Source organism: Roseivirga thermotolerans (assembly GCF_014653175.1).
GTDB lineage: Bacteria > Bacteroidota > Bacteroidia > Cytophagales > Cyclobacteriaceae > Roseivirga > Roseivirga thermotolerans.
In genome coordinates, this window is the sequence record NZ_BNAG01000004.1 from 461,373 (window position 1) to 519,043 (window position 57,671).

The 57,671-nt window shown below is 42.7% G+C and carries 53 protein-coding genes (2 of these 53 cut by a window edge); 34 read left to right on the forward strand and 19 right to left on the reverse strand.

The genetic code is table 11. The features are described 5' to 3' along the window. The 3 genes from thrA to thrC form a co-directional block, all read left to right on the forward strand. Positions 1 to 1,504, forward strand: partial view of a bifunctional aspartate kinase/homoserine dehydrogenase I gene (thrA, locus tag IE164_RS15785; protein WP_189631217.1) — the 3' portion only. The gene continues 929 nt to the left of window position 1, outside the view; 1,504 of the gene's 2,433 nt are visible here — the last part of the coding sequence; its start codon lies off the left edge, out of view; the stop codon is at positions 1,502 to 1,504. 207 nt (positions 1,505 to 1,711) lie between these two features. Further along, a complete protein-coding gene (locus IE164_RS15790; protein WP_189631218.1) occupies positions 1,712 to 2,638 on the forward strand; it encodes a homoserine kinase in 927 nt (308 codons plus the stop codon). Between the two features lie 30 nt (positions 2,639 to 2,668). Beyond that, positions 2,669 to 3,961 (forward strand): threonine synthase, encoded by a 1,293-nt coding sequence (thrC, locus tag IE164_RS15795; protein ID WP_189631219.1) that lies wholly within the window; start codon positions 2,669 to 2,671, stop codon positions 3,959 to 3,961. A gap of 367 nt (positions 3,962 to 4,328) precedes the next feature. Here the strand turns inward: thrC and IE164_RS15800 are convergent, their stop codons facing one another. Further along, positions 4,329 to 5,222: an App1 family protein phosphatidate phosphatase gene (locus IE164_RS15800; protein ID WP_189631220.1), complete on the reverse strand. Its 894-nt coding sequence runs from the start codon at positions 5,220 to 5,222 to the stop codon at positions 4,329 to 4,331. Between the two features lie 201 nt (positions 5,223 to 5,423). Here IE164_RS15800 and IE164_RS15805 point away from each other — a divergent pair, with 201 nt between their 5' ends. Then, positions 5,424 to 6,299, forward strand: a complete 876-nt coding sequence (locus IE164_RS15805; protein WP_189631221.1) for a diacylglycerol/lipid kinase family protein — start codon at positions 5,424 to 5,426, stop codon at positions 6,297 to 6,299. A gap of 44 nt (positions 6,300 to 6,343) precedes the next feature. Here IE164_RS15805 and IE164_RS15810 read toward each other — a convergent pair whose 3' ends face one another. Continuing rightward, positions 6,344 to 7,888 (reverse strand): hypothetical protein, encoded by a 1,545-nt coding sequence (locus tag IE164_RS15810; protein WP_189631222.1) that lies wholly within the window; start codon positions 7,886 to 7,888, stop codon positions 6,344 to 6,346. 172 nt (positions 7,889 to 8,060) lie between these two features. On the opposite strand from IE164_RS15810, the gene IE164_RS15815 reads away from it, so the two are divergent. From IE164_RS15815 to IE164_RS15860, 10 genes are all read left to right on the forward strand, one after another. Further along, the gene (locus IE164_RS15815; protein ID WP_189631223.1) at positions 8,061 to 9,224 is read left to right on the forward strand and encodes a 2-isopropylmalate synthase; all 1,164 of its coding nucleotides are present in this window, start codon (positions 8,061 to 8,063) and stop codon (positions 9,222 to 9,224) included. 4 nt (positions 9,225 to 9,228) lie between these two features. After that, entirely contained in the window at positions 9,229 to 10,623 is a 1,395-nt protein-coding gene (leuC, locus tag IE164_RS15820) for a 3-isopropylmalate dehydratase large subunit (RefSeq protein ID WP_189631224.1), read from the forward strand. 1 nt (position 10,624) lies between these two features. Further along, entirely contained in the window at positions 10,625 to 11,212 is a 588-nt protein-coding gene (gene leuD / locus IE164_RS15825) for a 3-isopropylmalate dehydratase small subunit (RefSeq protein WP_189631225.1), read from the forward strand. Between the two features lie 7 nt (positions 11,213 to 11,219). Continuing rightward, entirely contained in the window at positions 11,220 to 12,326 is a 1,107-nt protein-coding gene (gene leuB, locus IE164_RS15830; protein ID WP_189631226.1) for a 3-isopropylmalate dehydrogenase, read from the forward strand. Between the two features lie 90 nt (positions 12,327 to 12,416). Continuing rightward, positions 12,417 to 13,091, forward strand: coding sequence for a GOLPH3/VPS74 family protein (locus IE164_RS15835; RefSeq protein WP_189631227.1), 675 nt, complete (start codon positions 12,417 to 12,419; stop codon positions 13,089 to 13,091). A 95-nt stretch (positions 13,092 to 13,186) separates the two neighbouring features. Next, complete coding sequence (locus tag IE164_RS15840) at positions 13,187 to 13,912, forward strand: YebC/PmpR family DNA-binding transcriptional regulator (RefSeq protein WP_189631228.1); 726 nt, start codon at positions 13,187 to 13,189, stop codon at positions 13,910 to 13,912. A gap of 119 nt (positions 13,913 to 14,031) precedes the next feature. Further along, entirely contained in the window at positions 14,032 to 14,442 is a 411-nt protein-coding gene (locus IE164_RS15845) for a hypothetical protein (protein WP_189631229.1), read from the forward strand. A gap of 130 nt (positions 14,443 to 14,572) precedes the next feature. After that, positions 14,573 to 15,070, forward strand: coding sequence for a thiol peroxidase (gene tpx, locus IE164_RS15850; protein WP_189631230.1), 498 nt, complete (start codon positions 14,573 to 14,575; stop codon positions 15,068 to 15,070). A gap of 98 nt (positions 15,071 to 15,168) precedes the next feature. Further along, positions 15,169 to 17,700 carry a PIG-L family deacetylase gene (locus tag IE164_RS15855; RefSeq protein WP_189631231.1) on the forward strand — a complete coding sequence of 844 codons (2,532 nt, stop codon included), beginning with the start codon at positions 15,169 to 15,171 and terminating at the stop codon, positions 17,698 to 17,700. A 133-nt stretch (positions 17,701 to 17,833) separates the two neighbouring features. After that, positions 17,834 to 19,543: a sodium:solute symporter family protein gene (locus IE164_RS15860; RefSeq protein WP_189631232.1), complete on the forward strand. Its 1,710-nt coding sequence runs from the start codon at positions 17,834 to 17,836 to the stop codon at positions 19,541 to 19,543. Here IE164_RS15860 and IE164_RS15865 read toward each other — a convergent pair whose 3' ends face one another. Continuing rightward, a complete protein-coding gene (locus IE164_RS15865) occupies positions 19,544 to 20,368 on the reverse strand; it encodes a PDDEXK family nuclease (protein ID WP_189631233.1) in 825 nt (274 codons plus the stop codon). A gap of 144 nt (positions 20,369 to 20,512) precedes the next feature. Between IE164_RS15865 and IE164_RS15870 the strand changes: the two genes are divergently transcribed. The 6 genes from IE164_RS15870 (at position 20,513) to msrA (ending at position 25,128) form a co-directional block, all read left to right on the forward strand. After that, positions 20,513 to 21,844 (forward strand): exonuclease domain-containing protein, encoded by a 1,332-nt coding sequence (locus tag IE164_RS15870; protein ID WP_189631234.1) that lies wholly within the window; start codon positions 20,513 to 20,515, stop codon positions 21,842 to 21,844. A gap of 158 nt (positions 21,845 to 22,002) precedes the next feature. Beyond that, positions 22,003 to 22,188, forward strand: a complete 186-nt coding sequence (locus IE164_RS15875) for a hypothetical protein (protein ID WP_189631235.1) — start codon at positions 22,003 to 22,005, stop codon at positions 22,186 to 22,188. Positions 22,189 to 22,337: 149 nt separating this feature from the next. Then, positions 22,338 to 23,267 carry a class I SAM-dependent methyltransferase gene (locus IE164_RS15880; RefSeq protein WP_189631236.1) on the forward strand — a complete coding sequence of 310 codons (930 nt, stop codon included), beginning with the start codon at positions 22,338 to 22,340 and terminating at the stop codon, positions 23,265 to 23,267. Between the two features lie 60 nt (positions 23,268 to 23,327). After that, the gene (gene msrB / locus IE164_RS15885; protein ID WP_189631237.1) at positions 23,328 to 23,870 is read left to right on the forward strand and encodes a peptide-methionine (R)-S-oxide reductase MsrB; all 543 of its coding nucleotides are present in this window, start codon (positions 23,328 to 23,330) and stop codon (positions 23,868 to 23,870) included. Between the two features lie 67 nt (positions 23,871 to 23,937). Then, entirely contained in the window at positions 23,938 to 24,414 is a 477-nt protein-coding gene (locus IE164_RS15890; protein WP_189631238.1) for a pyrophosphohydrolase domain-containing protein, read from the forward strand. A gap of 51 nt (positions 24,415 to 24,465) precedes the next feature. Continuing rightward, positions 24,466 to 25,128, forward strand: coding sequence for a peptide-methionine (S)-S-oxide reductase MsrA (gene msrA / locus IE164_RS15895; protein ID WP_189631239.1), 663 nt, complete (start codon positions 24,466 to 24,468; stop codon positions 25,126 to 25,128). A 6-nt stretch (positions 25,129 to 25,134) separates the two neighbouring features. Here the strand turns inward: msrA and IE164_RS15900 are convergent, their stop codons facing one another. Then, entirely contained in the window at positions 25,135 to 25,653 is a 519-nt protein-coding gene (locus tag IE164_RS15900; RefSeq protein ID WP_189631240.1) for a HEAT-like fold family protein, read from the reverse strand. A gap of 138 nt (positions 25,654 to 25,791) precedes the next feature. Here IE164_RS15900 and IE164_RS15905 point away from each other — a divergent pair, with 138 nt between their 5' ends. The 7 genes from IE164_RS15905 (at position 25,792) to IE164_RS15935 (ending at position 32,286) form a co-directional block, all read left to right on the forward strand. Further along, positions 25,792 to 26,274 carry a DUF456 domain-containing protein gene (locus IE164_RS15905; protein ID WP_189631241.1) on the forward strand — a complete coding sequence of 161 codons (483 nt, stop codon included), beginning with the start codon at positions 25,792 to 25,794 and terminating at the stop codon, positions 26,272 to 26,274. 31 nt (positions 26,275 to 26,305) lie between these two features. Next, on the forward strand, positions 26,306 to 27,958 hold the full coding sequence (locus tag IE164_RS15910) for a tetratricopeptide repeat protein (protein ID WP_189631242.1): 1,653 nt from the start codon (positions 26,306 to 26,308) through the stop codon (positions 27,956 to 27,958). 160 nt (positions 27,959 to 28,118) lie between these two features. Next, entirely contained in the window at positions 28,119 to 28,934 is an 816-nt protein-coding gene (locus tag IE164_RS15915) for a SprB repeat-containing protein (RefSeq protein WP_189631243.1), read from the forward strand. A gap of 11 nt (positions 28,935 to 28,945) precedes the next feature. Next, complete coding sequence (locus IE164_RS15920; RefSeq protein ID WP_189631244.1) at positions 28,946 to 29,371, forward strand: OB-fold protein; 426 nt, start codon at positions 28,946 to 28,948, stop codon at positions 29,369 to 29,371. Positions 29,372 to 29,374: 3 nt separating this feature from the next. Further along, the gene (locus IE164_RS15925) at positions 29,375 to 29,935 is read left to right on the forward strand and encodes a YceI family protein (RefSeq protein WP_189631245.1); all 561 of its coding nucleotides are present in this window, start codon (positions 29,375 to 29,377) and stop codon (positions 29,933 to 29,935) included. Between the two features lies 1 nt (position 29,936). After that, positions 29,937 to 30,794 (forward strand): DUF5777 family beta-barrel protein, encoded by an 858-nt coding sequence (locus tag IE164_RS15930; protein ID WP_189631246.1) that lies wholly within the window; start codon positions 29,937 to 29,939, stop codon positions 30,792 to 30,794. A 175-nt stretch (positions 30,795 to 30,969) separates the two neighbouring features. Further along, entirely contained in the window at positions 30,970 to 32,286 is a 1,317-nt protein-coding gene (locus IE164_RS15935; RefSeq protein ID WP_189631247.1) for a M20/M25/M40 family metallo-hydrolase, read from the forward strand. 958 nt (positions 32,287 to 33,244) lie between these two features. On the opposite strand, the gene IE164_RS15940 is transcribed toward IE164_RS15935, so the two are convergent. Further along, entirely contained in the window at positions 33,245 to 34,021 is a 777-nt protein-coding gene (locus tag IE164_RS15940; RefSeq protein ID WP_189631248.1) for a S1/P1 nuclease, read from the reverse strand. A gap of 283 nt (positions 34,022 to 34,304) precedes the next feature. On the opposite strand from IE164_RS15940, the gene IE164_RS15945 reads away from it, so the two are divergent. Next, positions 34,305 to 34,994 (forward strand): YciI family protein, encoded by a 690-nt coding sequence (locus tag IE164_RS15945; protein ID WP_189631249.1) that lies wholly within the window; start codon positions 34,305 to 34,307, stop codon positions 34,992 to 34,994. A 72-nt stretch (positions 34,995 to 35,066) separates the two neighbouring features. On the opposite strand, the gene IE164_RS15950 is transcribed toward IE164_RS15945, so the two are convergent. Then, positions 35,067 to 36,044: an NADPH:quinone oxidoreductase family protein gene (locus IE164_RS15950; protein WP_189631250.1), complete on the reverse strand. Its 978-nt coding sequence runs from the start codon at positions 36,042 to 36,044 to the stop codon at positions 35,067 to 35,069. 101 nt (positions 36,045 to 36,145) lie between these two features. On the opposite strand from IE164_RS15950, the gene IE164_RS15955 reads away from it, so the two are divergent. Together IE164_RS15955 and IE164_RS15960 are read left to right on the forward strand one after the other, a co-directional pair. Continuing rightward, positions 36,146 to 36,520, forward strand: a complete 375-nt coding sequence (locus IE164_RS15955; protein ID WP_189631251.1) for a hypothetical protein — start codon at positions 36,146 to 36,148, stop codon at positions 36,518 to 36,520. 88 nt (positions 36,521 to 36,608) lie between these two features. Continuing rightward, positions 36,609 to 36,998 (forward strand): hypothetical protein, encoded by a 390-nt coding sequence (locus IE164_RS15960; RefSeq protein WP_189631252.1) that lies wholly within the window; start codon positions 36,609 to 36,611, stop codon positions 36,996 to 36,998. Positions 36,999 to 37,001: 3 nt separating this feature from the next. Here the strand turns inward: IE164_RS15960 and IE164_RS15965 are convergent, their stop codons facing one another. The 13 genes from IE164_RS15965 to IE164_RS16025 all read right to left on the reverse strand — a co-directional run bounded on the left by IE164_RS15965 (position 37,002) and on the right by IE164_RS16025 (position 49,241). Further along, on the reverse strand, positions 37,002 to 37,868 hold the full coding sequence (locus IE164_RS15965; protein WP_189631253.1) for an ABC transporter ATP-binding protein: 867 nt from the start codon (positions 37,866 to 37,868) through the stop codon (positions 37,002 to 37,004). Beyond that, on the reverse strand, positions 37,861 to 38,535 hold the full coding sequence (modB, locus tag IE164_RS15970; protein ID WP_189631254.1) for a molybdate ABC transporter permease subunit: 675 nt from the start codon (positions 38,533 to 38,535) through the stop codon (positions 37,861 to 37,863). Before modB ends, IE164_RS15965 begins: the two co-directional genes overlap by 8 nt. Continuing rightward, on the reverse strand, positions 38,532 to 38,933 hold the full coding sequence (locus IE164_RS15975) for a TOBE domain-containing protein (RefSeq protein ID WP_189631255.1): 402 nt from the start codon (positions 38,931 to 38,933) through the stop codon (positions 38,532 to 38,534). Before IE164_RS15975 ends, modB begins: the two co-directional genes overlap by 4 nt. A gap of 368 nt (positions 38,934 to 39,301) precedes the next feature. Next, on the reverse strand, positions 39,302 to 40,105 hold the full coding sequence (modA, locus tag IE164_RS15980) for a molybdate ABC transporter substrate-binding protein (protein WP_229838730.1): 804 nt from the start codon (positions 40,103 to 40,105) through the stop codon (positions 39,302 to 39,304). Continuing rightward, positions 40,102 to 40,824, reverse strand: coding sequence for a hypothetical protein (locus IE164_RS15985; RefSeq protein ID WP_189631256.1), 723 nt, complete (start codon positions 40,822 to 40,824; stop codon positions 40,102 to 40,104). The genes modA and IE164_RS15985 overlap by 4 nt, the downstream gene beginning before the upstream one ends. 21 nt (positions 40,825 to 40,845) lie before the next feature. Further along, the gene (locus IE164_RS15990; RefSeq protein ID WP_189631257.1) at positions 40,846 to 43,764 is read right to left on the reverse strand and encodes an FAD-binding and (Fe-S)-binding domain-containing protein; all 2,919 of its coding nucleotides are present in this window, start codon (positions 43,762 to 43,764) and stop codon (positions 40,846 to 40,848) included. Positions 43,765 to 43,903: 139 nt separating this feature from the next. After that, entirely contained in the window at positions 43,904 to 44,290 is a 387-nt protein-coding gene (locus IE164_RS15995; protein WP_189631258.1) for a type II toxin-antitoxin system VapC family toxin, read from the reverse strand. A 5-nt stretch (positions 44,291 to 44,295) separates the two neighbouring features. Continuing rightward, positions 44,296 to 44,502 (reverse strand): type II toxin-antitoxin system VapB family antitoxin, encoded by a 207-nt coding sequence (gene vapB / locus IE164_RS16000; protein ID WP_189631259.1) that lies wholly within the window; start codon positions 44,500 to 44,502, stop codon positions 44,296 to 44,298. A gap of 103 nt (positions 44,503 to 44,605) precedes the next feature. Further along, a complete protein-coding gene (locus tag IE164_RS16005; RefSeq protein WP_189631260.1) occupies positions 44,606 to 45,079 on the reverse strand; it encodes a DUF695 domain-containing protein in 474 nt (157 codons plus the stop codon). 89 nt (positions 45,080 to 45,168) lie between these two features. Beyond that, complete coding sequence (locus tag IE164_RS16010; protein WP_189631261.1) at positions 45,169 to 45,600, reverse strand: hypothetical protein; 432 nt, start codon at positions 45,598 to 45,600, stop codon at positions 45,169 to 45,171. Positions 45,601 to 45,646: 46 nt separating this feature from the next. Further along, positions 45,647 to 46,984 (reverse strand): sensor histidine kinase, encoded by a 1,338-nt coding sequence (locus IE164_RS16015; RefSeq protein WP_189631262.1) that lies wholly within the window; start codon positions 46,982 to 46,984, stop codon positions 45,647 to 45,649. Next, a complete protein-coding gene (locus IE164_RS16020) occupies positions 46,974 to 48,350 on the reverse strand; it encodes a sigma-54-dependent transcriptional regulator (RefSeq protein ID WP_189631263.1) in 1,377 nt (458 codons plus the stop codon). Before IE164_RS16020 ends, IE164_RS16015 begins: the two co-directional genes overlap by 11 nt. Positions 48,351 to 48,869: 519 nt before the next feature. Next, positions 48,870 to 49,241, reverse strand: a complete 372-nt coding sequence (locus tag IE164_RS16025; RefSeq protein ID WP_189631264.1) for an endonuclease domain-containing protein — start codon at positions 49,239 to 49,241, stop codon at positions 48,870 to 48,872. Between the two features lie 887 nt (positions 49,242 to 50,128). Between IE164_RS16025 and IE164_RS16030 the strand changes: the two genes are divergently transcribed. The 4 genes from IE164_RS16030 to IE164_RS16045 all read left to right on the forward strand — a co-directional run. After that, positions 50,129 to 52,492 carry an ABC transporter permease gene (locus IE164_RS16030; RefSeq protein ID WP_189631265.1) on the forward strand — a complete coding sequence of 788 codons (2,364 nt, stop codon included), beginning with the start codon at positions 50,129 to 50,131 and terminating at the stop codon, positions 52,490 to 52,492. 79 nt (positions 52,493 to 52,571) lie between these two features. Then, a complete protein-coding gene (locus tag IE164_RS16035; RefSeq protein WP_189631266.1) occupies positions 52,572 to 54,962 on the forward strand; it encodes an FtsX-like permease family protein in 2,391 nt (796 codons plus the stop codon). Between the two features lie 186 nt (positions 54,963 to 55,148). Next, entirely contained in the window at positions 55,149 to 57,515 is a 2,367-nt protein-coding gene (locus IE164_RS16040; RefSeq protein ID WP_189631267.1) for an ABC transporter permease, read from the forward strand. Between the two features lie 82 nt (positions 57,516 to 57,597). Then, on the forward strand, positions 57,598 to 57,671 hold the 5' end (the start) of the coding sequence (locus tag IE164_RS16045; protein WP_189631268.1) for an ABC transporter permease. It continues 2,341 nt past the right edge of the window; the window shows 74 of its 2,415 coding nt (coding positions 1-74); its start codon is at positions 57,598 to 57,600; its stop codon lies beyond the right edge, outside the window.

Consider the following 57,671-nt stretch of genomic DNA (forward strand, 5'->3'; position numbering starts at 1 on the left):
ACTGGTTAACCTTTCAGGTGCCAGCATGGTGGGTATACCAAGTTTCTCTTATCGCCTTTTTAAAGCCCTAAGTCAGGCCAACATAAACGTGATTATGATTACCCAGGCCTCATCTGAACATTCCATATGTGTGGGTATTTCCAAGACCGATGCTCATGCAGCTCTTGAGGCCATAATTGAGGAATTTGAGCAGGAAATATCATTACATAAAATAGATGAACCGGTAGTAGACGAAGATCAAAGTATTATAGCATTGGTAGGCTCTCATATGAAAAACCAGGTGGGGATTTCCGGCAAAATGTTCAATACTCTAGGTAGAAATGGAATAAGTGTGAAGGCCATAGCACAAGGTTCCTCTGAGCGAAATATTACGGCTGTTGTAGCCAAAGCAGACCTTAAAAAGGCCTTGAATACACTTCACGAAAGTTTCTTTCTTTCAGAGTTAAAGAAAATGAATCTGTTTGTGGTAGGGGTGGGCAATGTAGGCAGGGCTTTTCTAAGGCAGGTGCAAAAACAACAAGAATTACTGGCCCGAGAGTTTAACCTGGATATTCAGGTGGTGGCCGTGGCCAATTCCAGAAAAAGCTATTTCAATGAAGAAGGTGTCGATTTAACAAAATGGGAGCAGTTATTAGAGCATGGGAATGACTCAACTATTGAGGCATTTATTGCTCAAATAAAGGCACTGAACCTAAGGAACAGTATTTTCATAGATATCACCGCTTCACATACCATAGCCGCCACTTATCGGGAGTTGTTGGAGTCGAGCATATCGGTGGTTACTCCCAATAAGATTGCCGCCACGCGAGATATGTCTTCTTATTTGGACTTGAAATATGCCACGAAAAAGTACGGTAGCCAGTTTTTATTTGAGACCAATGTGGCTGCAGGCCTTCCAGTAATTTCTACCATGAATGAGTTGTTTAAATCGGGCGATAGAATACATGCTATACAAGCTGTTTTAAGCGGCACACTCAACTTTCTTTTCAATAATTATGATGGTAAGCGTCCATTTTCAAGCATTGTAAAAGAAGCCAGGGCGCTTGGCCTGACCGAACCGGATCCAAGGTTAGATCTTTCTGGCGAAGATGTGATGAGAAAGCTACTTATACTGATTAGAGAAAGCGGTAGAAAATGGGAGATGGAGCAGATTGAACAGGTGTCTTTTTTACCTGAAGCTTGCAAAAATACCCCTGACTTGAACACATTCTATGAACTATTGGATGCTCATGAAGACCACTTTTTGGAGCTTTACTCAAAGGCCAAGGAGAAAGGCGCTCAGTTAAGGGTAGTAGCCAGCTTCCAAGATGGGGTAGCCAAAGTGGCTCTGGAACAGGTAGCCTTGCATCACCCATTCTACTTCCTGGAAGGTAAGGATAACATTGTGCTTTTTCACACCGAAAGGTATAAGGAACAACCCTTAGTAGTAAAAGGAGCAGGTGCTGGTGCAGAAGTTACCGCAAGTGGTATTTTTGCCGATGTATTACGAATAGCTAATCAGTAGGTAGGAATTAGAAATAGGTGATTGAAAAACAGTAGATACTCTCGGAACCGTCATTGCGAGGAGTAAGTTTGGCTATAAGTCAAACTTGTGATGTGGCAATCTGTCTGTTACCTGCAGCGTGTCCTATACAATCAGATTGCTTCGTTATGAAACCTTGTTATCACAGGTTTCATTTCTCGCAATGACGTATAACTTGGAAATAGAAGAATGAATAAAGATTCGGTAAAAATTTTTGCACCCGCCTCCGTATCGAATGTCGGACCTGGCTTTGATATTCTAGGCTTTGCGCTAGAAGGTATAGGCGATACAATTACGCTTAGCAAAAGAAATGGCCAGGCCTATTTGATTGATGCAGTAGGAGCCGATATTCCACAAGACCCTGAGAAGAATGTGGCCACTGTGGCCTTGAGTTCGTTTTGCAAAGAAGTGGGCTACCATGGTGGTTTTCTTATAAGAATAGAAAAGAGTTTTACACCGGGTAGTGGTTTGGGATCTTCGGCCTCCAGTGCTGTGGGCGCTGTTTTTGCGGCCAATGAACTGCTGAACACAGGAATGACCAAAGAAGAGTTAGTCCCTTTTGCCCTCGATGGCGAAATGCTTGCTTCAGGTCACAGGCATGGCGACAATGTAGCACCTTGTATGCTGGGAGGTTTTGTAGCTGTAAAAAGCTGCGATCCGTTCGATGGCTTTCAAATAAGCTACCCAAAAGCCTTAAAAGTACTTATTCTGTTTCCTGATGTGCTGGTAAAAACAGTAGAAGCGAGAGGCCTATTGCCCAGAGAGGTGCCTATGGCTCAGGCCATTGAGCAAGCCGCCAATATGGCCGGTTTAATAAATGGACTCACTACGGCCAATTACCAGATGATTAGAAAATATATGAAAGACCAATTGGCACAGCCTTATCGGAAAAAACTCATCCCGGGCTATGACGATGTAGAAACCGTATGCTTGGAAAACGAGGCCATTGGTTTTAATATTTCCGGCTCAGGACCCGCAATGTTCGCCTTCTTTAAAGCAGATCAAAACCTTGAGCCGCTAAAAAAGTGGGTAAAAGATTTCTATGAAGCCAAAGGTATTGCTTGCCGGTTCTACGAATCGGCCATAAACGGCAGGGGAGTCGAACGAATTCAGTAAAGTCAAAAGAAACATCCAGAATTGTCGAGCATGCAGTTTTTTTCTACCCAAAGATCATCTCCCCAAGTCGGCTTTAGAGAAGCTGTAATTAACAGTCTGCCTGCCGATAAAGGGTTGTACTTTCCTATGGCTATTCCGCGTTTCAGTTACGATAAAATCAGTGCTCTGGAAAGTGCCGGTTTACCAGAGTTGGGTTTCGAAATAATGAGGCCTTATACCCAGGACGTTTTCTCCGACACCACCCTCGAGACTATTGTACAAGAGGCTTTTAATTTTGAGATTCCACTCGTTCAGGTTGAAGCAGGAATCTTTAGTCTGGAACTGTTTCATGGGCCTACTTATGCCTTCAAAGATGTAGGAGCGCGATTTTTGGCCCGTTGCCTCGGAGAATTTGCCAAGAGCGAAAGCCGGGAAACCACAATTCTTGTAGCCACCTCTGGAGATACAGGGGGTGCAGTGGCCAATGGTTTTTTTAATGTAGAAGGAGTGCGGGTAGTTATTTTGTATCCTTCGGGAAAAGTGAGCGACTTGCAGGAAAAGCAGCTTACCACCCTGGGAGGAAACATTACGGCCTTGGAAGTAGAAGGCGATTTTGATGATTGTCAGGGTTTGGTGAAGCAAGCTTTTCTGGATGCTGAACTAAGTAAAAAACTGAACCTCACCTCTGCCAATTCAATCAATATTGCGCGTTGGATGCCCCAGTCCATTTACTATGCGAGTTTGGCGCTACAGGAGAAAAATGCTGCAGAAGCTTTAATAGCCGTGCCTTCCGGAAATTATGGCAATGTAACCGCAGGCATGCTAGCCAAGCGAATGGGCTTTCCGTTGGGCAAATTTCTGGTCTGCTCAAATGCCAATGATGTAGTACCACGCTATCTGGAAAGTTGCGAATATGAGGTGTTACCAACAGTAGCTACCTATGCCAACGCCATGGATGTAAGCAACCCGAGTAACTTTCCAAGAATGCTAGAGCTTTATGATCACTCTTTTGATGATTTGATTCAGGAAGTTTCGGGCTTCACTTTACACGATGAGCAGATTCTTGAAACGATTGAGCAATGCCATAAAGAAACAGGTTACTTGCTAGACCCGCATGGAGCGATTGGATATGCAGGGTTAAAGAAAAAGCTCAAAATAGATCAGAAGGGAGTGTTTTTGGAAACAGCGCATCCCATTAAGTTTAGGCCTGTAATGGAAAAAGCTCTCAGAGATAAAATGCCTATGCCCGGGTTTGCTAAAGACCTTATGCTGAAGCAAAAGAGCTCTATAAAAATGAGCAACGAGTATGCAGACTTTAAGAACCTCCTTAAACAAACTTCTTAGGTAGAGTGCTCTCTAAAAGTAAATAAAACACTTAGTAGAAGTGGCTCAAATTTGTTGCTTTTCAATCTAGCAGAGCCCATTGCCCCTTTTCGAAAAGGGCGCTAGCCTGCCTGCCGGTAGGCATGGGGGATTAGAGCATGTATCTGTGACTTCAAAAGCCAATCCTCCCAACCTCCTTCGCCAAGGAGGAGTGTCCATGCAAACATCGTTGGTTAGAATTCCATAGAGGTGTCTCTTGTTAGGAAATTACTTTTTGAAATGGGGGCTAGGGGGATTAGAACAACGCTTTCGCTTCAAAACCCAATTCTCCAAACCGATTGGGTTGAGCAGAGTCTCAGAGATGTGCCCTGCACGGAAAGCACCTTTCTCAAGTGCTGATCAACCCAATAGACTGGGCATGCTCAAAAGCCTGTTGGCTATGCCTGAACTGGCAACAAGCCGTACCGATTGACTCAATTTCTTGCAGGATACTCTGGGTTTCATCCCAACGTCTGGACTTGACTCCCCTTATATAAACCGCTTTTATTCTGTCTGGATTTTTCTCAGCTATCTCCTTGTAAATCAGAGGGTCATGCTGTCCATTGTCACCAAGTAGTACAAATTGCTTTGTCGGATAAAGTTGTAGAACTCGTTCTATTTTGTCGAGCTTATGTGAATGGCTACCATAACCTGATTTAAAGAAATCGAGAAAGCCCGTTTTTAGCTGTTTGAGTTGCAATACACCCTTGGGCAATTCATTGACCTTGATAAACTGTACTAGAAATTCGTACAAATTCCATTCGCTGCTCGAAACATAGAAGAATGGATTTTCTTTCTGGATACCTCCTGTTTTAAGGGCTTTGTAAAACTCCACAGCACCCTTTACCGGCTGGCGTGTTTCAGCATTGTTGGTGAGCAGTGTGTAGAGTTTCTTCGGCTTTTGAGTGACGTGAGATACCAGAAATGTATCATCAATATCAGAAATGAAAATGAGTTCGCTTTGTGTGGAAATTTGAATTTCTGTGGAAACTTTCACCTCTTCCTGACCATCTACCAATTCATCTGCCAGTCTGAGTTCTGCGCCATGCCATCCCTCACCTAAACCATGATTTTCAATCTCAAACTCAAAAAGGCCCTGTTCATTACTTCGGCAACAGTACGTTTTATCATTAAGCGTAAGTTCTACTTTGGCGTCTGCAATAGTAGAAACCAAAAACATTTTAAGTAGCGCGATAATGTTTTTCCAAACAGATGTGTGCTTCCCGGGATTCCGCAGTGTCATTCCTTTAAATACATGCCCTTGTACATAGCACTTTTCAGCATTGCCAAAACCTCGATACGCCAGAACAAACGGATAATCAACATATCGAAAACGGCTTTTCCACCATCTTTGAAAAGAATTTCCCCGTATAGGTGCTTGTTTATAGGAGCTCCATTTCGGATGTTCGGAAATCATTTAATTTTATTCGTTTAAGCGTTAGCAATGAACAAGATACTGTTTGTAATTAACCCCATTTCTGGCGACAAAGACAAAACGGAGTATATAAAACAAATCGATGAGTGGGCAGAAGGTTTGGAGCTTTCCATAGAAAAGTGGGAGACTACGGGCGAAGCTGATGAAGAAAAGTTGAACCAATGCATTGAGGCTTTTGTGCCCGATACCGTAGTTGCGGTGGGAGGCGATGGAACGGTGATGTTATGTGCAAAAGTGCTTATTGACAAAGGTATTTCTCTGGGTATACTGCCAGCCGGATCGGCCAATGGCATGGCCACAGACATTGGTTTTCCCGAAGCACTTCCTGATGCTCTTGATCTCATTTTGAATGGGCGAACTATAGCAGCTGATATGCTGCTGTTCAATGGTAAAGATTATGGTTTGCACATTAGCGATGTGGGACTTAATGCAGGCCTTGTAAAGGAGTTTGAAGAAGGGGAGAGGCGCGGGTTTTTAGGTTATGCCAAAGGAGTGACGAGTCAACTTCTGAATCTGGAAAAATTTGAGGCCACATTAAAGATTGGCGATAAAACCGTTGTTGAAGAAGGCCACATGGTGGCCTTTGCCAACGCAAGAAGGTACGGAACCGGAGCTGTTCTGAATACCATTGGCAAATTAGATGATGGCATCTTTGAGGTTTATGTTTTGCGAAGCCTTAGCATACCGGGGCTTGCCGGACAGTTTTTTGAACATATTGACGATGCCGCATCCTATTGCGAGGTGTACCAGGCGAGTAAAGTAAAAGTAACCCTCAATGAACCAAGATTCTTTCAAATTGATGGTGAGCTAATGGGAGAAACCAAAGAGGTAAGCGTAGAAGTGGTTCCCGGTTGTTTAAAATTAATTGTGGGTGATGATTACTGATTCCATCCTATGGAAGTCATATAATCGCAACCAAACATGGTACATCACTTCAGTCCTTCAAATTTCTCCTGAATAACCAAGTGTACCGGTCTGTTCTCAATTTTAGATTCCAGGTAAGAAAGAATGTCTAAATAGAAGAACGGCCGTCTTTCATAAATGTCCTCGTTGAGTGGTAGTAGCCTGTTATACAACTTTACAAATTCATCTCTTAACTGGTCCGGGGTTATTTTTCCGGTAATTCTCAAAAAGCTAATAATCTCTTTTTGTACTGCCTGTTGCTGATTCATCTTACCAATGAACTGAAAAGTAGATTTAATTTGATATTCCAGATGGAAATCCTGACCGTCTTCGAAATGGGCAATCAGATTGAGTATACGTGCAAAGCAATGTATGTCTTCTCTTATTTTAACATCTTGAAAATGAATGATTTGGTTTAGGTAATATATAGCCTTTCTGTAATTGCCATTTCCAAAGTAAAGCGAAGCTATTTTATAGTAGATGATAAGAACTCGCTCGGGGTCAAGCATAGACTTATACAGCTCCAGTTTCTCTAACAATTCGGGAATAATCTTTACACCTTCCGCAAAGTTGCCCTCCATAAAATACTTGTTGATTTTGGAGACATAGAGAAATTGAAACACCAGAACTTCAGTATTTAGATTCTGCACTATGTTTTTATCCTTGCTCAGTGCTTCTACTTCAGCTAAAACCTGGCAAAACTTTGAATAGTACTTTAGCTGAAAAAGTGCTCCCAGAAGATTTCTGTAACCTTTTATATAATGTACCGGTTGTTTCACAATCATTTCCGGAGTTTCCTGAAATAGTTTTACCCAAGCCAAGGAGTGTTTGTAGACATTCGGAAAGTTCTGTACAATCTTGTTGAACCAGACATGCGCCTGGTAGAAATAGAGTTGTTCATAAAAGGTGAGGTGTTCGAAGTTTACTTTGGGCAAGTGACTAAAGAAATATTGGCTCACCTGATCGAACTCCTCTTGGTTTTTGGCGTAGCCCTTTTGCAGAAAGAGACTGTAAAGATTGAGCGTAAGGTTAGACAGTTGGTGGCTCGAACGAACAATCTCAGTGGTTTCAACCACTTCTGAAGTCAGTTCTTCGGCACGGTTGTCTATACTGCGCGTAATGAACTGAGATTCTATTTGCTTCTCAAACTCCATTACCTCTAAGGCTATGGTAAAGTGCCTACTCTCTTTGGCCATTTGCTTGGTCTTGTCGAGCATTTTAAGAGCCTGCTTATAAAACCCCTTATTGTAAAGCACCTTGGCATGGTCTAGTAATTCCCTCAACTGAATGTCGAGATTTTGACCGATATGGTATAGTCTCAAACTTCCAAGAATTTGGCGGTAGAGATGAGCCTTCTGATTAGATAGCTGAGCTTTTTTAATGCTGGGTACCCTCTCAAGAATTTCAGTATCGTCATAACTTTTCATGCCGTCCATAGCATCGAACAGTTTTATGAACTTAACATCGCTAGTGTTTCCGCTGCGTTTTACATACAATCGAAAGTGTCTCTTTTCAGTTTGAGTAAGAGATTTTATCAATTCGAAGAGGGCATCATTCTTTGCTTTAGCCATTGTAATTCAAAAGGGTGTAACTAATTGATTTACAGTATAAAAACAAGCTATTACCCGAATTAGAAATAGTAGAACATCTACCATCTCTTATGGTGCGGTTTCATCGGTTATCTAACTTCAATTTTAGAGAGAATAATATGAATTGAAGCAAAGAACTGAGACCAAATAAACGATGGATCAACAAAAAATACAAATCTTTGATACAACCCTTAGAGATGGCGAACAAGTGCCTGGCTGTAAACTCAATACTGCGGAAAAAATTGAGGTAGCTAAGCGACTGGAAGCTCTGGGGGTAGATGTTATCGAAGCCGGCTTTCCTATTTCTAGTCCGGGTGACTTTCATTCGGTACAGGCTATAGCCGATGTGGTTAAGAATGCAACCGTTTGCGGGTTGAGCCGGGCGGTAGAAAAAGACATTGTAACCGCTGCCGATGCACTTAGGAAAGCTAAAAGGCCAAGGATTCATACCGGTATTGGTACCTCAGACTCCCATGTGATACATAAACTGCGCACCAGCCGCGAAAAGGTTGTTGAAAGAGCTGTGGCTGCAGTTTCACTGGCCAAGAAGTATGTAGAAGATGTGGAGTTCTATGCTGAAGATGCCGGCAGAACAGACAATGAATTCCTTGCGTTTGTTTGCGAGCAGGTAGTTAAGGCTGGAGCCACGGTACTCAACATTCCCGATACCACCGGATATTGCTTACCAGAAGAATACGGGGCCAAAATAAAATACCTGCGAGAAAATGTGAAAGGAGTACACAAGGTCACCTTGTCTACCCACTGCCATAACGATTTGGGTATGGCCACTGCCAATTCTATTGCAGGAGTATTGAACGGTGCCACGCAGATTGAGTGCACGATAAATGGTATTGGCGAACGAGCCGGAAATACGGCTTTGGAAGAGGTGGTTATGGTGCTTCGTCAGCATCCGGACCTGAACAAGTTCACCGATATTGATACTCGCCAGCTCAACGCCATTTCGCGCTATGTATCAGAAACCATGCGTGTGCCCGTACAGCCCAATAAGGCCATTGTGGGTGCCAATGCTTTTGCGCATTCCTCGGGAATTCATCAGGACGGAGTGATCAAGAATCGCGAGACCTATGAAATCATCAATCCGCTTGACGTAGGCGTAGACCATTCTTCTATTGTGCTTACCGCCCGAAGTGGCCGAGCGGCTCTGGCCTACAGAATGAAAAATCTGGGCTATGAGCTCACCCGAGATGAGTTAGATGTGGTTTATGCAGAATTTCTACGGGTGGCAGATGATAAAAAAGAAGTAGAAGACGAAGATTTACACCAAATTGTAGAGTATAGACAAAAGGTAGCGGTTTAATACTATGGCAAAAACATTGTTTGACAAGGTTTGGGACGCCCATGTGGTGAAAAGCCTTGAAGGAGGAATAGATGTACTGTATATAGACAGGCACCTGATTCATGAAGTAACCAGTCCGCAGGCTTTTTCAGAGATCGAAAAGCGAGGACTCACCTTATTTAGAAAAGATCAGATGGTGGCAACTCCCGACCACAACGTGCCCACCAAAGATCAGCATTTACCCATTCAAGAGGCCCTTTCCAGGCATCAGGTAGATACCTTGATTAATAATTGTGAAAAACACAACGTAACGCTCTACGGTCTGGGGCACCCTTTTCAGGGAATAGTTCATGTAATTGGTCCGGAGTTGGGAATTACGCTTCCTGGTAGAACGATGGTTTGTGGCGATTCCCACACCTCTACCCATGGTGCTTTCGGGGCTATAGCTTTTGGTATTGGCACAAGCCAGGTGGCTCAGGTAATGGCCAGCCAGTGTTTATTACAGTCCAGGCCCAAAACCATGCGTATTACTATAGATGGAAAGCTTAATAAAGGCGTGTATGCCAAAGACATTATTCTGTACGTCATTTCTAAACTTACAGCGGCCGGAGGAACAGGTTACTTTGTAGAGTATGCCGGATCTGCCATCCGTTCACTCTCCATGGAAGCTCGAATGACCATCTGCAACATGAGTATAGAAATGGGTGCCAGAGGGGGAATGATAGCCCCAGACGAAACGACATTCGACTACATTCATGGACGAGAGTTTGCCCCTAAAGGAGAGGCGTGGGAGAGAGCTCTGGATTATTGGAGCACACTCTATTCTGATGAAGGAGCTACTTTCGACAAGGAATATAATTTTCCGGCAGAAGACATAGAACCCATGATTACCTATGGCACCAACCCGGGTATGGGCATTAAAATCACATCAGCTATACCAGATAGGCTGGCCGAAGCCGGAGAGGAAAGCTTCAATAAATCACTCAAATATATGGGCTTTCAGGCCGGAGAGAGTCTACTCGGAAAACCTATAGATTATGTATTTATAGGCAGTTGTACCAACTCCAGAATAGAAGACCTTAGAATAGTGGCAAACTATGTGAAAGGAAAGCGCAAGGCCTCCAATGTCAATGCCATGATTGTGCCAGGGTCTAAGCAGGTAGAAAAACAGGCAAAGGCTGAGGGACTGGATAAAATATTAGAAGAAGCCGGTTTCGAGTTAAGAGAGCCGGGCTGCAGTGCATGCCTCGGAATGAATGAAGATAAGGTGCCGGCCGGGGCCTATTGTGTATCTACTTCAAACCGAAATTTTGAAGGCAGGCAGGGCCCGGGAGCCAGAACACTTTTGGCCAGTCCTTTGGTAGCCGCTGTTACGGCTATTGAGGGAAAAATTGTAGACATCACTAAACACCTCAACTAACATGGAAAAGTTTGTAAAAGTTACTTCAACGGCAGTACCAATGCCTATAGAAGACATAGATACCGATCAGATTATTCCGGCCAGATTTTTAAAAGCCACCAATAGAGAGGGTTTTGGAGAAAACCTGTTTAGAGATTGGCGCTATGAGAAAGGTAATGAACCCAAAGCCGATTTTGTGCTGAACGATTCTACCTACTCTGGTGAAATATTAGTAGCGGGCAAAAACTTTGGCTGTGGTTCCTCACGAGAACATGCGGCCTGGGCTCTATACGATTATGGCTTCAGAGTGGTAGTGTCTAGTTTTTTTGCAGATATTTTTAAAGGAAATGCCCTCAACAACGGGCTACTGCCTGTTCAGGTTTCAGATGCCTTTCTAAGTGATTTATTACAGGCCATTAAGAAAAATCCTGCCCTTCAAGTAACCGTAAATCTGCCAGAACAGGTCATTAGTTTTGATGATAAAGCAGAGACATTTGAGGTGAACGCATATAAAAAGGAATGCCTCTTGAATGGTTATGACGACATAGATTTTTTAGTAAGTATTAAAGAGGAAATTGAGGCCTATGAGGCCTCTTCAAAGGTAATATAAGATGGGAGTGAAGAAGAATATTGGAGTTTTACCTGGCGATGGTATTGGCCCCGAAGTAATAGCTGAGGCTATAAAAGTGTTGGATGCTGTTTGTTCAAAATATGGTCATAAGTTTACCTATGCCTATGGGCATGTAGGAGCTGTGGCTATCGACCATACAGGCAACCCTCTGCCCGATGAGACACTGGCCATTTGCGAGCGAAGTGATGCTTTTCTTTTTGGAGCCATTGGAGATCCCAAATATGACAATGACCCCAAGGCCAAAGTGCGTCCCGAACAAGGACTTCTGAAACTGAGAAAGAGTCTTGGGCTTTATGCCAATATTAGACCTGTAACAGCCTATGATAGCCTGTTGCATATGTCTCCACTAAAGACAGAAAAAATTAAAGGTGTTGATATAGTTGTTTATAGAGAGTTGACGGGAGGTATATATTTTGGAGAAAAAGGAAGAACAGAAGATGGTGCTTTCGATCACTGTACTTACTCCAATTATGAAATAGATCGCATTGCGCATCTGGCCTTCCAGTCGGCTCAAAACCGAAAAAAGCACGTCACCCTTGTAGACAAAGCCAATGTATTGGAAACCTCACGGCTTTGGAGAGAACGTGTCAATGAAGTGGCTAAAGATTATCCCGATATTTCCCTTGAATGCATGTTTGTTGACAATGCAGCCATGCAAATGATTCAAAATCCTAAGCAGTTCGATGTGATTCTAACTGAGAATATGTTTGGTGATATTATTTCTGATGAGGCCAGTGTTATTGGCGGGTCGCTGGGGCTCTTACCTTCTGCTTCAGTTGGAGACAAAACAGCCATGTTCGAACCCATTCATGGCTCTTACCCTCAAGCTGCTGGGAAAAACATTGCCAACCCATTAGCCACTATTCTTTCAGCGGCTATGATGCTCGATCATCTAAACCTTATCGATGAGGCCATAGAGGTAAGACAAGCTGTAAGTGCCTCACTTCGGCACGGAATGGTAACGGCTGATTTGGCCCGAAATGATGGTTATTCTACCGATAGAGTTGGCGATTTTGTGGCCAATTATATTGCAGATGGAGAAGACTCATGCTCTCAACAAAACATTCAAGCAGGGATTAGCACAATTATTTAAGTTGCTTTTCAGAACAATAGAATATCAAAACCCACAATTCTTTGAAGTTTAACATAAGCTTTTGGTATCTTCGGATTTAACCAAAAGCTTATGAAACTTAATCTACTGGAAGAGTATCTGCTATTGGCACTAGACGATGAGAAGGGGAAGTTTGTCATAGACTCAACCCGACTCAATTATGGATTTGCCGGGGCAAGTCTTTTAGAGCTGGCAGTGCGCGGAAAGGTAGAGATTGACGGTGAGCGCATTATTCTTACAGACAATGCCTATGAGCCAGAGATTGCGTTGAATAAAGTTATCGATGTGGTCAGCCAGCTCAAAAGTCCGATTCTCAAAGATTGCCTGAAAGAGTTGGCCGAAAAGACGGGCGAAATTAAAGACGATACCCTCCAGCACCTGATTAATAAAGGAATACTCAGAAGAGAAGAGCATAAGATTCTTTGGATCATTCCTACAGAACAATACCCAACGGCCGACTTGTCGCCTGAAAGCAAGGTAAGAAAACGGCTAGACGATGTAATAAATGATGAGGCCAATGTAGAACCACATGACCTTATGCTCCTTAGTCTAATAGATGCCACAGATCTAACCCAGGAAGCATTTCGCGATCAGGACGACTATAAATCCATACGTGCTAAAATTAGAGAAGTAACAAAAGACGTGGGCATAAGCCGGGTAATCAACAAGAGCATACGCGAAATTCAGGCTGCCATCATGATGGCCATTAGCAGCACCCTGGTTATAGGTAGTATAAGTTCTCATTAAGTAGAAGATAATACCAATCCAAAGAAATTTCAACTAGTGGTGGATGCGCTATTCATCAGACTTTTTATTTTTGCAGCGGTTTTAAAAACGTATCCATGGGAAGAGCATTTGAATATAGAAAAGCCGCTAAAATGAAACGGTGGGACAAGATGTCCCGAATTTTTCCTAAACTGGCCAAAGCCATAACCATGGCAGCAAAAGAGGGAGGCTCAGACCCGGACATGAACGCCTCTTTGCGTACGGCTATTCAAAATGCCAAGGCTCAGAATATGCCTAAGGACAACATCGATGCGGCCATAAAACGGGCTACAAGCAAAGATGTAGCAGACTACATGGAGATTAACTATGAAGGCAAAGGCCCCCATGGTGTGCTGGTATTTGTAGAATGCGCTACGGACAACCAAAACAGAACCGTTGCCAATGTAAAATCTTATTTCAATAAGGCCGGAGGAGGTCTGGTACCCAATGGTTCACTCGAGTTTATGTTTGCCCGAAAGGCTGTTTTCGAATTCCTCAAAAAAGACGATATGGATTTAGAGGAACTTGAGCTGGAACTCATCGATGCTGGTCTTGAAGAAATTGAATCGCATACTGACGATGACGATGTAACCACCGTATACGCCTATGCTGATTATACCAACTTTGGTTCTCTGCAGGAAGCACTGGAAGAACTTGGTATAGACGTTAAGAATGCTGCCCTCAAGCGTTTCCCAACGAGTCCGGTAGAATTCAGTGATGAGCAACTTGAAGAAATTGAAAAAATGCTCGATAAACTGGAAGAAGATGATGATGTACAGGCCGTGTACACAAATATAGCCTAGTCTAAATAATTAATTATCAATATGTTAAAGCTTCCCGGTGGGAGGCTTTTTTTATGCCTTGGCATTTTTGGCATCATTTTGGAAAATCCACTTATAACATCAACCAAAAGGAGGTCAAAATGAAAAAAGGTTTACTCATTCTATCGGTTTTAATCTTGTTTGCCAGTTGCGATGTAGTGGTGATTGAGGCACCCTACGATCCGCGCGATAATTTTACAGGAAGGTACACTGTAGAGGAATACAGTGAAACCTATGATGTACTCACCAAATACAATGTGAGAATAATAAAAGATGCCGATCCATACAGCAATGTGGTGTATATAAGAAATTTCTATGCTGCCGATATTGAAGTGTTTGCCGATGTTCATGGCGACCGCCTGACCATTCCACGACAAATAATTGACGGATATGTCATTCAAGGGACGGGTAGATTGGACTACGGAGACCTTGTGTTGAGTTATTCAGTAGAAGATAGATTAGACGATTCCAGCTTAGTAGACTTTTGTAATACGGTCTATTTCAGAAGATAAAGTGTTGTTTTGAGTTTTGATCGGAGGTCTACTTGCAAGGGTAGGCCTCTATTCTTTTCAGGGCTATTTCTTTTAAACATATTTTTAATTTGCCATGTTGGATTGGCGTAACTTTAAACAAAAACTGAACATGGCAAAAATTACACTTGGTGGTAAAGAAACTCACACCAACGGAGAGCTGCCCGCAATTGGCACACCGATAAAAAACTACACCTTTGTTAAAAACGATATGTCGGCTGTTCAACTTGCCGATTTTAAGGGTAAGAAGGTTATACTCAATATCTTCCCTAGCATAGATACCGGAGTTTGCATGGCTTCGGTGAGAAAATTCAATGAAGAAGCAGCTAAGCTGAGTAATGCAGCTGTGCTTTGTGTTTCTAAAGATTTACCTTTTGCGCTTAATCGTTTTTGCGGTGCCGAAGGAATTGAAAATGTAACCGTAGCTTCAGACTTCAGAACCCCTGAGTTTGCCGAAGATATGGGACTTAAAATTGCCGAAGGAGCCTTCTCAGGGCTCAACTCCAGGGTAATCATTGTGTTAGACGAAGAGGGTAAAGTAAAGTATACAGAGCAGGTGCCAGAAATAGGGCAGGAGCCCAACTACAGTGCAGCCCTGGCGGCCGTATAAAACTTCATTAAAATCCACCGCTTAAGAAACTCCCAGCGGTGGATTTTTCACAACTTCATATATTCGGGTTCGTACATCAATCCATTAAAGAAAAACCAATGGGATTTAACATACGCTGCCTGATAGGGTTTTTATTCTTCCTGAGCACAGCCCATGTACATGCTCAGGCACCTAAAAAGCCCAATGCCGCAGAGCTTAAACAAGCCTTAAACAAATTAGAAGTACTAGGGTCAGTTATGTACCTGGCCGCTCATCCAGACGATGAAAATACACGCCTTATTGCGTATATGGCCAACGAAAAGAAGCTGCGCACCGCCTATCTGGCCATGACCCGTGGCGATGGAGGCCAAAACCTGATTGGTACTGAAATTCGTGAATATCTGGGCATAATACGGACTCAAGAACTTTTGGCTGCTCGCAGAACCGATGGTGGTGAGCAGTACTTTACCAGAGCAAATGATTTTGGTTTCTCTAAAGATCCGGACGAAACATTTACCATTTGGGACAAAGAAGATGTGCTTGCCGATGTAATCTGGAACATCAGAAAATTTAGGCCGGATGTGATCATTACTCGTTTCGATACGGCCAGAGATAATAGTGGGAGAATGCATGGCCACCATACTGCATCGGCTTTGCTGGCGCAAGAGGCATTCGATAAGGCAGCAGACCCTACCGTATATCCTGAGCAACTGAAGTATGTAGAACCATGGCAACCAAAGGGACTCTACTGGAACACCTATAATTTTGGTGGTGGCTTTAGTTCAGATCATGCCGATGAGCAAGGTTATTTTGAGCTGGATCTGGGCGCATATAATGAATTGTTAGGCCTGTCGTACGATGAGATTTCTGCCTTAAGTAGGAGTCAGCATAAATCTCAAGGCTTTGGAAGCACCGGAAGAAGAGGAGAACTGAAAGAGTACTTAATGCACTGGAAAGGTGCACTGCCCAAAGCAGATATATTTGCTAACATCGATCAAACATGGTCTAGAGTAGAAGGAGGAGAAATCATTGGTAAAATGGTAGCCGAAGCCAATGCAGGGTTTGATATGGAAAACCCATCTTCCATAATTCCCCAACTCGTTCAAATCAGAAAACAAATAGAAACTCTCAAAGATGATTATTGGAGAGAGCAGAAACTCAAGGAGGTTGATTTCCTAATTAAAGGGGCCCTGGGACTATTTCTTGAAGCTCGGGTCGCAGACTACTCAGCCACTCCGGGAGAGTCTTTGGAACTAACCATTGAAGCCATTAATCGTTCGGCTGCCAATGTGTTATTAAACCAGGTTAGTTTTAAAGGAAATAGTCATGTGATTAGTGTTGAGAAGCCTTTGAACAATAATCAATTGCTTACCACAGAAACTCAACTCACTATAAATCAACCGATATCTCAACCATATTGGCTGAAGAAAGAAGCCAAGCTGGGTATGTATGTGGTAGATGAGCAACTCCTGAGAGGCCTGCCGGAAAACCCTGCTACTATTACCGCTGTTTTCCATCTCACTATTGACGAAACCCGGCTTCGCATGGAAATGCCGGTGGTTTATAAAGAAAATGATCGGGTAGATGGAGAAGTATATCGACCATTTGTAGTAACTCCTCCGGTGTTTGTTTCTATGGATGCAAGCGTATTGATGTTTCCTGACGAAGAAGCGAAAAGTGTAGAGGTGCTTGTGAAGGCCGGCAAAGCCAATATTGCCGGTGAAGTAAATATTAAACTGCCCCAAGGCTGGAAGGCCAGTGCCACCAGTTTTTCTTATTCACTTAAAAATAAAGGTGATGAGCAACGGTTTGAGATAGAGATTCTTCCGCCAAAAGAAGCTTCAGAGGCTTATTTGACTGTCGAAGCTTCCTATAACGGAAAGGTCTATAACCGATCGATTAAAGTAATTGACTATCCGCATATTCCGGTACAAACAATTTTTCCTGAGAGCCGGGTGAAAATTGTGAAACTCAACCTACAGAAGAAGGGGCAATACATTGGCTATATTATGGGTTCGGGAGACGACATCCCCGCCAGTCTGGAACAAGTGGGTTATAAAGTAGACATACTAGATCCGGAAAAAATTACAGCTTCAACGCTTCTAAATTATGATGCGGTGATTGTAGGTATAAGAGCATATAATACCATAGACAGAATGAATTTCATTCAGCCTGAACTAATGAAATTTGTTGAAGCCGGGGGTACTGTAATTACCCAATACAATACCCAGATGAGAGATCAACCGGCCATTGGACCTTATCCTTTCAGTATTTCCCGCGATAGAGTGACGGTAGAAGGAGCAGAAGTACGGATTTTAGCTGAAGACCATCCCATTATCAATGGTCCGAATAAGATCACTTCCAAAGACTTTGAAGGCTGGGTGCAAGAAAGAGGTTTATATTTCCCTAATCAATGGGACGAACGTTACACAGCCATTCTCTCTTCCAACGACCCGGGAGAGACACCCAAGAACGGAGGTCTTCTGGTAACTCAATATGGTGAGGGCTATTTTGTATATACAGGCTATTCCTGGTTTAGAGAACTTCCTGCAGGAGTGCCGGGAGCATTTAGAATTTTTACGAACATGATTTCTTTGGGACAGGATAAGCCCCGTCCGACATCTTTGAAATCGGTTGAAAACAAACAATAATGAGCGAAAATCTTCCAGAAGGGGAAAAAGTACGTTTCCTGTTTTTTAGAAGTTGGCCAGGCGTTTATGCCTTTGTATTGACCGTACTGGCCATACTTATTGCCTTGTTTTATTTTTTGACGATTAGCTACTCATGAAGGAAATTGACTGGATAGTTCTGTTTGGAACACTGTTTTTTATTGTGGCTTATGGGATTTGGAAGACACGTGGTGAAAAGAGCGTAGAGGGTTACCTGAGAGGCGGCAATGACACCAAGTGGTGGGTTATTGGCCTCTCCATAATGGCTACGCAGGCCAGTGCCATTACTTTTTTAAGTACTCCGGGGCAGGCATATACCGATGGTATGCGCTTTGTTCAGTTTTACTTTGGCTTGCCGGTGGCCATGATCATCATCTCCATTTTCTTTCTTCCTATCTACTATAAGGCTAAAGTGTATACGGCTTATGAATATCTGGAAGGGCGATTCGACCTGAAGACCCGTTTGCTTGCAGCTTCTATTTTCTTAATTCAACGAGGGCTTGCGGCCGGAATTACCATTTATGCACCTTCAATAATCCTCAGTGCTTTGCTGGGGTGGCCTTTGCAAGTAACTACTATTGTGATCGGCCTGTTAGTAATCTTGTATACAGTGTCTGGAGGTACCAAGGCCGTAACACAGACCCAGAAGCAGCAAATGGCTGTAATGATGGGGGGAATGGTAATTGCGGGTATAATGGTCATTACCTCCTTGCCCGGCAATGTGGGCTTCTCAGATGCGCTGCATGTAGCCGGTAAAATGGGGAAACTGAACGTGGTAAACTTTGAATTCGATCCGGCCGATCGTTACAATTTTTGGTCGGGTATGACAGGAGCTGTGTTTCTGTTTTTGTCCTACTTTGGTACAGACCAATCGCAGGTGCAACGCTACCTTTCCGGCAAAACCCTTAAAGAAAGCCGCATGGGTTTAATGATGAACGGGCTACTAAAAGTGCCTATGCAGTTTGTCATACTCTTTATAGGAGTAATGGTTTTTGTGTATTACCAATACAATCAGCCACCGATTTTTTTCAATGAAGCCATAAGGGCAGAGGTGGTGGAAAGTGAGGAGTTTGGAGGAGCGTTTACTTCAGTAGAACAAGAATACACTCAGTTATTCGAGGAGAAAAAGCAATTGGTAAATGATCTAACCGAAGCAGTGGCTACCAAAAACGAGGTGCTGATTGAAACCGCACAGCACGAGTTAAACAGATTACAAGGAGCCAGCGATACACTGAGAAACGAGGCGAAGAAACTTATTGCTCAGGCACTTCCCGGCCGGGAAACGAATGATAAGGACTACATCTTCATGAATTTTGTGATGAACACCATGCCTGTAGGCTTGGTAGGGCTGCTGTTTGCCGTTATTTTCTCTGCAGCCATGTCTTCTACTTCTTCTGAACTGAATGCCCTTGGCTCTACCACTACCATAGACTTGTATAAGCGTGTAGTCAACAAAGAGGCGACAGACGAGAAGTATCTGAAGAACTCTAAGCTGTTTACATTGGCGTGGGGTGTGCTGGCCATTATTTTTGCCTCAACCCTCAATTTGTTCGAAAACCTTATACAGGCCGTAAACCTCATTGGCTCTCTGTTTTACCCTATTGTATTAGGTATTTTTGTGGTAGCCTTCTTCTTTAAATCTGTAAAAAGCAATGCGGTTTTTTATGCCGCCATAATTGCCCAGGTAGTGGTCATATTGGTGCACTATCTAAATATTGAGGGAAAGGCAGGGCTATTAACCATGGGCTTCTTATGGTACAATGCTTTCGGTTGCATTTTGGTGGTGGTTCTCGGCTTCATTATTAAAGCGTTCCATAATAGATAGTTAGTCGCTGCAGAGATTTCCTGATTCATTGAGGATCTTGGCATGTTTTCTCTTGTCGATGGGCGCCAGCAGTTCCGGGTTTTCTATGAGCTCCCGGCACAGCACAATGTTATCGGCCAACAAGGTCTCTTTTTCTTTTCTTGTAAGGCTATAGAGGCAGGTAATTGGATAGAGCCCAGAGAGCTCTATGCGTTCTCTAAGGTTCCCTTTGCCGGGATAGTCCCAGGACAAAAGTTTTAGACCATAACAACCGGCATATTGCTCTGCATCGCTGGTAAACCGGGTGTTGGTCATAATCCAGCACTCGAATTTTTGACGCTTATTATCAGGTTTTAAACCATTTACTATGTCGTTGAAGCGAGAGTGTACATAGAGCGGTGTTTTAACATCAGATTTGTAGCCCGGATTGCTATGGTGTTTGCACTCTCCAATAATCCACAGGCCATCTTTCTTTGCCGATATATCTACCTCATGGCTAAGACAACGTCCGTTCATTTCAATGCCCACAGCTACATCAAACCCCTGATATTCAAACAACTTGCCCATAAAGCGCTCAAAGGGATAGCCCGAAGGGCCCAACTCTAGAATGGCTGTTTTTAATTTGTATTTGCCTGCTAATTTAGAACTGGACGCTCTCAGCAGTTGGTAGGCTCTTTTGTAAATCTCCCGCGTAGTAGTTGTCTCTGTGAGTTCCTGGTCAATCTTCTGCTGAATACGTACTATTAACTCTTCCGATGCACCAGAATTAAAAAGGGATTGCCTGAGCTTTTCTTCCCTGAATTCTACCACCTCTCCGGAGGCTTTCTTAACCCAACGTTGTGCCATAGAAATTCAATATAGTTACCACAAGGTCTCTAACCTAACGAATATTTCAGCTCTAAAGCCCGCTTTAATATAAAGTACACCGCTCCATAAATCTTTTATTTCAATCTGCTGGAATACTTGTACAACTCGTTTTAATTTGAAAGCATGTATGCTATTGTGGATATTGAAACAACGGGAAGTTCGGCTGCTCATGGAAAAATAACTGAGATAGCTATTATTATTCACGATGGCAAGCGTGTGGTAGATGAATACCAAACTTTACTTAACCCTGAACAGCATATTCCATCCAACATAACCGCGCTCACCGGCATAGATAATGAAATGGTGGCTGATGCTCCCAGGTTCTACGAGGTAGCCAAAGACATACACCTGCTATTAGAGGGACACATTTTTGTAGCACACAATGTCAATTTCGACTACTCTTTTATTAAAAAGGAATTTCAGGAGTTAGGAGCCAACTTTTCAATGCCTAAACTCTGCACCGTTCGGCTATCGCGAAAAGTATTTCCAGGGCTTAAGTCGTACAGCCTGGGGAGGTTATGCGATCACTTTGGTATAAAAAATGAAGCGCGTCACCGGGCCATGGGCGATGCCAGGGCAACGGCTATATTGATGGATAAAATATTGGCCAATGAAAAGGGTGAAATCGACTTCTTTTTAAAGAAAACCAGCAAAGAGGCCGATTTGCCACCTAACCTCGACCGTGAATCTTTTGAGGTATTGCCCGAAACTACGGGAGTTTATTATTTCCACGATCATCATGGCAAAGTGCTTTATGTAGGTAAGGCCAACAATATTAAAAAGAGGGTACGAACGCACTTTAGCAGCACCGATGTCATTTACAAACAGCAGCTTAAGGACAAAATCAGACAAGTGAGTTATGAGGTTTGTGGCGATGAATTGATCGCCTTCTTAAAAGAGTCTTATGAGATCAAGCGCCTTTTTCCTCCCTTTAACAAAGCCCAAAAGTTTCCTACGCCTAAGTTTGGAATGTATCATTACACCGATGGTGCGGGCATCAACCGACTCGCCATTGGCAAGGTTCAGAAAGGGCTACAGCCTGTGCAAACTTTTCCATCGTTCGATAAAGCCCGGAGTTTTTTAATTCAGTTTGTAAAAACACACGGGTTGCAACCCGAACATTGTGGTTTGCCGGAGTCATTGCTCAACTACTATGGCTACAGCTTCGATGAAGCCTCGGAAAACGAGCTGAAGGAGAGGTTTCAACGAGCGCTATCTTCATTGATGGTAAGCCGGGAAAGCTATTGCATTTTGGGCAAAGGCCGGGATAGGGAAGAGGTGGCTGTTGTATTGGTAGAAGAAGGAAGGTATTTGGGCTTCGGATTTGCTGAAACCCAATTTTCGTTTGAGACAATAAGCGATGTTAAGAGTGTGATCCAGCGTTATCCGGACACACCCGATGTGCAAAGTATTATCCGCCAATTCAGAGAAAAAAGGAAAGTTATTAGCCTTTGATACAACAGTTACTAGGGCATAGCCATTGAAAGTTGTATATTTAATAGACAGGCAACTAAACAGATTTTGGTTTAGTACGTTACTATAGTAGCCTCAACTAATTCGACACGTTGGACACTTTACCTAAATATTAGTTGAACATATTACTCACAATGGAAATGAAGAAGTCAAAAGAAATCGGGGGAATCATTCTTAAATATGCTGAAGAGAAGATTCAGAAGAGGTCGCTAGAAACCACCGCTCAAATACGAAAGTATTTGAACGACCTTTCAGAGGTTAGCAAGGAGTTGATGTACTCAAGTGCCGTTCGAGCAGGGAAAACATCACTTATAATGAAAAAATAGTAACCGGCACTTGCCGGTTTTTTTATGCCACTAAATTCCCAGTTTGGGAAGTTAGTTCTTGGTCAAATCTTAGTTTTTCCTCATTTTTGGGTGTTTTATTCGCGTGGTAGGGTTATTGTAATCCAGTAGGTACAATAACTACGTAATTAATGGCGGTGTTAGAGAGTTTGGAGAGTAACTTCTTTTTATGTCCACATACCCGAAAGCCTTTGCGCTTTATGTCTCGGGATGAATTGAGCGTGTTAAATCAAAGAATTAAACGCAACGAGCTTTATTTTCACCTGGGAATTCAGGCACAGTGTTCGGTAGATAGTGCACTGATTACGGAGAACCAAACTTATGTTTACCCCATTGTTGAAGGCATTATCTTTCTTAAAAAGGATGTAGCTATAACTGCCAAGAACAGAACTAAAAACCCTTTTATGAGGGTTCCCGAGCATATCACTGAAGAGTTTTTCAATACCTACAAAGTTCTAAGTAAAGAGAAGGCAGCTGAGCCGGTGCTAAAAGATTTGAATAGTCAAAAGCTTGACAACGATCAATTACTACAGTTGAAGTCGCGCTTACCCAAAAGTGGGCAGTGTTTCATGAGTGTAGTAACACATGATGTTGATGCCATTCACAATCTTGTATTCAACACCAGGTTTAATGCGTACGTTCATATCGACTTTTCGCTAGACCGCCTTTTGGCTATTAAAAAGGATGTAAAGCAGGGAACAGAACTTGTGTTGTGCGATGTGGCTTGTTTGCCTTTTGAAGCCAACACTGTAAATGCCCTGTTTTCGTTCGATTATATCAATGAGTACGATAAGGCCGATCAGGCAGTAGCTTACGAAGAGCTCAAGCGTGTGTTAAAAGAAGATGGTGCCTCTGTGGTATTGTACGATAAGAGCAAACCGCTGCATGCACAGAGCCAATTAAAGTCTGATCAACTGTCCAAGAAAGCACTTTCTGTTTTAGCCCCCTGGAAGAAGAAAAAAGTGCCAACCATTTATTTTCACCCTGTAACGGTAGATGCTGACGAAAACCACCGCGAGGAACTAATGACTAAAACATCATTTGGCAGACAGTTCTCTTGATTCGTAAAACCAGTTCAAACCTTTTATACGTATGTGTGGTTAGTGAAACAAAAAATTACCATGAAAGGAAAAGTCATATTGTTGTCAGGTTTGGTGGTGATTCTTATTACTAGTTTTTTCGCGGCAAAAAGTAGCACGGTTCAAGAAAAACAAGATAAAGGCAAGCAGAAGGAAGGCTATGAAATACAGCTTTCTGAAGAAGAGTGGAAAAAAAGACTTACTCCCGAGCAATACTACATTTTAAGAGAAAAAGGTACCGAACTGGCAGGTTCAGGCAAGTACAATAAGTTTTATGAAGAAGGAACATATTATTCTGCAGCTTCCTTGCAGCCTGTTTTTTCTTCCGAAACCAAGTATAATTCCTATTCCGGTTGGCCTAGTTTCTGGAAACCTGTAAATGATAGTGCCATTAAACTGGTAAAAGATACCACGCTCGGCATGGTGCGTTGGGAGGTGGTAGATAGCAAAAGCGGATCGCATTTAGGACATGTATTTAATGATGGTCCGGCTCCAACGGGATTGAGGTATTGTATAAATAGTGATGCCCTCATCTTTGTACCTAAAGGAGAAGAGCCTCCCGTATTCAAAAAAGACATGAAGTAATTCAGACGAAAAGAATAAATCATTAACATTGGCCTGAAACTAAAAATCAGGCCTTTTTTATTGAATTATGGAAGAACCAAAACCACTCAACAGCGTAGCCGAATTTCACAAAACATTCAAACATCCGATATTACCAAGTCCGCAAATTCCAGACGCGAGCCGTTGTCAATTGCGTGTTTCTCTCCTGGCAGAGGAATTAAAAGAATTAGAAGAGGCCATTGCCAATAAAGATTTGGTTGAAGTAGCCGATGCCCTCTGCGATTTGCAATATGTATTGAGCGGAGCCATTTTGGAGTTCGGGCTTGGAGAGAAGTTTAAAGAATTGTTCGATGAAGTTCAGCGTTCCAACATGAGCAAGACCTGCAAGTCTATGGAAGAGGCTAGAGCCACCCAGCAACACTATCTGGAAAAGGATGGTACAGAAAGCTATATAGAAGAGTCTGACGGGCATTTTCTGGTTTACAGAAAAGGAGATAATAAAACCCTCAAGTCTGTAAATTACTCTCCGGCCGACCTGAAAAGTAGGTTAGCCGACTTCATTTAAAAACCTTTGCCATGAGCAAGGCGTTAGTGAAGCGAATCTAATTAAGAAGTTATGCAAGCATTTTATACGGTCATACTTTCGGTACTATTTAACCTGTCAATCAGTTCGTGTCACTCGTCTACAGAAGGTTCAACAGCCGTTAATTTACAATCGGTACAAGATGGCCTTGAAGTAGCCACATTTGCCGGAGGCTGTTTCTGGTGTACTGAAGCAGTGTTTGAGAGGGTAGAAGGTGTGAAAGATGTGGTGTCCGGATATACCGGAGGGAAAGAAGAGAACCCTACCTACTATCAGGTAAGTTATGGTGAAACCACACATGCTGAAGCCGTACAAATTTACTTCGACCCCGAAACCATAAGCTACCAACAATTGCTGGATATTTTCTTTGCCACCCATGACCCTACCCAGCTAAATAGGCAGGGGCCCGATATTGGTGCACAATACAGAACGGCAGTTTTCTATCATAGTGAAGAGCAGAAAAAAGCGGTAGAAAGCACCATTAAACAATTGGATGAATCGGGTTTGTATGCAAAAAAGATTGTAACTGAAGTGAAGCCTTACGGCAAGTTTTGGCTGGCAGAAGATTATCATCAAAACTACTATGAGTTGAATCCCGGCAATCCTTACATTATTAACATAGCCGTGCCAAAGGTCAAGAAGTTTAAGAAGCAATTTCCACAGTGGGTAAAGGCAAGCTATGCCAATGAAAAGTAAACCGTATTAGAGTTTGGAGAGGGCAGCCAGTACTTTCTGTCCTCTACTCACTTCTCCTTTACTACCGTTTTCTACCACATCTTCTACAGCTATTTTCAATTCATTTTTTAGTTCGGGTAGTTCCTTTACAATATTTAATGCGGTACTCATAGCGAAAACCTTTACTGCGATTGGTTCGGTTTTATTCATGAGAATGTCTATGCACAGATCGTATACGTCTCCCCAAAGGGCTTCGTCAATGCGTTGAAATTGCATAACCCGAAAGACATTTCTTCTAAAAGCTACTTTGGCCTCTTTTCGTTTTATCCGGTCGATCATAGCAGGAAAGAAGGGAGTGATTAGCGATGGAGCTTGTTCTCCCAAGGTACCAACCACCCAAGCCGCGTGCTGTACTAACCGAGTATCTTCTCCAAAAAACAGCTTCATGAGCCCATCAACACCGTCAGGGTGTTTAATTAAATAGGCCGCAATACGGTCTTTATTTGCTTTACTGTGCTCCTGTAAAAGCTCTTTTCTAATGTCCATAAATGTAGTGCCGTGGTCTCAGCTATCAACTTCCATGTTTTCGTCCTTAAGGTAGTTCAAATTGTTAGGAGCAACCAATTGGCTGTGCAATTCCGCAAAGAAATTAGCATATTTAGCACTTGGTCAAAAACGTATTTTATGGATATTCTTCTAGTTATTCTGGGCTTTGTTTGCATGATAGTGGGCATTTTAGGTTGCTTTCTTCCCATTATTCCAGGGCCTCCCATTAGTTTTCTTTCACTACTCTTATTACAGTGGACCGAAAAATCGCCTTTCGATTCGGATACACTCTGGTTGTGGGCATTTATTACAGCGGCCGTCACCGCTTTGGATTATGTTGTCCCTATTTATGGCACCAAAAAGTTTGGAGGTACCAAGCGTGGTGTTTGGGGTAGCACCATTGGTTTGGTAGTTGGTTTGTTCTTTTTTCCTCCCTTCGGAATTATTGTGGGTCCCTTTGTAGGAGCCTTTTTAGGCGAGATGAGCACGGGCAAAGCAACTAATCAGGAAGCCTTGAAATCTGCCTTTGGTTCATTTATCGGTTTTTTAGTAGGCACCCTAATCAAGCTTATCGCTTCAGGGTATATGGCGTGGATGTTCGTAAAGTATGTGTTTGCGTAGCCTTGTTTTATCCATTTTTGCTTTATGCATATTGCTGAAACCACTTTCAGCTCAACACGATGTAGATAGTCTTAAAAATATTCTAAATCATTACCCCAATCAAGACACTATTCGGGTACAGTTGCTCAATCAGTTGGGTTTGGAATATTGGATTATAGACCCCGTTGTAGCCGATGAATATGGCAATGAAGCCTTGCGGCTTGCCGAAAAGCTCAACTATATGCAGGGGACGGCATTTGCACTAAGAGTATTGGGTGTTGCTAATTGGACCCGTGGTAACTACGAACTGGGACTAATTGATTTGCTCAAATCCAGATCGGCCTATCAGAAGCTGAATGACGAATTGGGTGTAGCCAACTGTCATTTAAATATTGGAATGATCTACGCTGATCAGGGCATTGTCAATCGAGCTCTGGAAAACTACAGGCAAGCCCTGGATGGATTTGAGAAAGCCGGCCGGTCTGACCGCATTGCTACGGCTTATAATAAAATGGGAGAGGTTTATATACGCTCCCAGAGCTATAGTCAGGCATTGGAGTATTTACTTAAGGCCTTGGCCATACACGAGAAAAATGGGTTTATCTATGGAGTTGGAGAGTCGAACAACCGATTGGGAGAGCTCTTTTTGGCTAAAAAGGAATATGATGAAGCACTAAGCTACTTCTTGAAGGCAGTCTCAATTAGTGAAAAACTTAATGATGCCGATGGTATGGCGCGTGGCTTTCTCGATTTGGGTCGGGCCTACCTGGCTCAAGCCAATTATTCCAAGGCCAACGAATACCTTAGAAAAGGTGAGAAAATAGCTCGTGAAGTAGGAGCTAAGAAGTGGCTGAGAGACACTTACCAAACGCTCAGAGTCCTGGCAGAGGAAACCGGGCGCTGGAAAGAAGCGAATGCCTATGCCACCATGTACATTACCATGAAGGATAGCCTTTTTAATGAGCAAATGGCCAACAGAATAGCAGAGATTGAAAAAAGAAATGAACTGGCCGCTCAGGAGAAGGAACTGGAGGCGTTGAAGAATGAGGCCATATTTTTGAGTACACAAAATGAGCTGAACAGGAACCTGAAATTTGCACTGGCAGCGGCTATGCTATTGTTACTTGTATCGGCCTATCTTTTTATAAACAGGCAGCGACTTCGCATTAAAAAAGACCGTATCATATACGAGTCGCAACAAGAAATGGCCAATCTTGCCCTACAAAAAGCGCGACTAGAGCAGTCTAAGCTGGAGCAAGAACTTGCTACCAGAGATAAAGAGTTGACCTCTTACACGGTGAACTTCATACGTAAAAATGAGGTAATTAATAGCCTTAAAGAACGTGTTCAAGACCTCAAAAAAAGCCTTGCCAAGTCGCATTCAAAAGAAGTTCAGCAATTAATGCAGTTGGCGAATTCCATTCAGGATGTAGACAAAGATTGGGAAGAATTCAGGCTCTACTTTGAAAACGTACATACGGATTTCTTTAAAAATCTAAACCAGAAATTCCCCCAGTTGAGTGCAGGCGAATTGCGGCTTGCAGCTCTTATACGACTCAACCTAAACCTCAAAGAAATTTCCTCAGTTCTGGGTATATCCCCAAACAGTGTCAAGACAGCCAGGCATCGTTTAAAGAAACGGCTGAATCTGGATAAAGAAGAGTCACTGCTCGCATATCTCATTCAAATGGACCAAACAGCTTAAAACCGTGCTTCGTCATAAGGTATTGGTTTTCAGTGCGATAGTTCGATCTGTATACCTTTTGTTTACGTACATAATGTCGGCTGCTTACCAAAAGAACCCTTAAATTGAACCTAAGTCACTGGTGGTCAGCCTACATTTGAGTTGTTATAACCACATGAACATGAAACACGTCTTTAACTCCAATCCTTTAAGGTATACAGCTGTGCTAGGGCTATTCGCAATACTTCTGGCCATTAGTTGTACTTCAGAAAAAGAACCCTTGCCCGATGAATGTGAGGGTAGCATAAGTTTACAAACCACTATTGGCAGCGAAGCTAATTGCGGACAGAGTACCGGAAGCTTTACCGTAGTGGCTACGGGTGGTAGTGCCCCTTATACATACGCGCTTAACGGAGGTACTGCTCAAAGCTCTGCTTCCTTTGATAACCTGGCGGCCGGCAGTTATACCCTTACTGTGACGGATAACTCGGGATGTACCGCAGAAATCTCTGTAAACATTGCCAACCAAGACGGTGTAAATGCTTCGATATCCGGCACCACAGCCAGCGATTGCGATACACCAAACGGTAGTATAAGCGTAAGCGCCACCGATGGAGCAGGGCCTTACCAATACAAGCTTAACGACAATGCTTTTCAATCGGGTAATACCTTTGACGGTTTGGCTCCGGGCAATTATACCGTAACCGTAAGAGATGCCAATAACTGCGAGGTTTCGCTTCAGGCCACCATTAAGTCCGATGTGGTATTTGCACAAGTAAAGAACATTATTCAAACCAACTGCGCTGTGTCGGGTTGTCACAACGGAACCACTTTCCCCGATCTCAGAGTAGATAATAACATAGTTGCCCAAGCCAGCCGTATCAAGGCAAGAACCGGGGCCAAAACCATGCCTCCATCGTCTAGCGGCAGATCGCTTTCTGACGATGAAATTGCAGAGATTGCCTGTTGGGTAAATGATGGTGCCAGTCTCAACTAAAAACAGCACCAATGAAAAAGAAACGTCTCATAATTATTGCAGTAGTCATGGCATTTGTTGCGGCTTACATAGTCTATGATAAAATGCTTTCGACCGGGCCAAAGATGAAATCTCGTACCGTGGAAGCGTCCCTGACAGCCGAGGCACTATACAATGCGTTTGAAACCGATGAAAACAAGGCCAATACGCTATATCTAAACAAGGTGGTTCAGGTTGAAGGAATAGTTACAGCCATTCATCAATCGGCCGAAGCCAAGCCGGTAGTTGAGCTGGAAACCAACGGTTTTGGCTTGCTCAAGTGCACATTGGAAGACTCAAATGAGTTGACCAACCATTCCTTAACAGATGGTGATCGGGTAGTGCTCAAGGGAGAGTGCATTGGTTATTTGCTCGATGTGCTGCTGGAAGACGTGATTATCATTGAAATTAAAAACTAACACATGAAACCATTAAAACTATTAAACCTGAGTATGGCCATGCTTTTGGCTACTTCAGGTATGGCACAGGATCGTTTTCTGACCCGAAATGGAGAGGTTAAATTCTACTCTCACGCACCTCTCGAAGATATTGAGGCTTTTAATGATAAAGTACTGAGTGTGATTGATTTAAACAAAGGTGAAGTAGCCGTAGATATATTGATAAAAGCTTTTCAGTTTGAAAAGGCCCTTATGCAGGAACACTTCAACGAAAATTACATGGAGTCTGCCAAATACCCGAAGTCTACTTTTAAAGGAAAATTTGAGGTGCCCGATGGACTTAAGTCTATGAGTAATGGCACATATCCTGTAACGGTTAGTGGCGATATTACTATCCATGGTGTTACTAAACCCCTGACCACACGGGTAGAACTTGTGGTTATCAACGGTACTATAAATACAGAATTTAGCTTTAAAGTAAAGGTAAAAGACCACGATATTAAAATACCCAGCGTAGTGGTCAGGAACATTGCAGAAGAAGTGGAAGTAACCGCTAATTTTAAGTATGAGCCATATCAACGCTAGTATGAAAAAGACTATACTATTTATTGCAGCGATTGTTCTGGGCCACTCGCTTAGCGCCCAAGACGATCTGCTCGGTATGCTTTCTGACGAAAGAGAGGAAACCATAGACTACGTAGAAGCGACCTTTAAAGGGCAGCGGATGATTAACGGACACACCGTGGTTACTCGCAAAGCCAAAGAGCTCGAGTTTATTATCTCTCACCGATTTGGTCGTATTAACACCGGAATCAATGAGCTTTTTGGCCTCGATGGTGCCAACATCAGGTTTTCTTTTGAATATGGGATAAGCGACTTTTTAACCGTAGGTGTAGGGCGCAGTTCCTTTGAGAAAATCTATGATGGATTTGCCAAGTATCAAATCCTAAGACAGTCTTCCGGCAAAAAAGTGATGCCTGTGTCCATTACAGGGTTTAGTAGTATGGCCATTAGAACATTAGATAATCCGGCTTTTCAAAATGAGGAGTTTAGCGACAGGGTAGCATATACTCACCAGTTGCTTATTGCCCGTAAAATGAACGAAACCGTTTCGCTTCAATTTATGCCTACTTATGTGCACCGCAATAGGGTAATGGGCAACCAGGAAAACGACCTGTTGGCTTTTGGTGTGGCTGGTCGAGTAAAAGTGGGCAAAAGAGTAGCCATCAACAGCGAGTACTATTACCGACTTACCAGTGAACTGACCGATTTATATAAAGACTCCATTGGAATTGGCGTTGAAATAGAAACCGGAGGCCATGTCTTTCATCTCACCTTTACTAATTCCAGGTCAATGGTAGAGAAAGGCTTTATTACTGAGACCGATGGCGATTTTTTCAATGGCGACATTCATTTTGGCTTTAACCTTTCTCGCGTGTTTTAGCCATTCGGTAAGCCTTTAAGTGCTTCAATTAAAGAAGTCTTCATTGGTTGGTCAACCAATCATTCTGAAGACTTTTTTATGTTTAAAACCCCAATTGTTTTAGTGGTGTTTAGAATGCTTACACACTTTCTTATTGCCGCTATGTTGAGTATACTTGAGCCTGAAAAGTAAAATTATGAAAGCACTTAGCCTTACCCTTAGTTTGTTCTTAGTCTGTAGCCTCAGCATGGCACAACTCGATCGTACAGAGAAGAAGATAGTTCAATGGATCGATCAGAACAACCACGAGGCTTTAGAACTTCTCAAACAAACCATCAACATCAATTCAGGCACTATGAATTTTGAGGGTGTAAGGCAGGTGGCTGATGTATTGATGCCAAAGTTCGAAGCTCTGGGTATGGAAACACGGTTTTTAGATGGCAGTGCCTTTAACCGGGCCGGACATTTAGTGGCCAAAATTGAAGGAGGCAAAGGGCCTAAGATCATGATGATTGGCCACCTGGACACTGTTTTTGAACCCGACAGTCCTTTCCAGCAATGGGAACAAGTGGATGAAGAAACTATAAAAGGACCTGGAATAGCGGATATGAAAGGAGGCAACATAATCATTCTGCAGGCTCTGACGGCTCTACACCATGCCGGGCTGTTGAAAGATATGAATGTTTGGGTTGTTATGACTGGCGATGAAGAGCTTAGCGGAAGACCCCTGAGTCTTTCAAAAGCGGCCCTAATTGAAGCTGCAGAGTGGGCCGACATTGCTCTTGGATTTGAAAACGGAGATGGCAACCCGGCTACCGTGAATGTAGCGCGCAGAAGCTCGTCTGGCTGGACACTGGAAGTAAAGGGTAATGCCGCTCACTCATCGCAAATTTTTAAACCTGAAGTGGGAGCTGGGGCTATTTATGAAGCTTCAAGAATCCTGAATCAGTTTTACGAAGCCTTGTCTGCCGAAGAATATTTGACCTTTAACCCCGGAATGATTTTAGGCGGAACTGATGTGACTTACAATGAACAAAGCAAATCGGGAACAGCCTTTGGGAAAAGCAACGTAGTAGCTCAAACGGCTATTGTAACAGGCGATATTCGCTGTCTGAGTATGGAGCAATTAAAACGAACTCAGGAAACCATGAAAAAGATTGTGAGTGAACATTTACCACAAACTCAAGCCACTATAACCTTTGAAGAAGGTTATCCACCATTTGCTCCTACAGAGGGTAATTATGCGCTCATGAAGGCCTTCAGTCAGGTGAGTCAAGACTTAGGCTTTGGAGAAGTGAGTTCTGTAAATCCGGCCGATGCCGGTGCCGCTGATATATCGTTTACTGCAGGCTTGGTGAAAATGGGTATTGATGCCATGGGAATGAGTGGTGCTAATGATCATACGGTCAATGAAACAGGAAAGGTTAACGCATTGCCTATGCAGACTAAGCGAGCTGCAGTATTGTTGTACAGACTCTTTAAGGATAAAGCTCTTTCACCTGAAAAGAAATAGCCAAACCGCCTGAACCGGATTACTTCTCTGACAAGTTGTCTTTTCCATCCCGAGTTGCCAAGTGATCAAGCGGGATAGATCTTTCGGCAAGCTCAAGATGAAAAGCTCTTACCGATTAGGGTCTCCAATTGCCCATCAGCGTTTCACATCATAAATCTGATGAATGACGCGAACAAGGTTAGACTCCTTCGGGAGATATTGAGGCAATCGTGAGCAGGTCTTTCCATCCCGAAGTATCGAGGGATCAGTCAATTGATCAAGCCGGGTAGATCTTTCGGCAAGCTCAAGATGAAAAGCTCTTACCGATTAGTTTCTCCAATAGCCCATCAGGGTTTTAGATCATAAATCTGATGAATGAGGCGAACAAGGTTAGACGCCTTCGGGAGATAATGAGGCAATCGTGAAGACTTTTTCCATCCCGAGGTACCGAGGGATCAGCCAAGTGATCAAGCTGGATAGATCTTTCGGCAAGCTCAAGATGAAAAGCTCTTACCGATTAGTTTCTCCAATAGCCCATCAGGGTTTTAGATCATAAATCTGATGAATGAGGCGAACAAGGTTAGACGCCTTCGGGAGATAATGAGGCAATCGTGAAGACTTTTTCCATCCCGAGGTACCGAGGGATCAGCCAAGTGATCAAGCTGGATAGATCTTTCGGCAAGCTCAAGATGAAAAGCTCTAACCGATTAGGGTCTCCAATTGCCCATCAGGGTTTTAGATCATAAATCTGATGAATGAGGCGAACAAGGTTAGACGCCTTCCGGAGATATTGAGGCAATTGTGAGCAGGTCTTGTCCATCCCGAGGTACCGAGGGATCAGCCAAGTGGTCAAGCCGGGTAGATCTTTCGGCAAGCTCAAGATGAAAAGTTTTTAAGGATTAGGGTCTCCAATTGCCCATCAGTGTTTCATGCCATGGACTTTGAGGAATTCGGTAAACGAAAGATTTAACCCCCTGAGTTACTCATAAATTTCGTTGATCACACCAGCTAAGCGTACGCCAGCTTGAAGCACCCTAAGCTTAATAATGTCGAAGTACTTATAGCCATATTCATAGCTTATTCGCCCGTCTTCAGGAATATCATAAACCTGTTTACGGTAAGACATAGATTCATATGCCCATTCTCGAACCGTAGCCGATTGCCATTCTTTAATTTGAGTTTTAGAAGCATGATTTACCCAATCGGCAAATTCGGTATAGCTCAATTGTTTGCCATCAATCATGCGGCTGTCCCATACGCTATGCAGATTAGTGTTACTTCCAAAGTACTGAACTCGAACATCATTTCCGCCTCTATCTTCACCATTCCCCACATGCAAAGGCTGATGAATATCGCCAACCAGATGTACTAAAAACTTGAGTTTAGTGGCTTCTTCTTGGGCCGAAAGTTGCCCGGCCTTTAACTCTTCGATAATGGTTTCAATGGCCCAAATTACATCACCTCCTTCTTGCTCGGGTGCTTCCTCATATGTCATGCCATCGGGTATTGTGCAATAATGCCAGGTATTGGCATAATCGTAGGAGCGATCCGACCTTATTTCATCCATCCATGTGCTCACTTCGGCCAATGTTTCTGAGCCCAGAACACGTTGCACCTGCTTTCTGGCTTTTTTACTCAGCATACCATCGGCAATATGTCCTATAGTTCGATGTCCGGTTTGACCCCAGAAATAACTACTTGAAGTCATGGAAACGGTAGCCGCCAGGATTAAGGAAAGAGCAAGGAGTTTTCTCATGTTGTAAATTTTGTGCTAAGATAAGGATGTATTGATTTAGAAACAGCGTTTAGGATGTAGCTTATGTGAATTATACTTTACGGTTTGATGAACCAGGTTTTAACAGGCTCTCTATCTCCGGCAGAGTCTCTCAAAGAGAACTTAGATGTCGTTTAGTTCTATGCTCGGTGTGCCCTGCAGGAGAAAAGCTGGTCGAGTAAAAATTTCTGTGGACATCCTTCAGACTCATAACTTCTAAACTTCCAAAAACCTTACTACTTTCATTATTCATTAGTCTATTGATATGAAACTCAAAATAACCTGGCTGACACTATTCTTAATGGTTGCCACGCAATCTTACGGGCAATATGGAGATGGTAGGTATACCTTCGTTTTCCTGAACACGAATCCAGACAGGGCTGAGCTACCCAAGGAGCAAGTAGATAGCCTTCAAGCGGGACATTTAGCCAACATTAACCGATTGGTGAAGGAAAAGAAGATGATCGCTGCGGGGCCCTTCTACACAGGCGGTGGAATTTTTCTATTCGATACCAATATGGCTGATACGGAAGCAGTTTTGAGTTCTGATCCGGCCATTTCTGCCGGACGTTTTAAGCTGGAAGTCTACCCGTTTGATCTGATGGAAGGGGAATTATGTACACTTTGGCACAAGGATGAAGCCGATGTAGAAATGACTACTTACTATTTTGTGCGTTTTGAGCCAAATAAGGATAATGAGAATATTGATGGGGTAAAAACTAATCGTTTTACTGAAAATTTGCTGAAAGAGCTAAAGGGAAAGTACAAAGACAAAGCTGAGTTAGTCGGAGCCATTAATCTCAATACCAACGAGGGTCAGATTATTATATATAAATCAGGTCAGGAGGGAGGAATTGAAGAGCTTTTCGCCAACCATGAATTGGTGAAAAAGGGCTTAATGACCTATTATCACAGACAGATTTATTTCCCGAAGGGTATTTTCTGTGAAGATTAAGCCCGGTTATTGTCGAGCTGGATTCGGCATAGATATGGCTCAGTTGGGGGGGGAGCACGGTATACCTAAACTCTAATCAATAATCACCACATTTTTACCGATTACTTTTCTGTCCATAAGGTCTCGAATAGCTTGAGCGCCTCGCTCTAAGGGATATTCTTTATGGATATGCTGTTTCACTTTTCCTTCTTGAATCCATTGAAGAATCTGCTCGAAGTTCCTCTTGCTTTCTTTGGGTTGCTTTTGAGCAAAAGCCCCCCAGAAAACACCTACAATGGAAGCTCCTTTGAGTAGAGGCAGGTTCATTCTGATGGCAGAAGGAGCACCAGCGGCAAAACCTACCACTAAATACCTTCCACCCCAAGCCAAAGAGCGAACTGCGGGTTCAGCATATTGATCTCCAACAGGGTCGTATATCACGTCAAAGCCATCTCCATTCGTCATGGCTTTGGCTTTTTCCTTGAGATTTTGTTCCGAGTAGTTGAGGGTTTCATCGGCTCCGGCTTGCAGGCAGATTTCTAGCTTTTCTTCAGAACTTGCAGCGGCCACCACATGCGCGCCCATTTGCTTGCCAATCTGAACTGCGGCTAGTCCAACTCCACCAGAAGCCCCCAAAACCAGCAGCTTTTCGCCCTTTTTTAATTGTGCTCGCTGTTTTAGAGCGTAAAGCGATGTGCCAAAATTATACATGGTTGTTGCAGCAGTAATCATGTCCATGCCCTCAGGAACAGGCATACATTTGTGCGATTCAGCCACCACGTACTCAGCCATGCCTCCCCAGCCGGTGAGAGCAAAAACCAAGTCGCCCTGGCTTAGGTGTTTCACTTCACTACCCACTTCCACCACCCGACCGGCCACTTCGCCACCGGGAGCAAAAGGGAGCTGAGGTTTGAATTGGTACTTGTTCTGAATAATCAGCGCATCAGGGAAGTTCACTCCACAGGCATGCACTTCGATAAGCACCTGTTGCCCATTGGGCACGGGGAGTGGAAGCGTTTTCATAGAAAGGTTTTCCGGTAACCCGAATTGTTCGCACACTAATGCTTTCATGCTTACAAACTCATATCTATCCATTAGAAAAGCAACTCTCTCTGCACTAAATTCCAACCTTTTTTGGTCGAGTATGGTCTAATCACACAAACACTAGAATCATGAAGAAATTGAGTATTGCTTTGGCGTTCATTGCTCTGGTAAGTCTTTCATCTTGCGAAAATGAAGGTGAAACCTGTTTGGAGGTGAAAATAGTAGCCGAACTTTGCGGAAATGCGGTTGTTCAGGTTGTTTCGGGCAATGCGGGCATTCCAGTAACTGAAAGTTGGACAGACCATAACAACGTTACGTACGATAATGTCTTCAGTACCTTTCTCGATCCATGCGATAGTTATTTACCGGCCCGGGGAGAAACTGTTTTAATGAAGATTACGAAGGAACGAAAAGAGACTGATTGTGCAGTTTGCCTGGCCTTACCGGCCAATAGTCCCAAGCAGTTCTACTATACCGAAATAGTTACTGACTGTGGTATGTAGAATCGTTACTAAACAATATAAGAGGTGGAATACTAAAAGCTACCATAGCCAATGGAGTTCTTTGGTTCTGTAAACACAAATAATTAAGATGAAAAGACTTAGCATTATTCTTTCCTTATTGACTGCATTGGTCATTAGCTCATGTGACAATCAACCTACTGTTGATTGTGTTCAGGTAAAAATTATCGATCAGATATGCGGCAATGCAATTTTCCAAGTGATAGGGGGAGCCGTACCTGACGATGTCGCCAATACGTGGACGGATAGTAGCGGTACAACTTATGAGAATGTGTTTACTACTATGGTGAGTCCATGTGACAGTGGTGTCCAAATTGGCGACATACTGTTTGTGAAAATTGTTGACCAAAGACCTGTCTCCGACTGTTTGGTTTGTACGGCAATGTTGGCCGATACACCTAAACCGTTCTTACATACGGTAATTTCCAAAGAGTGTGAGGTTGGAGGAGGTGATTTTTAGAAGCTAAACTTTCTTAATTATAGGGTTGAAAGCCTTCGATGCAACGATTACTTCATCACCAATTCGAAGGCTTTTTTGTTCCACATCACTAATCACCACTTTGATCAGTTGATTACCCACTAACACTGAAGCAATAGCCAGTAATTCTTCCTCCTGAATGTCTATTACCGTTCCGGTAAATTGAAACTTTCCGCTGAGACTCTTATTTCCGAATACCTCAGTGGGTTTGCCTTCTCGAACAACTTTTCCCTCTTCAATCTCAATAATTCTATCAGCTAGCTTAAGTGCTTCTGAGGGGTCGTGGGTGACCATTATAGTTGTGAGTTCATACTTTTTATGAACCTCCTTCAGATACTCCTGGAGCCTGATTCTCATCGGTCGGTCTAAGGCCGAAAGGGGCTCGTCCAGAAGTAATAGCCCTGGCTTTTGCACTAGAGTTCTGGCCAAAGCAACCCGTTGTTGCTGCCCGCCCGATAGTATAGCCGGTTTCTGATTTCTCAAACCCTTTATTTCCATAATGTCGAGCAACTCCTCCATATCAGATTCCGACTGGTCTTCCCTTAAGGCGTATTTTAAATTACCTTCTACCGTCATATTAGGAAAGAGGGAATACTGCTGGAAAACTAGCCCACAGTCCCGTTCTTGCGGCTTCAGGTTGATTTTTGGGCCGAACCAAGTTTGATCATTGAACTGAATTTTTCCGTAATCAGGATTCATCAACCCGGCAATCATTCGGAGTAATGAGGTCTTTCCGGCTCCTGATTGGCCCGAAATCACTAAAAACTCACCGGGGTGACATTGAAATTCTAAGTCAAGTTCAAGCCTGCCACGGGCTGCTTCCAATCGCTTAATCACTTTTACTTCAAGCATGCTTTCCGGTAAGGTTAGTTTTCTTGTTCAGGCTGTAAACGGTCACCAAAATACTGAAACTGATAAGCAGCAGAACCAGCGCATATTGATGTGCTGCGGCATAGTTCAGCGACTCCACCTCATCGTAAATGGCAATGGAAGCCACTTTAGTAACTCCGGGTATATTGCCGCCAATCATTAAAACCACTCCAAATTCGCCCATCGTATGGGCAAAGGAAAGTACTATGGCGGTTAGAATAGAGGGTTTGATGTTTGGTAAAAGAACGTGAAGTAAGGTCTTGAACTTAGATTGACCTAAAACATATGAAGATTCTTTCATGTTTAATGAAAGGCTGGTGAGCCCCGACTGAATGGGCTGTACCATAAACGGAAGACTGTAGATCATGGAAGCAAGCACAAGCCCGGGAAAAGAGAAAAGCAGTTGAACACCAATCGTTTCCTGCAACCAGTTGCCAAAGGCATTGTTCGGACTGAAGGCCACCAATAGATAAAAGCCAAGTACGGTAGGAGGTAGCACCAATGGCAAGCTGATCATTGATTCAACTACTGGTTTTATCTTCGATTTAGTTTCAGCCAGCCAATTGGCTAGAGGAACAGAAACCACAAACAACAGTATAGTGGTTACCAAAGCCAACTCTAAGGACAATATGATGGGGGACCAGTTCATTCCCTGGAAAGCATTAATTCGTTGGTTTTGATTAGGGCAAAAACCTCTTGCCCCACCGTTAGTTCCAGTTCATCAGCCGATACAGCAGTGATGATGGAGGTGATTGGGCCAACTTGAGTCTGCAGAGTGATCCGGGCCAAGAGCTCACCTTTTTGAAGAGCAATGATGGAGCCGGGAATCTGATTTTGCAAGCTGATGGGTAAGTTGGGCGTTGTTGCCACTGAAACCTCAAGTTCTTTAAAAATCACGCTTACTTCCTGATTTATTTGCAGATAATCGGCTGTTTGAGGCGTATCAATTACAATACTTTTCAGCTTTAAGCCAATGGCCTCTAAGCTCACTAATGAAAAGCTACCGGAGGTTTTGATGTCTATGATTTTGGCTTTGAAAGAGTTCAATTCAGAGTATTATTGATAATTTCAAAAGTTAGACCCGTCACCCTGAAACGTGCCTGTGGCAAAGACAGGTTTCAGTGTCTTTTAAATTCTGAATCAAGTTGCTATCAGATCCTAAAATAAATTCAGCTAGATTCTGAAATAAATTCAACTAGATTCTGAAATGAATTCAACCAGATTCTGAAATGAATTCAGAATGACGTTACCTAACTTTTTGAGTTAGTCAGCTTAAATTTGCTAAGAAAATCGATGTATTCTTCATAGAAGGTGGTTTTTCTAAGGTTAGAAGTTGACTGCGCCTCCAACCCATCTTCCTGGAGGGATATTTGGACACTGCTGGTTTAGAATTAAGCTGTAACAACGAGCAGGCACTAAAGCCTTTCTTCGGTGGGGAAAGGTTTGGATGGGGGAGTCTTATAACCAAACTTCTGCAATAGGGCTTTACCCTTCTCAGAAAGCACAAATTCCATAAAACGCTGGGCTTCATCAGTCATGCTTCGTTCATTTCTGAGTATAACCATAGCCTGATTGATAGGGGCGTGTAGGCTATCGGGTATAGTAATCCAATTCCCTTTACTCGACATATTGGGAGAAAGCACCACAGGTTTGGCGGTGAAGCCGTATTCTGCTGCGCCTGAAATAACAAATTGATTGACTTGAGAAATGCTTTCACCATAGACCAGTTTGCTATTGACCATGTCATATAAATCTAAGTTCCTTAGTACCTGTATGGCAGCCTCCCCATAAGGGGCTGTTTTAGGATTGGCCAAGGCGATATGATTAGTCTCTTTTCTGGTTATCTCAATTACTCTATGAAGTGGGGATTTTCGGCTTGTCCAAAGTACCAACTGACCTTGGGCATAGATTATGGGTTCACCAATGGTATTACCGGTAGCCTTGAGCGCTTCCGGGAATTTCATATCTGCTGAGAAGAAAAGATCGTAAGGTGCACCTTCTTGAATTTGTGCTGTGAGCTTACCGGATGAGCCAAGGATGATCTCACATTGAGTTCCTGTTTCGGCTTCATACGCTTCCACCAAGGCATTCATAGCAAACTGCATATTGGCTGCCGTGGCGATTGTTAATGAACGCTTTTCAGGACTACATGCAGTCAGCATCAATACGGGAAAGAAGTATAAGAAAATATGAGTAGTATTCTCAAGTCTAAATTTCACGTCAGAAAACTCTTAATTCTTTTGAATCCCTCAACTATAAGACCTCCGATGAAAAAGTTCAATGCGCCTGCAATAAAGGACAAAATTATAGCCAATTGTCTTTCTATTTCAGAAAAGTAAATTGCTAAGTCAAAAACCAAAAGTGCGAGAATACCTGTAATAACAATTGACCAGCCATATCTACTTTGATCGAAGATTTTATACTCGGATAGTTTAATACCCTTCTTTTCAATAATCACTTCTACAAAGGGCACTTGAATGAGGGATGAATCCAAAACTAAATCAATAATGATTGAAGATTTTCTATTGAGAACTTTTACGCTGTACTGAACGAACTTGTCTAGATTAACGGAATTGGACTCCTTTTTTGCAATCAAATACTCTTCTGTTAAGTGCAAGGGCATTTGATTATCCATATTTGTTCCTTGGCTGGCTAATATCCTTGAATTATTGTCACAGGTAATTAAGAGATTGAAGTTATCAATGTCTCTGTTACTGTCGTTTATAATTTCGACTTTCGTCAAGCTAACATGAACTGTTTCGAGTTCATTATATAAGACTTTTATATTTCCCCAATAAGTTTGGTGAGAGCTTGCAATGGCTTGATTTGTAATTTTCTTCTTTAGATAAATCATTCTATCCCTGAATCTTTCTAAAAAATAATTGGCAGCAAATCCGACAAAAGCTGCGACAAGCATAAGGATTAATTCGTTGGTCATATTATTAGTCGGTTTTATAAATCAAATTAGCGATTTAGCCATAATTTCCACCACATGCATTGCCCTTCTTCCCGTTCCATCTTTGATCTGATGACGGCAGCTGGTGCCTGATGCAGCGATAATAACTGCTTCCGGTTGCTTTCTCACCGTAGGGAAGAGTACCAATTCTCCAATCTTCATGGAGAGTTCATAATGTTCCTTTTCGTAGCCGAAAGAGCCTGCCATTCCACAGCATCCTGAGGGAATCATATGCACTTCAAAGTTCTTAGGCAGACTCAGGATCTTCTTAGTAGGCGTCATACTGGAAAGCGACTTCTGGTGACAATGTCCATGCACTTTGATCAGTTTCTGTTCTTCGGTAAACTGTTCCGTTCTGATATGGCCACGATCAATTTCTCTAGCCAAGAATTCTTCTATAGTGAAAGTATGCTTGGCTAGGTTTCGAGCCTTTCCCTGCAATTCACCACGAGTTAAGCTGATAAACTCATCTCTGAAAGTGAGGATAGCGGAAGGCTCTATGCCCACTAAAGGCACTTCTTCCGAGACTATATCCGCAAACAGCTTCACATTGGCTTCGGCCAGTTCTTTGGCTTCGTCCAACAGTCCTTTGGAGAGTTGAGGCCTGCCACAATCCGGGTGATCTACAAAGGTGACTTCATAGCCGAGTTTATCGAGTAGCAATACGGCCTTCTTACCAATTTCAGCATCGTTGTAATTGGTGAATTCATCGCAATAGAAGTAAACTCTTTTGTCTTTCTTTTCAGGTCGGAATTCTTTGTTTAGCCAGCTCTTGAGCGGCTTCTTAGCCAGTTCAGGCATACTGCGTTCCTTGGCAAAACCGGCAATGGACTTGGCCAAATTTCCAGTGAGCTGATTGCTGAAAATCATATCATAAGCCCAGGGTACTCTGCTGGCCAACTTCATGCTTTTGGAGAAATGGGCAATGCGTTTGGCTCTTGTAGGAACTCCCTTTTCCTGATAATACTGATACTGCCATTCAGCCTTGAGTTTAGCCATATCGACATTAGAGGGACATTCAGAAGAACAGCCTTTGCAGCTTAGGCAAAGGTCCATTACTTCTTTAATTTCTTCGTGAGCGAAGGGATTGGCCTTGTCTGAACGAGTCAGCATTTCCCTCAAAATATTGGCCCTGGCTCTGGTGGTCTCTTTCTCGTTTCGGGTAGCCATATAGCTGGGACACATGGTACCACCACTCAGCTCCGATTTGCGGCAGTCACCCGATCCATTGCAAAGCTCAGCACTTCTGAGAATCCCCTGGTTTTCGGAGAAATCGAACATGGTGTCGAACTCTCTGGTCTCCTGATCTACATCGTAGCGAAGGGAACTGTCCATTGGAGGGGTGTCTACTATTTTGCCCGGGTTGAAGATGTTCTGAGGATCCCAGATTTGCTTCATCTGCTTGATTAGCTCATAGTTGTGTTCACCCACCATTTGAGGAATAAACTCGCCTCTAAGTCTTCCATCGCCATGTTCTCCTGAAAGTGAACCTTTATATTTCTTAACCAGCGTAGCAATTTCTTCGGCTATGATTCTGAATTGCTTTTGTCCTTCGGCCGTTTTCAGATTTAGAATTGGCCGCAAGTGTAATTCACCAGAACCGGCATGGGCATAATGCACAGAGTATAAGCCATGTTTTTCGAGAATTTGATTGAACTCTGCGATATAGGCGGGTAAATCCTGTACATCTACAGCCGTGTCTTCAATAACCGGTGCAGGCTTGGCATCGCCCGGAACGTTAGAGAGCAGCCCGAGTCCGGCTTTTCTGAGGTTCCACACGGATTTGATCTGTTCCCCCTGAATGACCGGATAGGCATATCCTCTTCCTTCAGCTTTTAGGTTGGAGATTAGATCAGTGACTTTTTGGTCGGCTTCTTCAGGTGTTTCGCCATTCAATTCGACCACCAGAATGGCTTGTGGATCACCTTCTACGAAGAATCGCAGTTCGCGATACATTGGGTTGCGTTTGGTGGCTTGCAAAATGTAATCGTCCATTAGTTCGCAGGCAGATGGCGCATATTTCAACGCCACCAAATTAGCTTTAAGGCTATCGTCAATAGTTTCTGAGTGGATACATACCAGTCGTTTGTTGTTGGGCGGAAGAGGAGTGAGCTTAATCTTCGCTTTGGTCACCATACAGAGTGTGCCTTCAGAACCGGCAATAAGGCTACAGAAATTGAATGGAGTGCCTCCTTCGGTAAATGGTTCATGCCTGAGCAGCATATCTAATGCATAACCGGTATTTCTTCTGGGGATATCGGCTTTAGGAAAGTGCTCTACAATTTCCTTTTGATTTGCCTCATTGCTCAACATCTCTCTTGTTTTATAGTAGATGTTGTTATGCAATAAACCTGTAGTAGAAAGCCCATTACATCGGCTCAGAAATTCACCGGAGTCCATGGGGCCAAACCAGGCTTCTGAACCATCGGACAGAATGGTTTCAACTTCTAGTAAATGTTCACGAGTACTTCCATAAACCACTGAATTAGAGCCGCATGAGTTGTTTCCAATCATGCCGCCAATCATGGCTCTGTTAGCTGTTGAAGTTTCCGGAGCAAAGAAGAATCCGTAGTCTGCCAGATGTCTGTTCAGATCGTCTCTAACAATTCCTGGTTCAACCCAAGCGTAGCCTTCTTCGGCATTGACTTCTATGATTTGGTTATAGTTTTTGGAGAGGTCTACTACAATGCCACCGCCCACTACCTGACCGGCCAGAGAGGTTCCTGCTGTTCGGGGAATCAGTGAAGTATTATTCTCTGAAGCGAATTTGACTAATGCAATAAGGTCTTGTTTGCCCTTTGGAACGGCTACAGCAAGAGGTAATTCTCTGTAGGCCGAGGCATCGGTGGCATAGAGCCTTCTGTGGGTTTCGTCAGTATATAAATCTCCACTGAGGGAGCTAAGTAATGGCTGCCAATTCATTGATAGGCAAAATAACAGGAGTGAATTTTTAAAGGAAGGGGAAGAGGGGAATTATTTGTGCAATCGTGGTAGAGCAGCTTGTCTTAGGGTCTCCCTAAGACTTCAAATAGACGGTCAAAGCGAGACAGTACCACTAGTACTACCAAAGAATTTCTAAATTCTTGTACCCTTTGAAATTTCCGTCTTTTGTAATTACAGAAATATTCTCTGTTTTAGCTGTTGATATGATTATCCGATCGAATGGGTCTCTATGTGCTTCCTCCAAGTCAAGCAGATTACAAATATGCTCAAATGTAATCGGTAAGATTTCAATATCGTTTTGGTGAAGTAGGTCAGAGAGTTCTTTAAATCTTGTGTCAATTGAAAGCTTGTCAAGCTTAATCTTAATAGCTATTTCCCATAGTGAAGCGATGCTTATGTAGCATTTGTTCTTTCTATCAAGGATAATGTTTTTCGCCTTTTTGGAAATTGAGTTGTTACCTGATAGAAACCAGAGAAGTGTGTGCGTGTCTAGTAAAAACCCCATAAGGTTTACATGTATTTCTTGAAGTCGGTTAGTGGTTCATCAAAATCTTTGGACATGGAAATCTTTCCTTTTAACACACCGAATTGGCGATTCTTTGGAGTTTCCTCATCCTTCTTAGTTTTCTTTTTGAGAGACTCCACAAAGTCACGAACCTCCTGCTTTACATGGGCTGGGAGATTATTAATTAGAGTGTAAAGACTTAGATTTTCCATAATCGTAATTATTCAAAGATAACGAAATGAATTGGGTTTAATTGGAAAATGGCCTAAAGGAAAGAATTAAGTGTAAACTGATTAAACGAAAGAGTTTCTATGTTTAGGCTTGTTCAAAATCCTTAACGAGTTTTATAAATCCCTTCCAGTCAGAGTCTTCATAGAAGGTTATTTCAATTGGATATCGTTCATGACCCCTAAGAGCTTTATTGAGTTCTTTTATGAATTGATCTCTATCTGATATTTGGTAATTGAATTCCTTCAATCCATTTCCTGTACGATTATAAATCCACCTTATGTCGTCAATGGAATAGAAAACCTCTAAAGCATGTTCAAGCTTTATCATCTTTTTATTGACTTCTTTAAGAGGCATACCATTATTTATATCAGCGTCATATTTCCATGAGATAATGGTGAGCCAAGGTAGATTTTTCATTGTTTCATCATTAGGTATTTCATTGACAAACTTTACAATGACTGGTTTACCGGATTCATGGAATTTCCCAATAATGCCTTTTTGATCATCTAAATTGCTAGAAGATGTTTGAGTTCTCCTTTTTTTAAACAAGCTGAACATAAATGAAGTGGGTTATTGAGTTAAGGTTTGAGTTTTAAAATAGAGAATTCTCATTAAATAGCTCGTTTTGGTCTTTTTTTAGATAGAGACTAAGACGAGTATTTGGGGCTCAAAGCGGCTTCTATAATCTCCATGTCCTTTAGTAGGTCAATGGTATCCATCCCGGCAATTGAAAGAGTTAAGGGTTCTTCATGTTGTTTTTGGTGGAATGGCATAATTGGCGTTCTGCTAACTATCACATTTGGTATGGTAGTATCGAATTGATCCGCAGTGATATCAATAATAAAACTATTGTATTCCAACCATGCATGACTCTTGTAATGTACATCAAAATCTCTACGGCAATAGACCAACTCTATTGCTCCCATTTTTTTCAGAATTATCCCCACTATTAAACTTGCATCACGACAGCACCCTTGCGGAAAGTCCTTAAAGAGATTGGTTTTACTTTTATTTAGCTCAATACTTTCTCTTATAGATAGGCAGATGTTTTTTAATTGTGTCAGTGTAAGTCTTTTCATAGGGTGGTAAATGTGTGTTACAAGAAGTTGTCATTTCACGTTTTCATTAGAAACTCAAAACAAAACATGCTCCTTTTCCAATCTCACTTTCTACTCTTAAATCGCCACCATGGAGCTGCATAATCTGCTTGGAGAGGCTGAGTCCAATACCCGAACCTCGCTTTTTAGTGGAATAGAAAGGCATAAAAATCTTCTCTTTGGCTTCTTCGGTAATACCCGGTCCATTGTCCTGAATTGAAACAGTGGTTTTACCATCACGGAAATCAACTTTCACTTCAACTTTTCCATCTGATTGATTTTCAATGGCTTCTCTGGCGTTCTTAATCAGGTTGATGAGCACTTGTTCAATCAACTGGTCGTCTAAAGAGACGATGATTTCACGCTTGAGGGTTTTCAATGCCAATTGACCTTCGGTAAACTCATTCCTCATCAAAGCCACAGAGCTTTCCACCACCTTGTTGATATCGCGCCTCTGTAGGTTTGGCTCAGGAAGGTTAGTGTAATCGCGATAGGCATTGATAAAGTTGATGAGCCCATCAGATCGCCCTGAGATGGTGCGCAGACCTTCTTCCAGGTCGTCAAGGCTATCATCGGAAATGAGGTTGGCATTGGGGGAACGTTGCACATCTTCGGCTATCACTTCCTTCAAGGTAGAGGTGAGGGATGAAATAGGCGCAATGGAGTTCATAATCTCATGCCTTAGCACCTTGGTTAGGTTTTGCCAGGCTTCCAACTCACGCGATTGAAGTTCGGCTTTAATGTCTTGGAAGGCTAACAATCGAAATGATTCATTACTCAGTTTGTAACGGGTAATAAACACCGCCAGCTCATTGCCATTCTTGGTTTTATAAATGATTCTCGAATGATTTCCCAGTTCCTTCAATATCTCCCTGATTTCAGGATAAGAACGGTTGATGGAGACATTTCGGTCATTATTGAGGTTAAGCAGGTTCAGGGCCGAACGGTTGATAAACTTTACTTTGTTTTCTTCATCGATAGACACAATCCCTGAGGCTATATTTTCAACCACCACCTGTAATTCCTGAAAGAATTCTTCGCGCTTCTGGCGTTCGAGTAAAATGGCATCAATCACTTCCTTGAAAGCCATATTGAGCTCTTTGAAGGTTTTACCGAGCTTATTGTCATGGGTAAAACTCATGTTGAAATCGTTGTACTTGATGGCATCGAAAAAGCGCCTGAGCTTCTTGTTGGTGCTTTCTATATAGTTGAATAGCTCAAATACTTCGAAGATGATCAGGAAGCCGGTTACCACAGTGGTCACGTACTTCTCATCGAAGAATATCAGGTAAACAAAGGCCGATACAGTGATGAAAAGGACAATCACCCGAAGCAGCACAAATAAGCGGAAACGGTTAAAGCCCATACTTTTCTAGTCTTCGGTACAAAGATGAACGGGTCAGCCCCAACTCCTGAGCGGCATGGGTAATGTTTCCGTTGTGTTTGGCCAAAACCTTACGGATCAGAATTCGCTCTACATCTTCCAGATTATACTGCTCCAGGTTGATTTCACTCTGGTCTTTTGGCTGATTTGAAGAATTAAAGAAGAAGTCTTCCGGCTGCAGAATGTTGTCTCTGCTCATAATCACAGCTCTTTCCACGGCATGTTGAAGCTCACGCACATTGCCCGGCCAGTGGTACTTTTCCAGTCGCTTTATTGTGGCCTCCGAGAACTTATAAATGTCCTTGTTGTACTTCTTAGCAAACTGCTCCAAGTAATGCTCTGCCAGTAGGCGAATATCTTCATGTCGCTCTTTTAGTGATGGCAAGGTTACTTCAATAGTGTTGATTCGGTACAATAAATCTTGCCTGAACTCTCCCTTTTGCACCATTTCATAAAGCGGCATGTTGGTGGCGCAGATCAAGCGAATGTCTACATCCAGCACCTTATTCGAACCAACTCGTGAAATGCGCTTATTCTGCAAGGCTGTCAATAATTTGGCTTGAAGAGCAGGAGAGAGGTTGCCGATTTCATCGAGGAAAAGTGTGCCTCCATTGGCCACTTCAAAGCGGCCTGCACGATCGGTTTTGGCATCGGTAAAAGCACCACGCACATGACCGAATAGTTCCGACTCAAATAGCGTTTCGGTAATAGCTCCCAAATCCACTGTGACAAAAGGTTTCTCTGCTCTATTAGAGTTTCGGTGAATAGCGCGGGCTATGAGTTCTTTTCCGGTTCCGTTTTCACCTAAAACAAGTACATTGGCATCAGTTCCGGCCACACGGTCAATGGTATCAAAGACCTTGATCATAGCCTGAGATTGACCGATTATATCTTTGAACTTATGGTCTAACTCTTCACGCATAAGTTCCTGTTGGTCTTTGAGTTGCTGAACTTCTGCTTTAGATGACCTAAGTTTAATGGCAGAAAGCATGGTAGCCAACAGCTTCTCATTTTCCCATGGCTTCATCACAAAGTCTGTAGCTCCAGCTTTGATAGCCCTAACGGCCATATCTACTGAGCCAAAAGCAGTGATCAATACCACCACAGCAGAGGGATCAATCTCCAGAATTTTATCCAGCCAATGAAAGCCTTCCTGACCTGAATTTACATCTTGCGTGAAGTTCATATCCAGCAGAATCACATCGTACGATTCATTCTTGAGCAGGTCAGGAATTAGTGTTGGATCCTTTTCCAGATCAATCTGCCCGAAATGGCGTTTCAGGAAAATCCGAGCTGCTTTGAGCAGGTCTTCGTTGTCGTCTATAATGAGTATGCGTCCTGTTTTCATGTTTGAGTTTCTGTGCTTCTAATCCTTATAACTCTCTTTTCAAAAAGGTAAATTACTAGCAGATAAACATCTATGGAATTGATCGGAATGATGTTTGCAAGGATAATCCTCCTTGGCGAAGGAGGTTGGGAGGATTGACCTAAAAGTAGTCTCTAATCCCCCAGCCCCCTTTTCAAAAAGGGGGAGTGCTTGTGTTAGAATCGTGTATTTCATCTTTAGCGGCTATTGCGATTCACCATGTTTTTATAATGTCTTTAAATTATGCACTCCCGTTTTTCCCTTTGACGAAGTCTGCCTGCAAAGGCAAGGGGTGGGGGGATTGGCTTTGAAATAGTTCATTAGGATCTAATCCCCCAGCCCCCTTTTCAAAAAGGGGGAGTGCTTGTGTTAGAATCGTGTATTTCATCTTTAGCGGCTATTGCGGTTCACCATGTTTTTATAATGTCTTTAAGTTATGTACTCCCGTTTTTCCCTATGGCGAAGCCTGCCAGCAAAGGCAGGGGGTTAGGGGGATTGGCTCTATTTGTTTCTATCTAAAATCTCATTTGGCACAAATCTCTTCAGGTAATGATAGACCGCATTTACATCGTCTATGACCAACTTCTCGGGTATTCTAATCACCTGATATCCAAGTTCCTTCAGTCTATTGTCTCGAATTTCATCTTCTCTTGTAATTTGATCGTGATATTTGCCATCTAATTCAATGATCAATTTCAATTCCCGACAGATAAAGTCGACTATATAATTTTCAATGATGAATTGCCTGTTGAATTGAAGTCCATAAAAACCTTTGCCTCTGAGAACGTATTTCCAGAGTATGGCTTCACCCGGAGTCGACTCATTTCTGAGTTTTCTGGCGTTGTGTTTTAAGTGTTTATTGTAGGTGTTCATAATGTGTTTATCATCTCTAATCCCCCTGGCCCCCTTTTCAAAAAGGGGGAGGGTTTGTGCTAATTCTAACTGACTACTTCTAAAAATACATTGCTCTTAAGTGTCTATTCCTGATGCCACTTACTCTGACACCTCCTTTTCCCCCTTGGCGAAGGGGGTTAGGGGGATTGGCTTTGAAATAGTCTCATTAAGCTCTAATCCCCCAAGCCCCCTTTTCAAAAAGGGGGAGGGTTTGTACTAAATTTTAACTGACTACTTCTAAAAATACATTGCTCTTAAGTGTCTATTCATGATGCCGCTTACTCTCACACCTCCTTTTCCCCCTTGGCGAAGGGGGGTAGGGGGATTGGCTTTTGAAATAGTTCATTAGGATCTAATCCCCATGCCTCCCTTTTCAAAAAAGGGGGAGTGCTTGTGCTAGAATCGTGTATTTCATCTATTTCGACTTTAGCAGTTCTAAACTTTTTTAAGTTCTGGCCTTTTACCATTGCTTGATTAACCGTCATTCCCGTGAAAACGGGAATCCCTATCTGGCCTTTAGGTTTTAATAGAGATTCCCGCCTGCGCGGGAATGACGTTCTAGTAAAATTCTTTCCCCTAAATCCCCTAAAGGGGACTTGGCCTTCGATGAAACTAGTCTTTATCCCTAACTTCTGCCATTACCAGCGGGCAGGCTTTAGGTTTAAGGTAAAAGCTGGACAAATCAACCCACCTCCAACAATATACACAAATACCACCGTCCGTCAGCGGACGGTAAAGTTCGCTAGCGAATAGTGTTGAATAGCTGAGGTGTATTTATTTACTGAAAATCAATTAGTTAAGTTTGGCATATTGCTTGGAAAGAAGTTGACGGGTATGAGCCCAACGGTCAAAATACTTCAACAATTATGTTTAAAAACTACCTCAAGACGGCCAGCCGCTATCTTCTCAAAAACAAAGGTTATACCTTCATCAATGTATTTGGCTTGTCCATTGGGCTTGCTGCCTTTATTCTGCTAAGCTTGTTCGTAAAGGTTGAGTTTAGCTACGATGAACACTTGAGTCAAAAAGATCGAATCTTTCAGGTGTATGTAAAAGACACTACCAATAACATCCCCGCTTTTGAAATGCAGACCATGGGGCCTATGGGTCCTCTTATGGTAGAGCAGGTTCCGGAAATTATGGCTAGTACTCGTTTTGGCACCATGCAAAAGAAGGTGCTTAAAATGAACAACCAACGATTTCTGGTTGATGGGGTTCGGTATACAGACCCCGAAACACTTGACTTTTTCGATGTTCAACCTGCCTTGGGCTCTTCTAATCTAAAGCTTGGGAAGAGCGACATACTTCTCTCGGAAAGTGAGGCTCTGAAGGTCTATGGCTCTGTTCAGGCTGCTATTGGAGAAACTATCGAAATTGTTGAGTTAGGCTCTTTTCAGATAAGTGGTGTTTTCCGGGATCTACCCGATAATACTCATGTGGATTTCGATTACCTCATTTCATTTGAGAATGCCAATGATGCTTTCTTTTCAGGGGTCAATTTTGCCATGAAGAAAACAGTCTTTGACTGGGGGGTGGTTTCGGCATTTCCTCTCTATGTAAAGCTAAGCGAAGCAAACCTTGATTTGACGGCTATAGAGGCTAAAATGAATACAGCCCTGGAACCGCACTTAAGTAACCGGGTCACTAAGTTACTTCCCGTAGATGAAATCTATTTTTCCGATTTGAGCCATGGTTATTTTGGAAGAAATGGCGAAAAAGATAAGGCCCAGCTTTATTTGATTATAGCCCTGGTTATTCTAGGTGTGGCCATTATCAACTATATGAATTTAGCCACAGCTCGGTATTCCAAAAGGTCGCGCGAAGTTGGCATCCGGAAAACGGTTGGAGGCCATAAAACTCAATTGGCAAGGCAGTTTTTAACCGAGTCGTTCATTATCACATTCATCGGTTTGGTCTTTGCCATTTGTTTGGTAGAGCTCTGTTCACCCGTACTTAGCAATTTTGTTGGGAAGTCTGTGGGTGTTGACTACGGTGCACTGGAAAGCTACGTGATCCTGTCTTCCATTGTGGTGGGGGTAAGCTTCTTAGCCGGTATATATCCTGCTTCATTTTTGTCCAGATTTAGTGCTATTGAAGTGCTTTCAGGAAGGGCGACAAGTGGCAAGAAAGGCGCGAAGTTCAGAGCTGCTCTGGTTGGTTTTCAGGTATTTATCTGTTTAGGTCTTATTTCTGTGACTATGATTGTTCTGCAGCAGTTCAACCACATGTCTAACCTGGATCTTGGTTTTGACCATGATCAAATAGTGGGCGTTTCTTTGGCCGATAAGGGTGTTGCCGAGAATTACGAAACGTTCAAAAATGAACTCAGCAGAAATGCATCGATCGAATCGGTCACCGGAGCGTCTTTTTCGGTTTTCGATGGTAGTGCAAGTTTATACATGGAACCGGAGGGACTGGAAGAACCCGTGCCCATCACCTTTATGAATGTTGAAACAAGTTTTGTAGAGCGATTGGGCCTTACTATTAAAGAAGGGGATGATTTTTCTTCTGAAGGAGAGCTGAATCGGAAAGGCATTATCATTAATGAGACCGCACAGGAAGAGTTTGGATGGGATACGCCAATTGGTAAAACCATTGGTGGCTATAAAGTGATAGGACAAGTGGAAGACTTCATTTATGGCTCGGCCAGGGAAACCATTAAACCCTTAATGATTGTGCCTTCTAAAAGTGGCTTTACCTATGCTTATGTGAAGATTTCTGGTGGAAATGTGAGGGCGGCTATGAATCATCTGCAAGCCACCTTTGAAAGCATGGCTAGTGACTATCCTTTTGATTATAACTTTCTGGACGATGTTTTTGCAAAGAAGTACGAGCAGGAGGAGAAGCTTTCCAGAGTGTTTTCAACCTTCACCATACTGGCCATAATTGTTGCCGGGCTGGGAATTTTGGGACTGTCTATTTTCATTGCCGAATCGCGCATCAAAGAAGTGGGCATCAGGAAAATACTTGGAGCCAACATCGGCCAGCTCATTTGGCTATTGAACAGTGGCATTACCAAACTAATTCTCCTTGTAGCCTTAATCACTCTGCCTTTGGTTTATCATTTTATGTCTGAATGGCTCGATGGTTTTGTCTACAATATTTCCATTAGTGTATTTACTATGCTCACTCCGCTAATCGCTTTGATTGCAGTGGTGTGGACTATACTCATATTTCAGTCACTAAAATCGGCAAACGCAAACCCGGTAAACGCACTGAGAACGGAATAAAAGGGTCGGTTCAAAGTGCTAAGTTCCAAGTTCAATGCGGCTTGACTTAAGCTTTGAACATTAAAAATAAAACTGAAAAATGCTCAAAAACTATATCAACATAGCACTTAGGTCGCTCAAAAGGCAAAAGAGCTACTCCATCATCAACATTGCAGGACTCTCTGTAGGCGTAATGGCCTGTATTATCATTATGCTTTATGTGAAGGCCGAAGCTTCTTATGAACGCTTCTATCCTGAATCTGAGAAAATATACAGGCTGAGCAGCGTGTTTACTACCAACGGAAACAGAGAAGATTTGGCGGTTACTCCGGCCAGAATTACAGCTATTTCAGACCAAAATTTTCCTGAAATCGAAGAAATCACTTTCGTTTATGATTGGTCAATTGGCCGTGAGCTGTTAGTGGAACATGGTGAAAATCGGTTCATTGAGTCGGAGGTATACTTTGCCGATACCAGTTATTTCAAAGTGTTTCAACATAAGTTTTTAGAGGGCAATGCGGCTACCGCTCTAGACGATCCTAATGCTTTGGTAATGACAGAGTCTACCGCCTTGAAGTATTTTGGCCGAACAACCGATGTGGTTGGCACCACTCTAAAAATCAATAATCAAGACGCTATGATCACAGGGGTTATCCAGGATTTTCAAGGCAATACCTCACTGCATTTCGACCTGGTCATGTCTATGTCTACCGTGGGCGAACCGCCCTCTAACCGATGGTTTCCCATGAACTACTTCACCTATGTGAAAGTAGCTGATGAAAGTGCAGCACAAGCCTATTTGAATAAATTGAATACATATATCGATGATGAAGTAGGGGAGTCATTCAGGGCGGCAGGTATTGAAATGGCCTTTGACATTCAGCCCATTACAGAAATGCACTTTGATACTGCCAAAGGGAGCGACTACCCGGAAAAAATTTCTAGAAACCTACTGTACTCATTGGTGGCTATAGCCTTGTTCATTTTGCTGATCGCCTGTATCAACTATATCAATCTTAGCACTGCTAAATCGGAAAAAAGGGCCAAAGAAGTAGGGGTAAGAAAAGTTTTGGGTGCCTATAGAGCACAACTTATTTGGCAGTTTTATGGCGAAACCTTTCTGATTACCCTTTTTGCTGTGATTATTGGTGTGGTAATGGCCGAGTTACTCTTGCCTTTTTTCAACACCATGGCGGGCACCAGTCTGAGTATTGATTTACTAGGCGATAATTACTTCATCCCAAGTCTTTTGGCCATTGTTCTGTTGGTTAGCCTTATTTCAGGAAGTTACCCGGCCAGTTTTCTCTCTTCGTTTCAGCCTTCCAAAGTATTGAAAAGCACTTTCAGCCAGAAAGGGGGCAATACCTTTAGAAGGGTGCTGGTCACTATTCAGTTTTGCGTCAGTGTGTTTCTCATTACCGGAACGTTGATTATCTACAATCAACTTCAATTTGTTCAGAGCAAAGAGATAGGCTACGACCAGAGTCAGTTGGTTTACATGCAGCTTTCCGATACTCCTGCGCGCAATGCCTACAATTCGCTTAAAAATGGTTTTAAAGCCATTACAGGAGTAGAAAATGTATCGGGCTCTAATAACCTTATTACCAATGTGGTTTCCGGATGGGGTGCTGTACTGGAAGGCAGACCAGCCGATTTTCAGGTTTCCTTTAGAGGCATGAATGGTGACCTTGACTTTTTAGAAACTTTTGGTCTAAAGCTTTTGAGTGGTGAATCATTTCAGTCCAGGTCTGATTGGGATTCTACCGTATACTACCTAGTCAATAAAACGGGTATAGATGCCCTGGGACTGACTCCGGAAAATGCCATAGGTAAGAAGTTTGGACTTGATGAAAGTATGATGGGCACCATAGTAGGGGTGGTCGAAGATTTTCACCTGGCCAGCTTACATCAGAAAATAGAGCCACTAGCTGTTTTTACCGGGCCTCAACGATTTAAGAGCCTTATGTATGCCCGTGTAAACATGGAGCGTATAGAGCAGGTAAAAGCAGAAATGGCCGAGGTTTGGTCTGAGCTTGTACCACACCGCCCCTTCGACCTGAAGTTTGTAGATGATTCTGTGCGATCACTGTATGAGAAGGATAAACAGCTGGGGGAAATAGTATTGTCCTTTACTTCTCTAGCCATTGTAATAGGCTGTTTGGGGCTGTTTGGGCTGGCTTCATATCTGGCTGAAAAGCGCACTAAAGAAATTGGTATAAGAAAAGTATTGGGAGCAGATGTGAGCAAGATTGTTATGCTTCTTTCACAGGAATACCTAAAGATAGTACTGATCGCCAATGTTATAGGCTGGCCTTTGGCTTACTATTTCATGGATAAATGGCTGAATGGATTTGCCTATAGAATTGATATTGGCTGGTATTTCTTTGCCATTTCAGGTCTGGCAACCGTTATGGTGGCTTTAATTACTGTGTCCTACCAGTCTATTAAAGCGGCTATTTCCAATCCTATTAAGGCTTTGAGGTATGAGTAGTTTGGTTTATGGTTTCAAGTTCATAGTTCATAGTTTGAGCCTGAAATTGGCTTGATCACAGGAGCATAGAGCTGATGTGGTGCTGCCCCTTTAGGGGTTCGAAGTTGAAGCAGCATGGAACATAAAACACTTCATGCATTCAAGAGCAAACGGAAAATGTATCAATGAAGACTAACAACAGAGGTAATGAATAAACTTACACAATTCCTTAAAAGTGGCATCAAGTCGTTGAAAAGAGAGCGGTACTATGCACTGCTCAACATTCTTGGGCTTGGTTTAGGTATTTTCTGTTTTCTGCTCACTTCGCTTTATGTAAAAGATGAGTTGACCCACGATAAGTGGCATAAGAATGCAGAGAATATCTATAAGCCGCAAAGAACTCTCGAAACCCCAACCGGTTCTATGACTCTGCAGCCTGCTTTTCCCTTGGGAGAGGCTTTGGTTAAAGAAAGTCCAGGCGTTAAGGAGGCTGTTAACATAAGCTATTCACAGATTGCAAAGTATACTGTAAAGGGAGAGGAGTTTGATACAAAACTGCTACATAACACCACCGGCTCTTTGTTCAAAATATTTGATTTTGATTTAGCGATTGGCGATCCTCAAAAAGCACTTTCTGTGCCCGATGGAGTCGTTATTTCTCATGAATTAGCTGAAAGGCATTTTAGAAATGAAAACCCAATGGGTGAAATCATCGAAATTGAGAATCATGGAAATTACCGTGTCACTGGAGTACTTAAGCCAATACCGGGAAACTCACATCTTCAGTTTGACCTCCTTATTCCAATCGATTTTACTAAGGGTCATTATGTGAATATCGAAGGTAATTGGCGCTTTGGTATGGGGGTGCAATATTTATTGGTTGAAGAAGGGTATGACCTGGAAAAACTCGAGGAAGATGCCAGTGAAATTATGAGAAAAAATACTGGGGATGATGTGGCATTAACTTTTTCGTTTGGCAAATTCAGTGAGCTTTATCTATCTGGGGAAACCTCCAGACCAATAGGAGGAATGTTTGGTGGTCAGGAAAAATACATCGTAATCTTCAGTGTGGTTGGAACCCTTATGTTGTTGGTAGCTTCATTCAATTACATCAACCTCACAACTTCCAGGTCGTTTGCCAGGGCCAAGGATTTTGCCATCAGAAAGGTTGTTGGTGCTTCCAGAAGCAGATTGGTTGCCAATCAATTAGGAGAAACTTTTTTCGTTGCACTATTGGCTCTCACAGTGGCAATTATAGGCATTGAACTCGTTTTGCCCGGATTTAATGAGCTAATTGATAAAAGACTTTCATTAGATATTGTTTCAGACCCTTCGGCTTTAGCACTTCTCATTGGGGTTCTTCTTCTAGTAGTTGTCATTTCTGGCTTATACCCAGCACTGATAGGTAGTCGGTTTCATCTTTCCAGAATTCTTAAGGGTAACCTCCCTAATTCAAAGGGATCGATAGTGAGAAAAGCCTTGATTGTTATTCAATTTACCATTTGCACTGGAGTATTGGCGAGCGCACTAATCATTCGTTTTCAGGCCCATCACATGATCAATATGGATTTAGGGTATAATTCTCAAAACATTCTCAGTATTGAAATGAGGACAGGTGGGATGTATAATAACCGAGAGGTATTTCGAAATGAGCTAGCCAGATCTACAGCAATTGAAATGGTTTCTGCAGGACCAATTCCCAAGACTAGCAGCGTAATGATTATAGAGCTTGGCGAAGGAGAAAACAGAAGAAACGAAATTTTTACAATTGGGAATGCGGAAAAGAACTTTCTAGAAATAGCAGGACTTGAGCTGTTGGCTGGTGATACCTTTTCATCCCTTCCGGAAGCTAGTTTGAATAATGGTGTGATAATTAATAAAACTGCAGTAGAGGCTCTCGGATTCTCCCCGAAAGGAGCCATTGGAGAGAAAATTAAAGGTACAGATTTAAGGATTGTGGGAGTGGTTAAAGACTTTCACATCAGTGCTACCAAGTCTAAAATAAAGCCATTGATGATAAGTTATAAGCCTGATCAGGTATTTAATACTTTGCTGAGGTATAAGGCTGGAAATCAAGACGAGGTTATCGCCTATGCAGAATCTGTTTGGAAGGATTTAGGAGCGAGTGAACCAATGGGTTATGATATCATAGAAAACTACTTTGATGATGCTTTCAAAAGTGAAGAAGCTCTGATTTCTATTTTCAATGGATTGACCATTATGCTGATTACTGTTGCCGGACTCGGGCTTTTTGCTCTGGCGGTCTTCGAGAGTCAGATTCGGGAGAAAGAGCTGTGTATCCGCAAGGTGCTGGGAGCCGGCTTATGGGATTTGTTAAAGAACCTAAATCTACGCTTTGTATTGCTTATTGCATTGGCCATGGTTATTGCCGTTCCGGTAACGCAATATCTGATTAAAGGCTGGCTCGAGGGCTTCCCATATCGCATTAATTCAACCAATCTTTACTTTGTTCTATCCTCTGGTGTTGTACTGCTGTTGGCTATAGCCATGCTTACCCTTCAGGGAGTGAATAGTGTGAGAAAAAACCCGGCTGAAGTACTTAGAAATGAATAAAAACCAGTTCAAAGTTCCATGTTTTAAGTTCCAAGTTGGGGCATCTAACCATGAGCTATGAACCTTAAACAATGAACGAGTTATGCTAAAAAACTACCTGAAAATCGCTATCAGAAACCTCAGTAAGCACAAAGGGTACTCTTTCATAAACATTTT

Excerpts from the sequence above, each read along its gene's own strand:
- modB (WP_189631254.1), bottom strand. The coding sequence starts at position 38,535 with ATGAACTGGTCCCCCATCATATTGTCCTTAGAGTTGGCTTTGGTAACC.
- IE164_RS16020 (WP_189631263.1), bottom strand. The coding sequence starts at position 48,350 with ATGAAAACAGGACGCATACTCATTATAGACGACAACGAAGACCTGCTC.
- IE164_RS15915 (WP_189631243.1), top strand. The coding sequence starts at position 28,119 with ATGAAACACGTCTTTAACTCCAATCCTTTAAGGTATACAGCTGTGCTA.
- IE164_RS15950 (WP_189631250.1), bottom strand. The coding sequence starts at position 36,044 with ATGAAAGCATTAGTGTGCGAACAATTCGGGTTACCGGAAAACCTTTCT.
- leuC (WP_189631224.1), top strand. The coding sequence starts at position 9,229 with ATGGCAAAAACATTGTTTGACAAGGTTTGGGACGCCCATGTGGTGAAA.
- IE164_RS16025 (WP_189631264.1), bottom strand. The coding sequence starts at position 49,241 with ATGAACACCTACAATAAACACTTAAAACACAACGCCAGAAAACTCAGA.
- IE164_RS15995 (WP_189631258.1), bottom strand. The coding sequence starts at position 44,290 with ATGGGGTTTTTACTAGACACGCACACACTTCTCTGGTTTCTATCAGGT.
- IE164_RS15880 (WP_189631236.1), top strand. The coding sequence starts at position 22,338 with ATGGCGGTGTTAGAGAGTTTGGAGAGTAACTTCTTTTTATGTCCACAT.
- IE164_RS15865 (WP_189631233.1), bottom strand. The coding sequence starts at position 20,368 with ATGGCACAACGTTGGGTTAAGAAAGCCTCCGGAGAGGTGGTAGAATTC.
- IE164_RS15815 (WP_189631223.1), top strand. The coding sequence starts at position 8,061 with ATGGATCAACAAAAAATACAAATCTTTGATACAACCCTTAGAGATGGC.
- IE164_RS15890 (WP_189631238.1), top strand. The coding sequence starts at position 23,938 with ATGGAAGAACCAAAACCACTCAACAGCGTAGCCGAATTTCACAAAACA.
- IE164_RS15930 (WP_189631246.1), top strand. The coding sequence starts at position 29,937 with ATGAAAAAGACTATACTATTTATTGCAGCGATTGTTCTGGGCCACTCG.
- IE164_RS16035 (WP_189631266.1), top strand. The coding sequence starts at position 52,572 with ATGCTCAAAAACTATATCAACATAGCACTTAGGTCGCTCAAAAGGCAA.
- IE164_RS15925 (WP_189631245.1), top strand. The coding sequence starts at position 29,375 with ATGAAACCATTAAAACTATTAAACCTGAGTATGGCCATGCTTTTGGCT.
- IE164_RS15840 (WP_189631228.1), top strand. The coding sequence starts at position 13,187 with ATGGGAAGAGCATTTGAATATAGAAAAGCCGCTAAAATGAAACGGTGG.
- IE164_RS15860 (WP_189631232.1), top strand. The coding sequence starts at position 17,834 with ATGAAGGAAATTGACTGGATAGTTCTGTTTGGAACACTGTTTTTTATT.
- IE164_RS15855 (WP_189631231.1), top strand. The coding sequence starts at position 15,169 with ATGGGATTTAACATACGCTGCCTGATAGGGTTTTTATTCTTCCTGAGC.
- thrC (WP_189631219.1), top strand. The coding sequence starts at position 2,669 with ATGCAGTTTTTTTCTACCCAAAGATCATCTCCCCAAGTCGGCTTTAGA.
- IE164_RS15790 (WP_189631218.1), top strand. The coding sequence starts at position 1,712 with ATGAATAAAGATTCGGTAAAAATTTTTGCACCCGCCTCCGTATCGAAT.
- IE164_RS15960 (WP_189631252.1), top strand. The coding sequence starts at position 36,609 with ATGAAAAGACTTAGCATTATTCTTTCCTTATTGACTGCATTGGTCATT.
- IE164_RS16005 (WP_189631260.1), bottom strand. The coding sequence starts at position 45,079 with ATGTTCAGCTTGTTTAAAAAAAGGAGAACTCAAACATCTTCTAGCAAT.
- IE164_RS15870 (WP_189631234.1), top strand. The coding sequence starts at position 20,513 with ATGTATGCTATTGTGGATATTGAAACAACGGGAAGTTCGGCTGCTCAT.
- IE164_RS15955 (WP_189631251.1), top strand. The coding sequence starts at position 36,146 with ATGAAGAAATTGAGTATTGCTTTGGCGTTCATTGCTCTGGTAAGTCTT.
- vapB (WP_189631259.1), bottom strand. The coding sequence starts at position 44,502 with ATGGAAAATCTAAGTCTTTACACTCTAATTAATAATCTCCCAGCCCAT.
- leuD (WP_189631225.1), top strand. The coding sequence starts at position 10,625 with ATGGAAAAGTTTGTAAAAGTTACTTCAACGGCAGTACCAATGCCTATA.
- IE164_RS16010 (WP_189631261.1), bottom strand. The coding sequence starts at position 45,600 with ATGAAAAGACTTACACTGACACAATTAAAAAACATCTGCCTATCTATA.
- IE164_RS15985 (WP_189631256.1), bottom strand. The coding sequence starts at position 40,824 with ATGACCAACGAATTAATCCTTATGCTTGTCGCAGCTTTTGTCGGATTT.
- IE164_RS15900 (WP_189631240.1), bottom strand. The coding sequence starts at position 25,653 with ATGGACATTAGAAAAGAGCTTTTACAGGAGCACAGTAAAGCAAATAAA.
- IE164_RS16015 (WP_189631262.1), bottom strand. The coding sequence starts at position 46,984 with ATGGGCTTTAACCGTTTCCGCTTATTTGTGCTGCTTCGGGTGATTGTC.
- IE164_RS15945 (WP_189631249.1), top strand. The coding sequence starts at position 34,305 with ATGAAACTCAAAATAACCTGGCTGACACTATTCTTAATGGTTGCCACG.
- msrA (WP_189631239.1), top strand. The coding sequence starts at position 24,466 with ATGCAAGCATTTTATACGGTCATACTTTCGGTACTATTTAACCTGTCA.
- IE164_RS15800 (WP_189631220.1), bottom strand. The coding sequence starts at position 5,222 with ATGACACTGCGGAATCCCGGGAAGCACACATCTGTTTGGAAAAACATT.
- IE164_RS15805 (WP_189631221.1), top strand. The coding sequence starts at position 5,424 with ATGAACAAGATACTGTTTGTAATTAACCCCATTTCTGGCGACAAAGAC.
- tpx (WP_189631230.1), top strand. The coding sequence starts at position 14,573 with ATGGCAAAAATTACACTTGGTGGTAAAGAAACTCACACCAACGGAGAG.
- msrB (WP_189631237.1), top strand. The coding sequence starts at position 23,328 with ATGAAAGGAAAAGTCATATTGTTGTCAGGTTTGGTGGTGATTCTTATT.
- IE164_RS15835 (WP_189631227.1), top strand. The coding sequence starts at position 12,417 with ATGAAACTTAATCTACTGGAAGAGTATCTGCTATTGGCACTAGACGAT.
- IE164_RS16030 (WP_189631265.1), top strand. The coding sequence starts at position 50,129 with ATGTTTAAAAACTACCTCAAGACGGCCAGCCGCTATCTTCTCAAAAAC.
- IE164_RS15965 (WP_189631253.1), bottom strand. The coding sequence starts at position 37,868 with ATGCTTGAAGTAAAAGTGATTAAGCGATTGGAAGCAGCCCGTGGCAGG.
- IE164_RS15940 (WP_189631248.1), bottom strand. The coding sequence starts at position 34,021 with ATGAGAAAACTCCTTGCTCTTTCCTTAATCCTGGCGGCTACCGTTTCC.
- IE164_RS15905 (WP_189631241.1), top strand. The coding sequence starts at position 25,792 with ATGGATATTCTTCTAGTTATTCTGGGCTTTGTTTGCATGATAGTGGGC.
- IE164_RS15875 (WP_189631235.1), top strand. The coding sequence starts at position 22,003 with ATGAAGAAGTCAAAAGAAATCGGGGGAATCATTCTTAAATATGCTGAA.
- IE164_RS15990 (WP_189631257.1), bottom strand. The coding sequence starts at position 43,764 with ATGAATTGGCAGCCATTACTTAGCTCCCTCAGTGGAGATTTATATACT.
- IE164_RS15935 (WP_189631247.1), top strand. The coding sequence starts at position 30,970 with ATGAAAGCACTTAGCCTTACCCTTAGTTTGTTCTTAGTCTGTAGCCTC.
- IE164_RS16040 (WP_189631267.1), top strand. The coding sequence starts at position 55,149 with ATGAATAAACTTACACAATTCCTTAAAAGTGGCATCAAGTCGTTGAAA.
- IE164_RS15920 (WP_189631244.1), top strand. The coding sequence starts at position 28,946 with ATGAAAAAGAAACGTCTCATAATTATTGCAGTAGTCATGGCATTTGTT.
- IE164_RS15810 (WP_189631222.1), bottom strand. The coding sequence starts at position 7,888 with ATGGCTAAAGCAAAGAATGATGCCCTCTTCGAATTGATAAAATCTCTT.
- IE164_RS15845 (WP_189631229.1), top strand. The coding sequence starts at position 14,032 with ATGAAAAAAGGTTTACTCATTCTATCGGTTTTAATCTTGTTTGCCAGT.